Source organism: Flavimaricola marinus (genome assembly GCF_900184895.1).
Taxonomy (GTDB): Bacteria; Pseudomonadota; Alphaproteobacteria; order Rhodobacterales; family Rhodobacteraceae; genus Flavimaricola; species Flavimaricola marinus.
On record NZ_FXZK01000001.1, the window covers coordinates 964631 to 1020711 of the forward strand.

A 56081-nucleotide genomic window follows, 5' to 3' on the forward strand; every position below is an offset into this window, starting at 1 on the left:
GCACCCGGATATCCGACGAATTGCCGACGGGCTGGTCGGTGCGGATGCTCGCCGGTGTCGAGGCGCTCGGGCTGCTGTCGAACGGTTCCGTCGTGGTCACGCCCGACGACGTGACGGTCCGTGGCAACACCGGCAACAGCGAGGCCGGAGCCGAGATCTCGCGGCTGATGATCGACAAGCTCGGGCAATCGGCCGATTTCACCGTCGACGTGACCTATCTCGAAGAACTCGATCCAATCGCGTCGCTGCCCACGCCGGATGAATGCACCGCCGCGATCACCTCGCTCACCGTGGATCGCAAGATCACCTTCGATCCGGGGTCGACGCAGATCACGGTGCAGGGGCAGCAGCTGGTCGACGAAATCGCAGAGATCCTGATCGAATGCCCGAACCGGCAGATCGAGATCGCCGGCTACACCGACAGTCAGGGTCGCGACCAGATGAACCTCGAACTCAGCCAATCGCGGGCCGACGCGGTGCTCGACGCTCTGCGGGCGCGGCGGGTGCCCGTCGGCAGCTTCACCGCGGTCGGCTACGGCGAAGAGAACCCCATCGCAGACAACGGCACCGAAGAAGGGCGTGAAGCCAACCGGCGGATCGAATTCATCCTGATCGAGCCGGAGCCGACGCCCGAGGAACTCACCGCCCTCGAACAGATCGAAGCCGAGGCCGCACAGGCCGAAGCCGAGACCGGCACCGATACTGATACCGAGACGACCGACGAGACCACCGCCGACGATACCGCCGACACCGAAACCGAAACCGCAAACTGACCCAAGACCGCGCCGCCATCGCGCCAGCCCAAAGGACGCCCCGTGAACAGAACAGAGTTCATCATCGCCACCGCCGTCATCCTGTTCGTGGCCTTCTCGCTGGGGTGGTTCGCCAGCTGGCTGATCAACCGCTTCACCCGGGTGACCAAGGCCGAGGTCGGTGAGCTCGACCGAATGGCTCAGGCGCTGCACGAGGCCGAAGAGACCCGCGATCAGGCGATCACCTATCTGCAACAGCGCGAAGCCGAGATCACAAATCAGCTCAGCCAGACCGAAGCCGAGCTGCGCGCCGCGATGGACGGGCTACGCGACGCACGCCGCGAAGCCGAGGAAATGCGCAGCTACATCGAGCGCGAGAATCAGAACCAGTGATCCCGGGCAGGTGAACACCGGCCTCGCCCACCGTCCCGGCAGTTAACCCTTCGCCGTTCGGCAAATTGCCGAAAACGACACCGACCGGATACCGACGCCATACCGACGTGATACCGCACCGCGTTTTCGCGGATATGGGGGTGTTAACGATTTTGCGGTGGCGGACGACTCAGACCCGTGGCGCAGCGGCCCGCCGCAGCCGGTCATTGATCGCCCGGCCCAGCCCCTCCTCCGGGACAGGGGCCACCGCGATCCGCTCGGCACCCATCTGGTCGAGCTTGTGAAGACAGGCAAACAGGTTCGCCGCCGCTTCGATCAGATCGCCGTCCGGCGACAGGTTCAGCGCCCCGCCAACCGGGCCAAACCCCAGAAAAACCTCATCTTTTTGCGGGTCGAGCACATTGAGGCGCACCGTGCCCTCGGGCGCATAATGCGAGGCCAGCTGCCCCGGCGCGACCGGGCGCTCGGTCGTCGCCTGCGGCTGGCCGAGCGGCGCCCCCAGACAGGCTTCCAGCTCCTCTTGCGATACTCCCCCGGCCCGCAGCAGGACAGGCGCGGCCGTGCAATCCACGATGGTCGACTCCAGCCCCACTGGGCAGGCACCGCCATCAACCACCGCCGCGATCCGGCCCCGCAATCCGGCCAGAACATGCCCCGCCTCCGTCGGGCTCACCCGGCCAGACGGATTGGCCGACGGCGCCGCAATCGGGCCACCAAAGGTCCGCAAAAGCCCTTGTGCGACAGGGTGTTGCGGGACGCGCAGCGCGACGCTCGGCAATCCTGCAGAGACCAGATCCGACAGCCCGCTGTCCGGCTTTCGGGGCACCACGATGGTCAGCGGACCGGGCCAGAACGCCGCAGCCAGCCGGCGGGCCTCGGGGCTGAAATCGGCCAGAGCCTCGGCTTCGGCCTGCCCCGGCACATGCACGATCAGCGGGTTGAAACTGGGGCGGCCCTTCGCCTCGAATATCCCCGCCACGGCGCGGTCGTCCCGGGCATCCGCGCCCAACCCGTAGACCGTCTCGGTCGGAAACGCGACGCACGCCCCGCTGCCCAGAAATTGGGCAGCCCGCAAAAAGCCTTTGTGATCTGGCGTTAACGTCTCTGTGGTCATATATCTCATGACGTGGCGTTTCAGTTGCGACGAAAAGGCGGACCCTTACCTTGAGCCGCGCAGAGCCGCTGACATAGCGGCCTTGCTCCTCGTTGCCAAGCCGCAGCACCGCGTCCGGAGAATGACATGCCTTATCAATCCCCCGTCACCGACATCCGCCTGATCCTGAGCCATGTCGCCGGGTTTGACAAAGTCGCTGAAACCGAACGCTTTTCCGAGGCCACGCCCGATATGGTCGACGCGATCCTGACAGAGGCCGCGCGGATGTGCGACGACATTCTGGCGCCGCTGCAACGCGCCGGGGATACCCATCCCGCCCGGCTCGAGAACGGTGTCGTGCGGACCTCGCCGGGATTTGACGCGGGCTACGCGGCCATCGCCGAAGGCGGCTGGGTCGGAATGAGCGCCAGCCCCGATCACGGCGGCATGGGCCTGCCGATCACCCTGGCGATGGCGGTCAACGACATGATGTCGGGCGCCTGCCTGTCGCTGCAACTCAATCCACTGATGAGCCAGGGCCAGATCGAAGCGTTGGAACACCACGCCTCGGACGAGATCAAGGCGCTCTACCTGCCCAAGCTGATCTCCGGGGAATGGTGCGGCACCATGAACCTGACAGAGCCGCAGGCGGGCAGCGACGTGGGCGCGCTCCAGTCCAAGGCAGAGCCGAACGGCGACGGGACCTACGCAATCACCGGCCAGAAAATCTATATTTCATGGGGCGACAACGACTTCTCCGAGAACGTCTGCCACCTCGTGCTGGCCCGGCTGCCGGACGGAGTTCCGGGCACCAAGGGGATAAGCCTGTTCATGGTGCCCAAGATCATCCCCAACGAAGACGGGACGCTGGGCGATCACAACTCCCTGCGGGTGCTCAGCCTCGAACACAAGATGGGGCTGCACGGCTCTCCCACCGCGGTGATGTCCTACGAAGGGGCCAAGGGTTGGCTCGTCGGGCACGAGCACGGCGGAATGGCGGCGATGTTCACGATGATGAACAACGCCCGGCTCGGGGTCGGCATTCAGGGGATCGGCACCGCCGAAGGGGCGACACAGCACGCCATGGCCTACGCGACCGAGCGCAAGCAGGGGCGGGCCGGTGGTACCGGGACGATCATCGAGCACGCAGACGTGCGGCGGATGCTGGCGACGATGCGGGCACAGACCTTCGCGGCGCGGTCGATCGCGCTCTCTTGCGCCGTGGCGATCGACATGGCAACCGCGACCGGCGATCCGGCGTGGAAGGCCCGCGCCGCCCTGCTGACGCCGATCAGCAAGGCCTTCGGGACCGACACCGGGATGGAGGTGTCCTCGCTCGGCGTTCAGGTCCACGGCGGCATGGGCTATATCGAGGAAACCGGCGCCGCCCAATACTACCGCGACGTGCGCGTCACCGCGATCTACGAAGGCACCAACGGCATTCAGGCGATGGACCTCGTCGGACGCAAGCTCAGCGACGGCGGCGAGGCGACCTATCAGCTTCTCGAAGAGATCTGCGACGACGCAGAGGCCGCCAAGGCCCGCGAACCCGAGCTTGCCCGTCTGGTCTGGGATGCCGCCGAAAGCCTGCTGGAGACGACCGAATGGCTGGTGACATGCGACACGCCCGACGACCGTAACGCCGGTGCGGTGCCCTACCTGCGGGCCTTTGCGCTGGTGCTGGGGGCGCAGGCCCATCTGGCGGCGGCGCTGGCCGATCCCAAGCGGCGGGCGCTGGCGAATTTCTACATCCGGCGGTTGCTGCCCGAGCACCGGGCGCTGCTGGCGCATGTGCGCGAAGGGGCCGAAGGGCTCATGGAGATCAGCCCCGACGATCTGGCCGCATGAGCGACCTCGGCTTCGACTGGCGGACAAATCGGCAGGGCGAAGTCGCGATCACGCACCACGGCACCCGCGCAACCCGATTGCGCGGGGACAAGGCCATTGAATTTCTGAGCGAAATAGACGATCTCACCCCGGACGATCAACAACAACTGATGGCGCGGCTGACCGGCAACTACAAGCGCGGCAACGAGAAATTGGCGAGATCACATCCACGCAATGCCCGATAGCCTAGCCCCCACCGACGCCGCGCCGATCCACTACCCCCTTGGCACTCAGCCCGAACCCGGGGCCGCCGCCGAGGTCGCCCCCGGCGTTCTCTGGCTGCAACAGCCCCTGCCGATGGCGCTGAACCACGTCAATTGCTATGCGCTCGACGACGGCGACAGCTGGACGATCATCGACACCGGCTTTGCCACCTCCAAATCCAAGGCGATCTGGCAAAGCGCGCTCGACGGGCCTCTGGCGGGCAAGCCTGTCGGACGGGTCGTGGTGACGCATCACCACCCCGATCACGTCGGGCTGGCGGCATGGTTCATGGTGCAGGGGGCGACGCTCGCGATGCCGCGCACCGGCTGGCTGATGACCCGGATGATGACCTTCGACGAGCAGCCCGTGCCCAATGCCGAAACGCTGCAATTCTATCGCCGGGCAGGCATGGACCCGGCGGTTCTCAAGCAACGGACGACCGAACGGCCGTTCAATTATGCCGACATCGTGGTGCCTCTGCCGCTGGGCTACACCCGTTTGATCGACGGCGGGGTCATCCGCATGGGCGGGCGCGACTGGGATATCCGGATGGGCCACGGCCACGCCCCCGAACACGCGACGTTCTGGAGCCGGGAGGACAACCTCGTCATCGGCGGCGACCAACTGCTGCCCAAGATCAGCGCCAATCTGGGGGTCTACGCTACAGAGCCGGACGCCGATCCTGTGGCCGACTGGCTGAACGCCTGCGCCGCGCTGGCTCCGTATGCCCGCGAAGATCAGCTCGTCCTTCCGGGGCACAAACTGCCCTACACCGGGCTGCCGCGGCGGCTCAGCCAGATGGCGAGCGGCACTCAGGAGGGGCTGGATCGGCTGCTCGACAGCCTCGGCACGCCGAAACGGGCGGGCGATTGCTTTGACGCGCTCTATCAGCGCGAGATCATGGCCGGGGAATACGGGCTCGCTCTGGTGGAAGCCGTGGGCAACCTCAATCACCTGCACCAGACAGGGCTTGCCCGGCGGTGGCTGGGCGACGACGGAGCCTGGTGGTTTCAGGCCCTTTAGGCCACCTTTGCGTGAAGAGCGTGCGATCGGGTTGCGATCCGCTTCACGCTTGGCGCATTCTGTCATTGCGAAACCCGAAAGGATGCCGATGGACGAGATGATCGCAACCACCGCAGAAGCGCACGAGGCCTCCGCCCTGCCCCGCATTCACGAGGTGCACACGGATCCGAACCAGACAGCCGCCTGCGAAGAGACGCTGCCAAAGGCGCTCAAGAAGTCGTCAGGTGCCAAGAGCCCGGCACGCTTCGCCTATGAGCGGATCATCATGTATATCCGCAACTTCGAGAAAGCACTCGACAACGCACACGAGGTGGCGATGGGCTTTACCGGCGGCGATGCCGGGGTGATCCGGATCGAAGGGATGGGCTATTTCGATCCCGACCTCGTCACCTTTTACGGCAGCGACGCGACCGGGGCGAAAACCCAACTGATTCAGCACGTCACGCAGTTGAACGTCCTGCTTCGGGCGCTGCCCAAGCACATCGACCAAGAGGCGCCGCGGCGGATCGGGTTCAAACTGGCCAAAGAGCTCGAGGAGAGCGTCGAGACGCCCACCGATGCGACCACCTGACCCGCGTGTAGGGCGTGACAGCCGCCGCGAATTGGGCTAATCGAACATCAAAACCATTTACCGAACATCAGGAGCGACCGATGGCAGAGTATGAGCATGGCAGCATGGACATCACCGACAAGGAAAAGACCTTCGACGGGTTCGTCAAAATCTCGACGCGGGTCGCGATCTTCAGCATCGTGCTCTTGATCTTCATCGCTCTGGTCAACGGCTGATCGTCCATATGTCGGTCGACCTGTCGAAACTGTCCCGGCGTGCCGTGCTCGCCGGTATCCCCCTGACTCTGGCGGGCTGCGGTGCGCCGTCGGTCTGGGCCGACGATGAAATGGTTTCGCGGTCGATCTACCGGCACGACGGTCCGCCGTCGCTGTCGCTCTTCACCATGAAGAACGTGGGCACCGACAACGGGGCGCATTCGGGGCTGATGATCAACGCCAGCCAGCGGGTGATCTTCGATCCCGCCGGCACGTTTGAAAATCCGCTGATCGCCGAGCGCAACGACGTGGTCTTCGGGATCACACCGACATTACTCGACATCTACCGGTCCTACCACGCGCGCTCGACGTATTACGTGATCGAACAGGCTGCGCCGGTGTCTGCCGAGGCCGCGGAAACGGCTCTGCAACTGGCCTTTGCCGCCGGCCCCGTGGGCAAGGCGCGCTGCACCTATTCGATCGCCGCGATCCTGAACCAGCTGCCCGGCGTCGCAGGTTTCCGGACGACGCTGTTCCCGGACAATCTGCAAAAGCAGTTCGCCAAGATGCCCGGCGTCGAAACGACCGAGTATCGCGAATACGATCCGGACAACAAAGACATCGCCATGCAGAGCTTTGCCGACGAGATCGCCGCCGAGGTGGAGTCGCTCGCCTCGGATCGCTAGAGCAGCGCCTCGATCCCGCGCAGGGCAAAGAACGTCACACCTCCGGCAAGCATGCTCAACAGCACGTCGCGGCGCCACCATCCCACCGTCAGAGTGACCAGAGCCGCGACTACGCGAGGGATATCCGGCGGGCCGCCCTGCAAGGCAGAGCCAAGCACCAGAGGCGCCACCAGCCCCGGCAGGATCGCCACACCCGCATAACGCAGATGGCGCAGCAGCCAAGGCGGCATCGGGCGGCGACCGGTCAGGCCCATCACCGAAAAGCGCAGGATGAACGACCCCAACCCCAGCCCCGCAATCACGATCCAGACGGTGCTGTCGGCGATCATGTCCGGGCCTCCGCCTGCCAAAGCTCGACCCGGGCGCCGACCATCATCGCCGCCACCGCCGCGACCAGCAGGCCAAGGCTGTAGGGCAACCAGAACAGCAGCAGCGCCATCACGATCGACGTCACCGCCGCGGCGATATGGGCCGGGGTGCGCAGGGTCGGACCGATGATCGCCAGAAAGCACAGCGGCACCGCGAAATCGAGGCCCAGCCACTCCGGGATCGCCGTGCCGAGCAGCGCACCGACCACCGTCGTCGCCATCCAGATCGGATAGATCAGCACCATCGTGCCAAAGAAATATCCGATCCGGTCGGACAACTCCCAATCGGCCCGCTCTTCAAAGCGGATCGCCGAAAGGGCATAGCTCTGATCGACGATGAAATAGGCGATGAACACCCGCTTCCACACCGGGGCCTGGCCCAGATAGGGGGTCAGGGCGGCGGAATACATCGCCATGCGCAGGTTTACCGCCAGCGCCGTGACGATCACGATCAGGGTCGGCAACTGATCGGTCATCAGTTGCAGCGCCGTAAACTGCGACGCGCCCGCAAAGACGGTCAGCGAAAACATGAACGTCTGCAACAGATCCAGCCCCGCCTCGGACGAGACGACGCCGAACAGCAGCGCAAAGGGCGTCACCACGAAAACAAAGGGCAGGCTTTCGCTGAACCCAAGCCAGAACGGCGAACGAGAAGATCGAGAGGTCACACGTGAATCCAGCACTTTAGGTCTGCTCAACGTCCTAGCGCCGCACCGGAATATTTACAATCTTACTAGATTTATTCTCTGTTCCGCCTCAAATAAGCCCATGAGGATTTCACCGGGTTTCGAAGCGCACGAAAGGCCCCGCATCGCGGAGCTGTATTGGGACGCCTTCGGCCAGAAACTGGGACGGACGCTCGGCCCACGGCACAAGGCGCTGAATTTCATCGTCCGGGTGCTGTCGCCCGACTATGCCATATGTGCGCGGGGGAATGACGGGCGGCTGCTCGGGGTCGTGGGATTCAAGACGATGGACGGGGCGCTCGTCGACGGCGATTTTAGCGACATGGCGGCCGTCTACGGCTGGATCGGGGCGGCCTGGCGGGTGCTTCTGCTGACGGCGATGGAGCGGGATGTCGAGAACACGCGCTTCCTGATGGACGGGATCTTCGTCGATCCGGCAGCGCGGGGCCAAGGGGTCGGATCGCGCCTCCTCGAAGCGGTTGCCCAAGAGGCCGCCGCCAGAGGCTATTCCGAACTCCGGCTGGATGTCATCGACAGCAACGGGCGGGCACGGGCGTTGTATGAACGGCGCGGCTTCGCTGCGATCGGCGAGATGTCGACCGGCTGGATGCGGCACGTTTTCGGCTTCCGTTCATCCACCACAATGGTGCGCCGGCTTGACTGACTATGTCCCCCGCCCCTCCGGCACCGGCCTGACGGCAGCGCCCACGCTGACCACAGAGCGCACGATCCTTCGGTCACTGACGCTGGCCGACTTCAACGATTTCCACGCCATGTGGGCCGAACCCTACGTGGTGAAATACATCCTCGGAACGCCATCGACCAAACAGGAAAGCTGGATGCGGCTCTTGGGGCAGGTCGGGCACTGGGCGCTGCTCGGCTTTGGCTATTGGGCGGTGACCAACCGGCAAACGGGCGCCTTCATCGGCGCGGTCGGGCTGGGCAATATGCTGCGCCCGGTCGATCCACCCTTCGGCGACACGCCCGAGGCGGGCTGGACGATGATCGAGGCCGCAAAGGGCAAAGGGCTGGCACTGGAAGCCGTCGGCTCCGCTCTGGCTTGGGCGGACCGGTCGCTCACGGCGCCGAAAACGGTCTGCATGATCAGCCCCGAGAACACGGCTTCTCTGAGGCTGGCGGAAACGCTCGACTATGGCCAGCCGCAGACGCTGCGCTACAAGTCCGAAGATGTCGTGCTGCTGACGCGAGACCGGCGGTCGCCGGGCGCTGTCGGCAAGGACTAGTCGAACGTCCCGGTCACCCGGCCCAAAAGCATGAATGCGCGGGCGGTTCGTGTCTCTGACAGAGCGGCCAGATCGGCGTCGGACGCATCGACCTCGAAGCCGGTCAGCATCCTGTCGAACAGGCGCAGAAAATGGTGGGCAGCATCGCGGAAAATCGTGTCCTCGCGCATCCGGCCGGTGGCGAGGGCGAGAGACGAGCGATCTCGAATACCGCCCAAGGACGCGACGGCACGACCACGCTCGCCCTTGGCAAAGCGGCGCCAGATCTCGGCCCGGGCGCGGTCGGGGCGAAGATCGTCCATATAGATGCCGTCCTGGCTGAGCAGGGTCAGAACATCCTGGCTGGCCTGAATCAACTGGCGGGCCGTGCGGTCCTTCAGGGCACGACGAAGCGCGGCAAAACCCTCGGTATCGGCCTCGTTGTCGGGAAAGTTCAGCGCCCGGATCATGTCGGGGTGCGGCAAGGGCGGGCCGATCTCCTCGGCAGGAGTGCCGAGCGCCAGCGTCGGCTGCTCTTCGGACGGACCGGTCTGGCGACGGGGCAGCGGGCTGCTCGGCTGGCGCGATGAGGTAAAGGTGGCGAGCGTGGTCTCGGTCTTCTTGGCCGACTGGGCAATCTCGGCCAGCTTGCGCTCCACCGTGGCGGCGGTCGAGGGGCCGGCGCTGCCGGTGTTGAGTTGCGCCTGCCGGTCGGCCAGATAGGTCTGGCGCATCCCGTCCACAGCGGCCTGAAGACGGCGGGATTCCTCGCGGATGATGCGACTGGTGCGGCTGGCTGCGGCGGCCACCCAGATCATCGCCACGGGCAGGAAAATCGCCATCAGCGTCATGACAAAGCGCAGGCTGTCAAAACCACTGGTGGAATCCGGACGGCCCACCAGCAAAAAGAACGCGCCCACCGCGATCAGCCAGACAACGCTGAGAACGATTGCGATGGTGTCGGGCGGGGTCAGGCCGTCGCGCAGGCTTTCGACCCCTTTGCCCGAGGGCAAACGAGGTGCAAGCGTATCGAACTTGGACGGACGGTCCGCCATTTCAGGCCCTCAATTCAGTGCAACACATGACCACTGGTCATCTGTCAGGCATATGTGATCGACAGGATCTCATAAGAGCGCGTCCCGCCGGGTGTGCGGACTTCGACACTGTCGCCGGTATCCTTGCCGATCAGGGCGCGGGCCAGCGGGGATTTGATGTTGAGGCGGCCGTTTTCGATATCGGCCTCGTATTCGCCGACGATCTGAAAAGTTTTTTCCTCGTCGGTTTCCTCGTCGACGATCTCGACCTTGGCCCCGAATTTGACCGTGCCGGACAGCTTGGATGGGTCGATCACGTCGGCAAGGCCGATCGCGCCCTCAAGCTCCTTGATGCGGCCCTCGATAAAGGACTGCTTTTCCTTGGCCGAGTGATACTCGGCGTTTTCCGACAAATCGCCATGGGCACGCGCCTCGGAAATCGCGGCGATGATCGCCGGACGTTCCACGCTCTTGAGCTTCTTCAGCTCGGCGTTGAGGGCGTCAAACCCGGCTTTGGTCAGTGGTATCTTTTCCATCGGTATAGCCTTCATCGCGAACGTATCGCGGGGTTGTATCAACATCGGAACGCAAACCCAAGCACGCACAGACGTCCGGGGTTCCAGACTTGCCAAAAAATGCCACTTGAGTAGGCTCGAGCCTATTCAATCCAATTCCTTTTGCCATTTCGGCACATTTGAACAAGAGAGCAAGACATGAAAACATCATTTATGGCGCTGTGCGCCAGCGTCGCCATAGGTTTCGGCAGCGCCGCACTGGCGCAATCGGCCAACGGCTTGTCCGGGGTCAGCATCAGCCCCGACGGGCAATCGCTTCTGGTGACCGGGGAAAGCCGGGTGCTCTACACGCTCGATCCGACGACTCTGGAGGTGCGCGACAGGCGCTGGCTGCCCGAAACGGCCTCGTGGATGGATCACTTGCCCGACGGCAGCGCCTATCTGGTGCGCTCCGACGACAGGACGATCTTTGCGGCGGATGCCGGCAGCCATGAAAAGCTGTGGGAGGTCGAGAACATCTCCGGCTTTTCCTATGCGGCGGCGAGCGGCAAGTTGCTGATCTACCGCAACCGGTCCGAGGAAACCCAGTTCCACATCGTCGATACGGCCACCGGGGCCGAAGGGCCGATGATCGCCCTGCCAGAGCTTCGGGCCGAGGCGATTGCGCTGTCCGACGACGGGCGCTTCGCGCTAGGGCTGACGCGCAGCGAACGGACCGAGGACGAGCCGACGGAGGACGCGCCCGACGATCTGGACGACTTTGCCGAAGAAGAATTCAAGCAGATGCACGACGGGCGGATGTCGGCCGTGATCCAGATCGACGTCGAGGCGGGCACCGCCACCGGCACCCCCACCTACTTCACCATGTCGAGCGCGGATATGGTGCGGATGGTGGCCGGGGTCGCGGTGATACTGGACGGGCGGGAAAGCGCCCTGATCCTGCCGAACGGCACCGTGCAGATGCTGGATGTCGGGCGACCGGGCGGGCGGACCTCGCACCTGTCGGACGATGGGCTGACGATGTTCCTCGGGGATCGGCGGGGGCTGATCCTGCGGCCGCTCGGTGGCGGCGAAGACACCGAAATCGAGGTGGACGCAGGCGATATCCCCGGCGACAGCGAATATCCGGTGGCGATCGACCAGGGGCCGGACGGGACGATCTATGTCGGCACCGACGCCTACCGGATCTGGGCGGTGGCGCCGGACGGCTCTGATCTGCGGGCCGAACCGGTGATGTAGCGCCGCTGCCGGCGGCAGTCCGGGCGACGGCGATGGATTCCGGGGCAATCGTGCAAACACCGCGCATTCTGACGCTGTGTATAGATTGCCCCTCGGTCAGTCCTGCGGTAACTCCAATTCCCAAAGCAAACCGGCTCTGGAACGGGGCTCTGCAAGAGGATCTGCAATGACCGACACTGCGCGCGAGACGATGGAATACGACGTAGTAATCGTGGGGGCTGGTCCCTCTGGGCTGTCCGCCGCCATCCGGCTCAAGCAGTTGGACGCCGATCTGGATGTCGTCGTGCTCGAAAAGGGCTCCGAAGTCGGCGCACATATCCTGTCGGGAGCGGTGCTCGACACCGCCGGGCTCGACAAGCTGATCCCCGATTGGAAGGCCAAGGGCGCACCGATCAACGTGCCGGTCAAGCAGGACAACTTCTACATGCTGGGCGAGGCGGGCAAGATCCGGGTGCCGAACTTCGCCATGCCGCCGCTGATGAACAATCACGGCAACTACATCGTCGCGATGGGGAACGTCTGCCGCTGGCTGGCCGAACAGGCCGAAGAACTCGGCGTCGAGATCTTCCCGGGCATGGCCTGCTCCGAATTGGTCTACGGCGAGAACGGCGAAGTCAAAGGCGTGGTCGCCGGTGAATTCGGCAAGGAAGCGGACGGCAGCCACGGGCCGAACTACGAACCGGGGATGGAGTTGCACGGCAAATACGTCTTCCTCGGGGAAGGCGTGCGGGGATCGCTGTCGAAACAGGTGATTGCGAAATACGATCTGGCCGCCGGGCACGAGCCTCAGAAATACGGGCTCGGAATGAAAGAGCTGTGGGAGATCGACCCCGAGAAGCACCGCGAAGGCACCGTCACGCACACGATGGGCTGGCCGCTGAACAACGCCGCCGGTGGCGGTTCGTTCATCTACCACCTCGAGAACAATCAGGTCTACGTCGGCTTTGTGGTGCACCTGAACTACAAGAACCCGCATCTGTTCCCCTACATGGAATTCCAGCGGTTCAAGCATCACCCGATGGTGGCGGAGCTTCTCAAGGGCGGCAAGCGGATCGCCTACGGGGCGCGGGCCATTACCGAGGGCGGCTATCAGTCGATGCCCGACACGGCGTTCCCCGGCGGGGCGCTGCTGGGCTGTTCGGCCGGGATGGTCAACGTCCCGCGGATCAAGGGCAACCACAACGCGATGCTCTCCGGTATCCACGCCGCCGAAGCTGCACATGCGGCGATCAAGGCGGGGCGGGCCAGCGATACGCTCAGCGAATACGACAGCGCCGTGCGCGAGGGGCCGATCGGCAAAGACCTCAAGATGGTGCGGAACGTCAAACCGCTGTGGTCGAAATACGGGCTGCTGCCCTCGCTGGCCGTCGGCGGCTTCGACATGTGGACGAACAACCTTTTCGGACTGTCGCTGCTCGGAACGATCAAGCACGGCAAGACCGACGCCGCCGCCACCGAAAAGGCGTCCAAGCACGCGCCCATCGACTACCCCAAGCCCGACGGTGTTCTGTCCTTCGACCGGCTGACGAACGTGGCCTACAGCTTCACCAATCACGAGGAAAGCCAGCCGGCGCACCTGACGCTGAAGGATCCGTCGGAGCCGGTGGAAACGAACCTGCCGGAATACGCCGGCCCGGCGGCGCGATACTGCCCGGCCGGGGTCTACGAGTTTGTCGGCCAAGGTGACGAGACCCGGTTCCAGATCAACTTCCAGAACTGCGTCCACTGCAAGACCTGCGACATCAAGGATCCGAACCAGAATATCGTCTGGACAGTGCCGCAAGGCGGCGACGGACCCAACTACCCGAACATGTGATCGACAAAACCGCGGGATCTCGCCGCAACGGCGGGATCCCGTGGGCCGATTGATTGCGCAGGGCCCCCGCCTTGGATAGCGTTTGGTCAAAACAACCCTCAGGCAGGAGACAGCAGACAATGGCAAAGTCCATCTTATCGGCGTTGGCGCTGGTTTCGGCATTTGGGATGACCGCTGGCACGGCCGTCGCCCAGCCGAACGCCGGTTCCTATCTCGCCGCCCGCTCTGCCGCCGGGCAAAACGATTTCACCGCCGCATCGTCGTGGTTCAGCTCGGCGCTGGAAGACGACCCGACCAATCCCGACCTGATCGAGAACCTGCTGGCCAGCCGTCTGGCCACCGGAAATGTCGATGCCGCGATCCCCGTGGCCGAGGCCGCGCTTGGCAGCGGCATGGACAGCCAGTTGGCCAATATGGTGCTGGCGCTAAAGGCTGCGCAGTCGAACGACTGGAACACCATCTTCGACGCGCTGGAGGCCGGACATTCGGTCGGTCCCCTGGTCGACGGTCTGACGCGGGCCTGGGCCTACGTGGGCAAAGGCGACATGCGTTCGGCGCTCGATGCCTTCGACGAAGTGATCGAGGCGCCCGGTATGCGGTCCTTCGGGCTGTTTCACAAGGCGCTGGCCCTCGCCACCGTGGGCGATTTCGAAGGCGCAGAAGCGATCCTGTCGCTCGAACCGTCACAAGGGATGGCGCGCAACAGGCGGACCCTGATCGCCCGCGCTCAGGTGCTCAGTCAGCTTGGGCAATCCGAAGCCGCCGTCGCGATGCTCGACGAAGCCGTCGGCCCCGCGCCCGACGATCTGACCCTGCGCGAACTGCGCACGCAGCTGGAGACGGGCGAGCCGATCCCGTTTTCGGTCGTCACCGGTGCCAGCACCGGGCTGGCCGAGGTCTACTACACCCTCGCCAGCATCCTCAGCGAGGAGACGCCCGAAACCTACGTGCTGCTCTACTCCCGGATCGCGCAGGCGCTGCATCCCGACGATGCCGACATCGCGATCCTGACCGCCGAACTGCTCGATATGCTGGGTGCCTATCCCTTGGCCAGCGCGGCCTATGCCACCGTCCCGCAGGACGATCCGGCGTTTTTCGAGGCCGAACTCGGGCGGGCCGAAGTGCTGCGCAAGGACGGCGAAACCGCGCTCGCGATCGAAGTGCTCGGCCAGTTGATCCGGGTCTATCCGGATCTGCCGATGGGGCATATCACGCTGGGCGATGCCATGCGGCAGAGCGAACGGTTCGACGAAGCGATCGACGCCTATTCGCGCGCCATCGACCTGATGGACCCGCGCGATCCACGGCTCTGGTTCGTGTTCTACATGCGGGCGATCGGCTATCACCGGGTGGACAATTGGCCCGAGGCCGAAGCTGATTTCCGGTCCGCACTGGCGCTGAACCCCGATCAGCCGCAGATCCTGAACTATCTGGGCTATTCGCTGGTCGAACGGCGCGAGAAACTGGATGAAGCCCTGCAAATGATCGAAACCGCCGTCGATGCGCAGCCACAGAACGGCGCGATCATCGACAGCCTCGGCTGGGCCTACTTCGTGCTCGGGCGGATCGAAGACGCGGTCGAGCCGATGGAGCGGGCCGCCGAGCTCGAACCCGTCGATCCGATCGTGCTCGACCATCTGGGCGACGTGCTCTGGTCCGTCGGGCGCAAGCGCGAGGCCCGGTTCCAATGGCAGCGGGCGCTGTCCTTCGATCCCGAACCGGACGAGGCGACGCGGATTCGGCGCAAGCTCGAGGTCGGTCTGGATCAGGTGCTCACCGAAGAAGGCGTCGAGGTTCCCAGCACGGCACAGGATCTCTGAGGCATGTCGTTTGCCTCTGCTCTGGCTCCGGCCAAGATCAACCTGACGCTGCACGTCACGGGCAAACGGCCAGACGGCTATCACCTGCTGGATAGCCTCGTGGTCTTTGGCTCCGTCAGCGACGAGATCACGGCCACTGTCGCACCAGAGCTCAGCCTCGATGTGTCGGGGCCCTTCGCCGAGGGCGTCCCGCGCGACGAAAGCAACTCGATCCTGCGGGCGGCGCATCTGTTTCAGGCCCGATCCGGGGTCGAGGTCGGGGCACACATTCGGCTGATCAAGGCGCTGCCGCACGCCGCCGGCATCGGCTCCGGCTCGTCCGACGCCGCCGCCACTCTGGCCTTGCTGGCCGAGCTTTGGGGGGTGCCGCCCCTGCCCGCCGACGACCCCGACGTGCTGGCCCTCGGCGCCGACGTGCCCGCCTGCCGCTGCGCCCCACAGCCGGTGCGGATGGAGGGAATCGGCGAACGGCTCTCGGCCGTGCACCCGCTGCCCAATTGCGCCATGGTGCTGGTGAATCCAAAGGTGCCGCTTCCCACCGGGGATGTGTTTCAGGGGCTCGCCCGGGCCGACAACCCGCCGATGGATGCCCTGCCCCACGGGCTCGGCTTCGACGACTTCTGCCAATGGCTAAAGGCCCAGCGCAACGATCTGCAAGCCCCCGCCGAAGCGATCACGCCAGAGGTCGGCCGGGCGCTGACACAGCTCAACCGCTTGCCCGCCGTGGGTGCTGCGGTGATGTCCGGCTCTGGGGCGACCTGCGTCGGGCTGGTGCCGGATATCGGCACCGCGCGGCAGGTCGCGCGGGTGATGCAGGTCGCAGAGATGGGCTGGTGGGTCGCCCCGGCCGAGATGCTCTAACGCAGACGCGCGACGACGTAATCGGCGAGATCGGCCAGCATCTGGCGCAGGTCATGCTCCGGCACGGCGTCAAGCGCCGCCTTGGCGCGATCGGCCCAGAGGACGGCATCGCGGCGGGTCGCTTCCAGCGTGTCGTACTTGGCAAACAGCGCCAGCGCGGTCTCCAGATCCCCCTCGGCGATGCGGCCCTTGCCGAACGTGCGCGTCCAGAACTCTCGCTCTGACGGATCGGCAGCGGCCACCGCACGGATCACCGGCAGGGTCAGCTTGCCCTCGCGGAAATCGTCACCGATATCCTTGCCGGTGGCCTCGGTGCCCGCATAGTCGAGCAGATCGTCGACGATCTGGAACGAAATGCCCAAGGCATCGCCATAGTCGAACAGCGCCTTGACCACGGCCTCATCGGCGCCCGCGATCACCCCGCCTACCTCCGTCGCCGCCGAGAACAGGGCGGCGGTCTTGCCGCGCACGACCTTGAGGTAGATCTCCTCGGTGGTCTCCAGATTGCGGGCGGCGGTCAGTTGCAGCACCTCGCCCTCGGCGATGGTGGCAGCGGCATTCGCCAGAATATCCAGAACGCGGAGCGATCCGGTCTCGACCATCAACTGAAACGACCGGGCAAACAGGTAGTCGCCCACCAAAACACTGGAGGTGTTGTCCCACAGCAGGTTGGCGGTCGGGCGGCCACGACGTTGATCGCTCTCGTCGACCACATCGTCATGCAGCAGGGTGGCGGTATGGATGAACTCGACCGTCGAGGCGAGATGCACGTGATACGGGCCGTCATAACCACACAGACGAGCGGCGGCGAGCGTCAGCATCGGGCGCAGGCGCTTGCCGCCGGCCTCGACCAGATGCGCCGTCACTTCGGGGATGCGCGGGGCATGTTCCGACGCCATCCGAGCGCGGATCATTCTGTTCACCGCCTCCATGTCTGTGGCGAGATACTCGGCCAACTGCTCGTGCGGTTTGGTCGCGGCATCGAGGCTCATAATGTGGTCACTTCCTCGACAATGGCCATGCGAGGCCTTAGCTGATGAGACATGAAAGAACTTTTGCGCACCAACGACCCGACGGTCATTGCCTTTGCAACCGCTCTGTTGAACGGCGAGGGTATAGACTGCTTTGAAATCGACGTAAATATGAGCGTCCTCGAAGGCAGCATCGGCGTCCTCCCCCGGCGGCTCATGGTGCGCGAGGCTGATCTGGATGAGGCCGAGCGGGCCATGCGGGACAATGACATCGATCTCGGGCGATAATCTCACCCAAGACGCCTTTCTGGGTGGACGGGTGCAGCTTTTGCAGCCGCGCAAAGGCTATCGGGCGGGGATCGACCCGGTCCTGCTCGCTGCCGCCGTGCCTGCTACCAGCGGCGAATTGGTGCTCGAGCTTGGCTGCGGCGTCGGTGCTGCGCTGTTTTGCCTCGGGGCGCGGGTGCCGGGGCTGACGCTCGCCGGGATCGAGGTGCAGCCCGACTATGCCGAACTGGCCCGGCAGAATGCCGCGCTGAACGGGATGGAGGCGCAGATCCACACCTGCGATCTGCGGCAGCTTCCGGGCGATCTGCGCAACACCTGCTTTCACCACGTCCTCGCCAATCCGCCCTACTACGACAGGACAAAGGGTAGCCCCGCCCCTGATTCCGGGCGGGATATGGCGCTGGGGGGCGATACCCCGATGGCCGACTGGGTCGAAACCGCCGCCCGGCGGCTGCGACCAAAGGGCTGGCTCACCCTGATCCAAAAGGCCGACCGGCTGGGCGAGATCCTGACGGCGGCGACAGCACGACTCGGCTCGATCACCGTTCTGCCCATCGCGGGGCGAGACGGGCGCGACGCGGACCGGGTGATCGTGCAGGCGCGCAAGGACGGGCGGGCACCGCTGCGGCTCTTGGCGCCGCTGGTCCTGCACACCGGACCAGCGCACCTTCGGGACGGCGACGACTACGGGCCATTCATCCGCAGCATTTTGCGCGAAGGGGCCGCTTTGCCGCGTCCCCGTTAACGGCTTGGCAAGAATTGGCCCCCAATCTCGCCTATATGGCGGCTCAAGAATAAGTTTCGTGACAGAATTGTGAAACTGTGGTCGTCTGGACCTACGAAAGTGCAATCAGACAGGAGGACGAATATGAGCGTGACGTCGCACATCGAGGAACTCAAAAAGAAGCACCAGACACTCTCCGAGGCCGTAGAGGTTGCCCAGCGCAACCCTGGTACGAATGACCTCGAAATCGCCAAGATGAAGAAGCAAAAGCTTCACATCAAGGAAGAGATTACGCGCCTGTCCACCCATTAACCTCCTGAGGGGCGAGCGTTGCTGGCCCAGCCAGCCAGCGCCGCGCCCCCAGTGATCATCAGCGCCGCGACCAACAGCGCGCCTGTTGGCGCGGCAATACCTACGACCACCAGCACCAGCGTCGACAAAAGCGGCGCGGCATAGGATGCGACGCCGAGCATCTGAATGTCACCGCGTTTGACGCCCACGTCCCAAACGAAGAAGGCCAGCCCCACGGGGCCGAGACCGAGAGCCGCCAACGCGGCCCACCCGGCGAAACCGACGGGCCAGACCGTCTCTTCCAATGCCAGATGGGCCAATGCAGACAGCACCGCCGAGGCAAGGCAGAACACCGTAACACTGGCCGTCGGAATCGCGCCGAACCGGCGCGACACCACCGAATAGGTCGACCAGAACAGCGCACAGATCAGCGCCAAGCCATAGCCCGGCAGATTGGCCAGATCAAAACCGGCCCCGCCCGACGTGACCAGAATCCCGGCACCGACAAAGCTGATCAATGCCCCGATGATGTGGCCCTTGCGCAGTTGCTCTCCCGGAAGCAAGCCGGAAAAGAGCACGATCAGCAGCGGCCATAGGTAGGCGATCAGACCCGCCTCTGCGGGCGGCGCCATGCGCAATGCAGAGAAATAGAGGAAATGATAGCCAAAAAGGCCAACCGTGCCAAAGGCATAGACGCCCAAGGGCACCCGGCGAAGCTGTCCGAGCCCGCCCGTGCTCGCGCACCAGATCAGGCCAACGGCCCCGCCAATGGCAAAGCAGATCGCGTTCAGCAAAAGGGGGGGAGTCGGCTGAGTCCAGACGGTCAGAACCGCGAGGAGTGCCCATAGCAAGACAGCTGTAAAGCCGATTGCCGTGGCAAGCGGGCGGGACGGATCACGCATAAGGTTTTCTATCCCGCCACTGTCGTCAGATCATGTATTGCCCACCGTTGGCCGACAGGGTCGACCCGGTGATAAAGGCTGCGTCGTCAGAGGCAAGGAACACCACCGCGCGTGCGATTTCGTCGGCCTCACCCAGACGGCCAACGGGGATCTGCGGCAGGATGACGTCGTTCATCACCTTCTCGGGGATCGTCTGCATCATCTCGGTGTTGATATACCCAGGGGCCACCACGTTCACGGTGATGCCCGCACGGGCTCCCTCTTGCGCCAACGCCTTGGTAAAGCCGATGTCACCAGCCTTGGCGGCGGCATAGTTGGCCTGGGCAAACTGGCCCTTCTGGCCGTTGATCGAGCTGATCGACACAACGCGGCCAAACTTGCGGTCGCGCATGCCGCCCCAGACGTTGTGGGTCATGTTGAACAGGCCGGTCAGGTTGGTGTCGATCACCTGATGCCACTGCTCGGGCTTCATCTTGTGGAACGGCGCATCGCGGGTGATGCCGGCGTTGTTGACCAGCACGTCGATCGGGCCGACCTCGGATTCGACCTGAGCCACCCCCTTGGCGCAATCGTCGTAGTTGGAAACATCCCACTTGTAGGTCTTGATTCCGGTCTCGGCCGTAAAGGCCGCGGCGGCATCGTCATTCCCGGCATAGGTGGCGGCGACGGCATAGCCTTCGGCCTTGAGGGCCTTGGAAATCGCGGCGCCAATCCCCCGGGAGCCTCCGGTAACTAGGGCAACTCTGGGCATGTGGGTTCTCCTCCTTAAAAAGTCTTTTATGCAATGATGTTATCGGTGAGAAATCTTGGGCGCAATAATATTACTCACAACATCAGGCCAGTTGTCAGGGTGGGCCGGGGCCCACCCTGAAGCGCGGATTAGGGACGCTCGACGCAGAGCGCCACGCCCATGCCGCCACCGATGCACAGGGTGGCAAGACCCTTCTTGGCGCCGCGACGCTTCATCTCGAACAGCAGGGTGTTCAGAACGCGGGCGCCGGAGGCGCCGATGGGGTGACCAATGGCAATCGCGCCACCGTTGACGTTCACGATCGCCGGATCCCAGCCCATGTCCTTGTTCACGGCACAGGCCTGTGCGGCAAAGGCTTCGTTGGCTTCGACCAGATCGAGGTCCTCGACCTTCCAACCGGCTTTGTCCAGCGCCTTGCGGGACGCATAGATCGGGCCGACGCCCATGATCGACGGGTCCAGACCGGCGGTCGCATAGCTGGCGATGCGGGCGAGCGGCTCGATGCCACGCTTCTCGGCCTCGTCGGCGCTCATCAGCAGGGTGCCGGCCGCGCCGTCGTTCAGGCCAGAGGCGTTGGCAGCCGTGACAGACCCTTCGCGGGTGAATGCCGGGCGCAGCTTGGCCATGGCCTCCATGTTGGCACCGTGACGGATGTATTCGTCGGAATCGACCGTGATCTCGCCTTTGCGGGTCTTCACGATGAAGGGCACGATCTCGTCGACGAACTTGCCGGCCTTCTGCGCGGCTTCGGCCTTGTTCTGGCTGGCGACGGCGAACTCGTCCTGCATATCGCGGGAAATCTGCCATTGATCCGCAACATTCTCGGCGGTCTGACCCATGTGATAGCCGTTGAACGCATCCCAAAGACCGTCGCGAATCATCGTATCGATGAACTGGAGATCACCCATCTTTTGCCCTGCGCGCAGGTTCTGCGCGTGGGGGGACAGGGTCATGTTCTCTTGACCACCGGCCGCCACGATAGAGGCGTCGCCAAGCATGATGTGCTGCGCACCCAGTGCAACGGCGCGCAGGCCAGAGCCACAGACCTGGTTGATCGACCACGCCGCGCTCTCCTTGGGCAGACCAGCGTTGATATGGGCCTGACGGGCCGGGTTCTGGCCCTGAGCGGCGGTCAGCACCTGACCAAGGATGGTTTCGCTTACTTCGGAAGGGTCCACACCGGCACGCTTGACCACTTCGGCCAACACAGCAGCCCCCAGGTCATGGGCCGGGGAATTGGCAAACGCGCCTCCAAAGCTCCCCACGGCGGTGCGGGCGGCAGATGCGATAACGACATTGGTCATAGGCTGGTCCTCTCTTTGGGTCACCAAAAGCAGGACTGCGGTTCGACGCATTTGCGTCATTGCCTCCCTGCCAATGCCCTCGTTTTAAGCGGGCCGGTCAGGCAGGGCAACGTGTTTCCGAAGGTCGGGGCTTCGGCGCATACCGGAATTGACCCTGGGTCAAAGACCCGCCTTCGGCACCCCATAGAGATAGCCCTGAAGGCAGTCGACACCCAGCTCCGTCAGGATCGCCGCCTCGCCGCTGGTTTCCACCCCCTCTGCGACGACGAACATCTCGAACTGATGGGCAACGGTAATCAGCGCCTCGCTCAGCACCTGATTGTCGGGCGAGGTGTCGATGTCGCGGACAAAGTGCTTGTCGAGCTTGGCCAGATCGAAAAAGAAGTCCTTGAGATAGCGAAACGCCGTCAAACCGGCGCCGAAGTCGTCGAGAGCAAAGGCAACGCCGCGGGGCTGCATCTCGGCCATGAACCGGATCACCACCTCGGGAAGCATCATCGCGGACTGCTCGCTGATCTCCAGAATCAGGCGATTCCCCAGATCGCCCCCGGCCAAACCCTGCCGCAGGATCTGACGCCAGCGGCCATCGGCAATCGACCGGGCGGACATGTTGATCGCCAACCGCAGGCTGGGATTGGCGTGGAGTTTCTCAAATCCCATACGCAAACTGGCGCAGTCGATGTCGCGGCCCATCGCGGTTTCCTCGACATCGGGCATGAAATGGCGGGCGGGCAAAATGCGGCCACCGTCGTCGAGAATGCGAATCAGGCCCTCGTAGAACGCCGGGGTCGTGCCGCCACCCGGACGCATCACCGGCTGAAACGCCAGCTGGGTGCGACCGGCCGCCAAGGCAGAGCGCACCATCGTCGGCACGTCCTTGTCACGGCTGGCAACGGCCGCCTGCAGCGGATCAAGCGGCTCCGAAGCGGAGGGGACTGCGTAAAGGTCGGGTCCAGCCATAGCACCTACTCGTTGGAATCGGCTGACCCTACCCAATGCGCGGCTAACGTTGTCTAAAGGATCCGAATTTGCGATGAATTGGCGGGTTATTCTCGAAAAGGGCAGACCATGGGCGAACGCTGCGGCTGGGCGGGGTCGGAACCGATCTACCGCGACTACCACGACACCGAATGGGGGGTGCCGGAATGGGACGGGCGGGCGCTGTGGGAAAAGCTGATCCTCGACGGGTTTCAGGCCGGGCTCAGCTGGATCACCATCCTGAAAAAGCGGGAGAATTTCCGGGCGGCCTTTGCCGGTTTCGATCCAGAGGTGATCGCGACATGGGGCGAGGCCGAGGTGCTGCGCTGCCTCGCCGATCCGGGGATCATCCGGCACCGGGGCAAGATTGAAGCAACCATCGGCAACGCCAAGGCCTATCTGAAGATCGAGGAAGAGCAGGGCTTTGCGAACTACCTCTGGGGCTATGTCGGCGGCGAAGCGATCCAGAATCGGTGGGCCACAATGGCGGAGGTGCCGGCCTTCACACCGCTCTCGACGCAAATCTCAAAGGATCTAAAAAAGGCGGGCTTCCGATTCTGCGGGCCGACGATCGTCTATGCGTTCATGCAGGCGACGGGGATGGTCAACGACCACCTGATCACCTGCCCCGAGCACGAACCTTGCGCTGCGCTACGGCTGCCACCGGGCTAGGGCGTCCTCGTCCTCGTCCTTGGCCGCGACCCAACTGGCGCCATCCGCCGCGATCTCCTTCTTCCAGAACGGGGCGCGGGACTTCAGATAGTCCATCAGGAATTCGGCGGCGGCGAAGGCATCCGCGCGGTGGGGCGATGCCGTGGCCACCATCATGATCGGCTCGGCAACAGCCAAACGACCATGGCGGTGGATCACCATCGCCTCGGTCAAAGACCAGCGGTCGCGGGCCTCGGCCACTATCTTGGCAATCGCAGATTCGGTCATGCCGGGATAATGCTCGATCTCCATCGCGGACAGACGGGCCTCGGTATCACGGACCACCCCGGTAAAGCTGACGATGGCACCCGCCCCGGACGCAATGGCGGAAAAGGCGGTCAACTCGGCACCGGCATCAAACGGCTCTGGCTGAACGCGGACAGACATCCGACTAGCCGCCCGTCATTGGGGGAAAGAACGCCACCTCGCGGACACCGGCGAGTGGAGCGTCAAAGCTGGACAACTCCTGATCCAAGGCGACTCGCAACGCGGAGATATCGGCAAAGGCCGCCGCATAACGTTCCTCCCGGGCGGACAACTCCGCGACAAGGTCGGCAACCGTCGACGCGGAAGTCTCGACGCGCTCTTTCGGCAGACCAATCCGCTCCCTGACCCACGCGAAATACAAGACGTCGATCATTTGGCACCCCGCAGATGGGGCAACGATTTGCGGTAGTAGTCCCAGCCGGTCATCAGGGTCAGAAGACAGGCGATCCACAGCAGGACAATGCCCACATACCAACTGATGATCATCCCGGCATGCTTCCAGCGCAGGCCGAATTCGTCCTCGATCACACCCGAAAAGATGTCGTCGATTATGGATTGGTCCATGCCGAGACTCTCCATGACGAAGTAATGCTCGAACGCACCGGTGGAAAAAAGAACCGCAATGGCGGTCATCTGCGCCGTGGTCTTCCACTTGGCCAGCTTGGTCACGGCCAGCAAGCCAGCGGTGGCGCCCAGGAATTCGCGCAGCCCGGAAACGAACACCTCACGAAACAGGATCAGAGTGGCGGGGAGCAGAATCCACGGGTCCATCCCGGAGAAGCCGGTAATGACCAGAAGCGCGATGATCACCATGGCCTTGTCGGCAATCGGATCAAGCATCGCTCCGAACTTGCTCTCCTGACGCCAGGCGCGGGCCAGATAGCCGTCAAAGAAATCCGTCACCGCCGCGCCGACGAACAACGCCAAAGCATACCAATCCGCCCATGGCCGGGCGAAATACAGGAACATGATCGCAACGCCCGGCGCGGCGAACAGACGCAAAACCGTCAGGATATTTGGCAAAGTCCATTTCATAGGGCCTGCATATCGGGTTGCAGCGCCAAGCGCCATATGGACAGCGCGGCTTGGCAGAGTGCGGACCCTCCGGGGGGGATATTTTTGACCCAAAGAAGATCAGCGCGGCGCATAGCTTCTTTGGGTTTCAAATATCCAAACTGCGCGAAGCGCAAAATGGCGTGCGCCGAAAGGCGCTCCTTTGGGTCAGCCCTTCTCGTGGAAGAAGTCGTAGATGGTCTGCGCCATGCTTTCGGAAATCCCTTCGACCGCCTTGAGATCGGCCAGATTGGCGCGGGCGACGGCCTTGGCCGATCCGAAATGCGCCAGCAAGGCACGTTTGCGCTTGCCTCCCACCCCCGGCACGTCGTCGAGCGGGGTGGCGCCGACGGCCTTGGCCCGTTTCGCCCTGTGCGTGCCGATGGCAAAGCGGTGCGCCTCGTCGCGCAGCCGCTGAATGAAGTAGAGCACCGGGTCGTTATGGCGCAACGCCATCGGGCGCTGGCCCGTCCGGTGGAACTCTTCCTTGCCCGCGTCCCTGTCGACGCCCTTGGCCACGCCGACCATCGGAACGTCGCCGACGCCCAGCTCCTCCATGATCTGGCGCACCGCGCTGACCTGGCCAGCCCCGCCGTCGATCAGCAACAGGTCCGGCCACATCTGGCTTCTCCGTTCGGGGTCTTCCTTGAGAAGCCGCTGAAACCGGCGCGTGAGCACTTCCTTCATCATCCCGAAGTCGTCACCCGGCGTGATATCCGTGCCCTTGATGTTGAACTTGCGATACTGGCCCTTTTCGAACCCCTCGGCCCCGGCGACGATCATGGCACCGACCGCGTTGGTGCCCATGATGTGGCTGTTGTCATACACTTCGATTCGGCGCGGCGGGGCCTCCAGCCCGAACGCCTCGGCGACACCGCGCAACAGCTTGGTCTGGGTCGCGGTCTCCGACAGCCGCCGGGCAAGGCTTTCGCGGGCATTGCGTTGCGCACCCGAAACCAGCTCGGCCTTTTCGCCCCGTTGCGGGACGATGATCTCGACCTTGCCGCCACGCTTGCCGGCCAGGGCCTCGGCCATCAGATCCTCGTCGTCCAACCCATGCGACAAGAGCAGCATCCGCGGCGGCTCGCGGTCGGCATAGAACTGGCCGACGAAAGCCTGCATCGCCTCGCTCGGGTCCACATCGGGGCCGACACGGGGATAGTAGTCGTGGTTCCCCCAGTTCTGATTGGCCCGGATGAAGAACACCTGCACGCAGGCCTGCCCCTCGTTCAGATGCAGAGCGATGATGTCGGCCTCGGCCACTCCGCGCGGATTGATGCCCTGCGCGGTCTGCACTTGGGTCAACGCCTTGATCCGATCACGCAGGGCGGCGGCACGCTCGAACTCCATCGCTTCGGAAGCCGCCTGCATCTGCTCGGCCAGCGCCTCCTGAATGCCCTTGGTGCGACCGCTGAGAAAGGCCTTGGCGGACTCGACGCTGCGGGCATAGTCCGGCTCGGAGATCAGACCGACACAGGGGCCCGAACAGCGCTTGATCTGATACTGCAGACAGGGCCGGGTCCGGGTCTCGAAATCGCTGTCGGTGCAGTTGCGCAGCAGGAACACCCGCTGCAATTGCTGCAGGGTCCGGTTCACCGCGCCGGCGCTGGCGAAGGGGCCGTAGTAGTCGCCCTTTTCCTTCTTGGCGCCGCGGTGCTTCTTGATCTGCGGATAGGCATGGGTCGAGCTGACGAGGATGTTCGGAAAGGATTTGTCGTCGCGAAGCAGCACGTTGTATTTCGGCTTAAGCTGCTTGATCAGGTTCTGCTCGAGCAGCAGCGCCTCGGTCTCTGTCCGGGTCGTCAGAAACATCATCGACGCGGTATCGCGGATCATCCGGGCGATCCGGGGGCTGTGCTGACCGGGCCGGGAATAGCTCGTCACCCGCGCCTTCAGGTTGCGCGCCTTGCCGACATACAAGACCCGGCTTTCCGCATCCAACATCCGGTAGACACCCGGCGAGGAATCGAGCGTGCGCAGATAGGCTTGAATGCAGGCATAGCCCGTCAGCGGAGCGGTCGTCGGTTCGGGAGGCAGATCGGTCATGGGTCAGATATGGCGATTCTGGTGGGCCGCTGCAATCTTGCTCTGGCGAACGCAAGACGAAAGGCATCCACGGAAGCTGTGGATAAACCGGTGGGCAATCAGCAGACACATCGAAATTCTCGTTGTTTTCGGCACAGTTCGTCGATCTGCCTAATTTTTGGGCGGCCACATAACGCGCTGAAATTAAGGCTGTTTTTCTTTCAACGCGGGCAAACACCTGAAAAATCAGGGGAATTAATAAAGTTTTGTGACAGAACGCCGCGGGGGTAGATAACTCTGACGCGGGGTCAACTTTGGCGGGCCTTATTCGACCCCCAGGATGTCCGGCGTCTGCCAAGCCAGATGCTGACCACCGTCGACGCAAAGGCATTGCCCGGTGACGGCCACGGCGTCGATGAAATAGCCCAGCGCGGCGCAAATATCCGCCGGATTGGCCCCTCGCCTCAAGATTGTGGACTCGCGTTGCTTGGCGAAATGCGCCTCGCTCTGACGTCCGCCTCGCAGGGTCGGACCCGGTCCGATGGCATTCACCCGCACCCGCGGCGCTAACGATTGCGCGGCGGTCTGGGTAAAGGCCCACAGTCCCATTTTGGCGATGGTATAGCTCATGAACTCGGGCGTGAGCTTGCGGATACGCTGATCGACCATATTGACCACCAGCCCCTGTGCCACCGGCTCGCCGTTTTCGTCCTCGGTCGGATCGGGCATGGCGGCAGCAATCGCCTGCGTCAGCACGACGGGTGCGCGCAAATTGCTCTCTATATGGCGGTCCCAGCTGTCGCGGGTAGCATTGGCCAGATTGTCGTATTCGAAGATCGAGGCATTGTTGACCAGGCAGGTGATCGGGCCACCCAGCAGCGCGGCGGATTGCTCGGCCAGTCGAACGGTCTGGACCTCGTCCAGCAGATCGGCCTGAACGGCGTGGGCGACACGGCCCTTGGCGCGGATCTCGGCCACCACGGCCTCGGCCTCGTCGGCGGAACTGGCGTAATGAACCGCCACGTCATAGCCGCGATCCGCCAGATACAGCGCCATCGCGCGGCCAAGGCGCACCCCTGCGCCTGTCACCAATGCTCTCTTCATCTCATCGTCCCCTTACGTCAGCGCAAGCACCACATACGCCGCATATAGAGCGAAAAGCAGGCCGCCCCAGAGCCGGGTGAGATCTCGACCAAGATAAACGAACGGAATGAGAAGAACGGAGGCGCCCGCCATCACCCAAAGATCCCACGACATAAAGCTCGGATCGACCGGGACCGGGCCGACGAGGGTCGCGACCCCCATGATGCCCAACAGGTTGAACATGTTCGATCCGATCACGTTGCCGATGGCCACATCCGCCTGACGGCGCAGGGCGGCCATCACCGTGGTCGCCAGCTCGGGCAGAGAGGTGCCCAGCGCCACGAGCGTCAGGCCGATCACCGTCTCCGACACGCCGAACGTGCGGGCGATGTTGACGGCGCCCTCGACCAAAAGCTCCGCCCCCAGAGGCAGGCCGACAAGACCGAGCACGAGAAACAGGAGTATCTTGGGCCAACCAAGGTTGGGATCGGCACCCTCGACCTCTTCTTCCTCACCGGTGCAGGCATCCGCGGCCGCCGACATCTCGGCGCGATGGCGCATCGAGACCCGGGCCGCATGAACCAGCATCGCCGCCAGAGCGGCCAGCAGGATCAGGCCCGACCACCATGTCAGCACGCCGAATGCGCACAATCCGATGAACAAGGCGGTCGCCGCCATCATCTGCAGATAGCTGTCTCTGGTGTCGTGCTCGCTGGTGTGCATCGTGGCGATCAGGGCCGGAACGCCCAAGACCAACAGCACGTTGGCCGTGTTCGATCCGACGACATTGCCCAGGGCAAGGCCCGGCGCACCGTCCAGAATGGCGTTGACCGAGACAAGCAGCTCCGGGGCCGAGGTGCCGAAGGCGACGATTGTCAGCGACACGATCAGGGCAGGCACGCCCACACGCAGCGACAGGTTTACGGCTCCCTTGACCAATGCATCGCCCGCCAGGAGCAGGATGATCAGGCCAAGGCCCACATAGAGCCAATCCATCAACGACGTTCCTTCCCGCAAGAGCATGGGCCCTTGCCAATTCGATACCTACCACAGCCCTTGCACTTTGCCGCTTCCAGCCGCGCTTGGCCGGGAAAACGGAATTTGCCGAACATCGCCAGCACTGCCATGCCGATCAGAAAGAGAAGGACAACCTTGATGGCCATGGGCTACAGGCCAAATCGGGCAAAGGCGACCCGGTCTTCGATCGCGGCGACCGCGTCACCCATGATCGCCGCGCCAAAGCGGCTGAGGAACGACCGCTTGACGGCATAGCGGCGAAACCGAACCTTGTCGCCAAAGCGGTCCTTCATCATCGGAACGAGGTGGCCGATACCATCGGCCAAGCCCTGCTCGACGGCCTTGTTGCCGACCCAGACTTCGCCCTGAAACAGGCCGGGCGCATCGCCCAGCTTGTCGCCGCGGCGGGTTTTCACATGATCGATGAAGAAATCGTGCAGCTCGCTGAGCCAGCCTTCCAGCCGGGCGACGTCTTCTGGATCCTCGGGCTTGAACGGGTCCAGCATCGACTTGCTGTCGCCTGCCGTATGCACACGGCGCTCGACGCCATAGTTCGAAATCGCTTCGTGAAGGCCGAAGCCCGCCGAGATCACGCCGATCGAGCCGACAATCGAGCCGCGGTCGATATAGATCTCGTCCGCCGCGCAGGCCAGCCAATAGCCGCCGGACGCGGCGACGTCCTCGACAAAGGCGATCACGGGGATGTTCTTTTCCTCCGCCAGGCGGCGGATACGGGCGGCGATCAACGACGACTGCACCGGCGACCCGCCGGGAGAGTTGATCTGCAAGGCAATCGCCTTGGGCTTGCCCTTGGCAAAGGCCTTTTCGATCACCGGGGCAAGGCTGACATCATCCAACCCCCGGCTGGCATTGGCAATCGCGCCCTGCAGGCGGATCACGGCGACAAACGGGGTCGGCGGGGCGAACGGATTCCATCTCATGTGAGCGATGTAAGCGCGCCACTCGCGAGGGACAAGGACAGGTGACCAGATCTACTGCCGAATGCGCCAGCCTGTGCGGAAAATGAGCCAAACCACACCCAGCCCCAGCAGGGTAAACAGCGAAATCGCAAACAGGGACAACCCGATCGGCACATCCGCCACGCCAAAGAACGACCAGCGAAAGCCCGAAATCAGATAGAGCACGGGGTTGAAGTGGGTGATCGTCTGCCAAATCGGGGGGAGCATGGTGACCGAATAGAACGACCCGCCCAGAAAGACCAACGGGGTGATCACCAGAAGCGGGATCAGCTGCAACTGCTCGAAACTGCGGGCCCAGATGCCGATGATGAATCCCAGCAAGGCAAAGCTGATACAGGTCAGCAGCAGAAACAGAACCATCATGAAGGGATGGGCAATCGTGATGTCCACGAACAGCGCCGCCGTGGCCAGAATGACCACACCGATAAACAGCGCCTTGGTCGCCGCCGCACCGACATAGCCGATGGTGATCTCTAGGAAGTTCATCGGGGCGCTCAGCAATTCATAGACCGTGCCCACGAACTTCGGGAAATAGATCCCGAACGAGGCATTGGTCGTGGCCTGCGTCATCACCGACAGCATGATCAGGCCGGGCACGATGAACGCGCCATAGCTGACGCCCTCGACCGTATCGATCGACCCGCCGATCGCCGCACCAAAGACGACGAAATAGAGCGAGGTCGAAATGACCGGCGAGATGAAGCTCTGCATGAGGGTGCGGAAGAACCGGACCATCTCGTAGGTATAGAGGGCGCGGACGGCTGGAAAGTTCATGCTGTTTCCTTCACCAGATCGACGAAGATCTCTTCGAGACTGCTTTCGTGGGTTGTCAGGTCCGCCATCTGAAGACCGGCGGACTGCAGATCGTTGAGCAGCGCGGTGATGCCCGTGCGTTCCTTGGTGGTATCGTAGGTATAGATCAGTGCGCGGCCGTCATCGACAAGCTCGACGGCGCGGTCGGCAACCGCATCGGGGAGCGATTTGGCAGGGCTGACCAATTCGATGCGAAGCTGCTTCTTGCCCATCTGGGACATCAGGTCGCCGGTCTTCTGGACAAGCAGAACCTCGCCCTTGGCGATGACGCCGATGCGGTCGGCGATGGCTTCGGCCTCTTCGATGTAATGGGTGGTCAGAATGATCGTCACGCCGTCTTCGCGCAGGGTGCGGACAACCTCCCACATCTCCTTGCGCAGCTCGACGTCGACACCGGCGGTCGGCTCGTCCAGGAACAAGACCCGCGGCTCGTGGACCAACGCCTTGGCGATCAGCACCCGGCGCTTCATGCCGCCCGACAGGGCGATGATCTTGCTGTCCTTCTTGTCCCACAGGGACAGCTGGCGGAGCACCTTTTCGATATAGGCGTCGTCGCGCTTCTTGCCGAAGAGGCCGCGCGACAGGCGGCAGGTGTTCATCGGCGTCTCAAACGAATCGAGGGTCAGCTCCTGCGGCACGAGGCCGATCAGGGACCGCGCCCCGCGATACCCCGTGACGACGTCGTGGCCGCCCACCGTTATCGTCCCGCTCGACGGGGTGACGATCCCGCAGATGGTCGAGATCAACGTGGTCTTGCCCGCGCCGTTCGGGCCGAGGAGCGCGATGATCTCGCCCTCTTCGATGTCCAGCGTGACGCCTTTCAGCGCCTCATAACCGCTCTGGTAGGTCTTGGTCAGATCGCGGATCGAAACGATGGCAGACATGGGTAGGGCTCCGGTCTAGTGCCCGGCATATCTATCCCCGTCGGCCCGTCGCGCCAAGTGGCAGGGATGCACAGGGCACCCTGCATTTCTGCCCGGCGCCCCCGGATCGGGGGCAAAGGGCGGTCAGTCCGGATAGATGTTCAGCCCGTGATCGGCGGCCAAATCCCGACAAAATGCACCCCATGCACTGAAATCATCCGAGAATGAGGCAAGCACCCGGCGCGATTCCCACTCGGTGATGGTCTCGTCCTGCATCGAGATGGCGTAGAAGGCGGGGTAATATTCGCCCTCCGTACGGGCCTGTTCGATGCTGGCCTCCAGCCAACGGTCCGAGACGTCGAGCAGACGGTCCGCATTGGTCGGGTCCGCGACCCATCCGGCCATGGTGCGCAGAATACCCGCGCAATCGGCCATACTCTCCGAAATCGGCTGGTCCGCCACGGCGGGGGTGGCAGTAACCCCCAATCCGAGCGCCAGCATACATGCACAGCAGCGTGCAGTTCCTTGCAATGTCATTCGCCATCCCTCCGGCAGCACCCCTTGCAAGGAAGGCTAGCAAGCGAATCGGACGAAAGTTTGAACAGCGTTGGGCGGAAATGCCGGGCATTTGAAACAATCGGACCGGATTCGGCGCGGCCATAGGTGCCTTGGCGACAATAAGCGTGCAATCATGGCGGCTAGGGCCCTCGGCGCTACCGGATCGCGATGGCAGGCCCTCGACGCTCAACAGGCAACGTCCCTGTCGACAAATCCGACACTCATGTCGGATTCGGGATGACGCAGCGAGGCGGCGGCGCTAGGCTCCGAACGATCGCACCCTCTTACAGGCCCGGCCCATGACCAAAGATCCGCTGCTCCAGCCATACACCCTCGGTGGTCTCACCCTGAAAAACCGGATCATGACGACGAGCCATGAACCGGCCTACCCCGAAGACGGGATGCCCAAGGACCGGTATCGGGCCTATCACGCCGAACGGGCCAAGGCGGGGGTGGCGCTGACCATGACGGCGGGATCGGCGGCGGTCTCGCGAAACTCGCCGCCCGTGTTCAACAATATCCTCGCCTACAAGGACGAGGTCGTGCCATGGATGAAGGCGCTCGCGGACGACTGCCACGGGCATGGCTGCGCGGTGATGATCCAGCTCACGCACCTCGGGCGACGCACCCAGTGGAACAAGGGCGACTGGCTGCCGGTCGTCGCCCCCGGCCCGTTCCGGGAACCGTCGCACCGGGCTTTCCCCAAGGTGCTCGAAGACCACGAAATCGACCGGATCATCACGGATTATGCGGACGCGGCGGAACGGATGCAGGCGGCCGGGCTCGATGGGGTGGAGTTCGAATGCTACGGGCACCTGATGGATCAGTTCATGTCGCCGCTGACCAACACGCTCGACGCGCCTTGGGGCGGCGGGCTGGAGAACCGGTCGCGGTTCGCCTTGGAGGTCTACAGGGCCTGCCGGGCGCGGGTCGGTCCCGACTTCCTGCTCGGGATGCGATACGTGGCGGATGAACAGGCCAAAGGCGGGATCGACGCCGACGAAGGGATCGCCATCGGGCACCTGTTCAAGGAGGCAGGGGTGGATTTCCTCAACGTGATCCGGGGGCAAATCCACACCGACGCGGCGCTGACGGACGTGATCCCGGTGCAAGGGATGGCGAGCGCCCCGCACCTCGACTTCGCCGGCCGGGTGCGGGCCGAGGTGGGGCTGCCCACCTTCCACGCCTCGCGGATCCCGGACGTGGCGACCGCGCGGCACGCCGTGGCCACCGGGCAACTCGACATGGTCGGGATGACGCGGGCACATATGGCCGACCCGCACATCGTGCAGAAGATCGTCGAAGGGCGAGAAGACGACATCCGTCCCTGCGTCGGGGCCACCTATTGCCTCGACCGGATCTATCAGGCGGGGGACGCGCTGTGCATCCACAACGCGGCGACGGGACGGGAACTGACGATGCCGCACACGATCAGCCGCGCCGACGCCTCGAAAAACGTCGTCATCGTCGGCGCGGGCCCCGCGGGACTAGAGGCCGCGCGCGTCGCCGCCGAGCGGGGACACAGGGTCACTGTCTTCGAGGCCCAGCCCGATCCGGGCGGGCAAGTGCGATTGACCGCCCTGAACAAGCGGCGGCGCGAAATGATCGGGATCATCGATTGGCGAATGGCGCAATGCGCGGCGCGGGATGTGAACTTCCACTTCAACAGCTACGCAGAAGCAGACGACATCACGGCGCTCGACCCGGACGTGGTGATCATCGCGACCGGAGGGCTGCCGAACACCGAAATTCTCGAATCGGGCAACGACCTCACCGTCTCGGCCTGGGACATTATCGCCGGCGACGCCAAGCCCGGGCAAAACGTGCTGCTCTACGACGACGCCGGCGATCACACGGCGCTTCAGGCGGCGGAAACACTGGCCTATGCCGGGGCCACGGTCGAGATCATGACGCCCGACCGAACCTTCGCGCCCGACGTCATGGCGATGAACATCGTTCCCTACATGCGAAACCTGCAAGACAAGCCCGTCACCTTCACGGTGACCAGGCGACTGATGGCAGCAGAGCGAGACGGCAACCAACTCCGCGCAGTGATCGGCACCGACTATTCCGATCTCAGGCAAACCAAGAGCTACGATCAGATCGTGGTCAACCACGGCACCCTGCCGCTGGACGACCTCTACTTCGATCTCAAGCCGCTCTCTGCCAACAAGGGGGCACTCGACCAAGACGCCTTTATCGAGGGACGGCCACAACCAGATCACGGCAACGGGTTCGCGCTCTACAGAATCGGCGACGCCGTGTCCTCGCGCAATACGCACGCGGCGATCTATGACGCGCTGCGCTTGGTCAAAGACATCTGATTGCGCGCCTTCGGCACGCCCGGCAGGGGGCTCTGCCCCCGTCCTTCGGACTCCCCCGGAGTTTTCTTGCCAAGATGAAAAAGGCGCGACGGGCACCTTCATTTTGGCAGAAAAACTCCCGCCGGAGGCTCCCGCAATCGAACACAGGCGGTGTCGTCAGAGGTCGCGGGCAGCACCGCCAAGGACGTGACCGACGCCAAATCCGTGTCGGGCGGAGAAGCGCGCCACCTCCGCCTCGGTCGGCGGCACACCTGCGAACGTCTCGACATAGAGCGGCATCCGCTGAATTCTCAGGTGCACCGGCTCGGTCACCATCATCGAGATATAGCCGATCTGTGTGTAGTACATGGCATAGGCCCGCACCCGGGCTTGGTCTTCGGGATAGCCGTGCCGGGCGAACATCGCGGTGATCGCGTCGATCCGCTCTTGGTCCACCGCTTCGAGCACTTCGCGCAACGTGGGGTCCGCCAGCGCCCAAGTGCGGATGGCGAAATCGAAGCGCGCGTCGAACAGGTCGGGCCGCAGCCAGCAATCGAACAGGTTGAAGATCGCCTCCCCGATGCTTTCCGCGTAGCGCTCGGTCCGGGCGACCAGATTGCCGGTGTTCTTCGCCTTCCAGCGGTCGACCAGCGCGCTCAGGAGCGCCTCCCGGCTGTCGAAATGCCCATAGAACGAGGTTCGCGACAGCCCAAGCCGCTTGGCGAGCGGCATCACCTTGACCGCATCGACTCCGTTCTCGACCAAGATCGTGTAGGCCGCGTCGAGCCACAGGTCTTCGGACCCGCGCCAGCCGCTCTGCTTCTCTGTCGGTTTGCCGTCCATCGCACCTGCCTCAGCTTGCATGGCCTTCCTCTATCATTTGGCAGATCGACACCAGCGTCAACTAACTTGACAGGTGTGTCGTTTTCTAGTGCAGTCGTCTTTGCAGGCCCCGCGCCGCCGAGGGAGGAGACCCCATGGCCGATACCGACATCATGGCCCCCGAGGCCGGGAAACCCACCCGTCGCACCCGCGGCACGCGCCGCCCCGCCCGAAGTGCCGCGCACGGCCACAACCCGTGGCTCGAGGTGCCCTACATCACCCGCAAGGTGCCGACCTACGATCTGCTCGACGAGGAAAGCCTCGTGCGGATCGAGGAGGCCGCCGACACCATCCTCGCCGAGATCGGCATCGAGTTCCGCGACGATCCCGTCACCGTCGAGATGTTTCGCAAGGCCGGCGGCACGGTCACCAAGCTGGGCGACGCCACGTGGAACATCCGTTTTGATCGCGGCCTCATCCGGGCGCTCTGTGCCACCGCCCCGCCCCGGTTCACCCAAGTCGCCCGCAACCGCGCCCGCAGCGTCGAGATCGGCGGCGACGCGATGATCTTTGTCCCGTCCTACGGCTCGCCCTTCATGCTGGAGCCGAACGGAGACCGCCGCTACGCGACACTCAACGACTTTCAGACGCTGATCAAACTGGCCCAAAGCACCCCGTGGCTGCACCACTCCGGCGGCACCATCTGCGAGCCGACCGATATTCCGGTCAACAAGCGGCATCTGGATATGGTCTACAGCCACGTCAAATACTCCGACCACGCCTTTCTGGGGTCGATCACCGCCCCCGAACGGGCCGCCGATTCGATCGAGATGTGCCGGATCCTCTTTGGCTCGGACGTCGTCGACCAAAACTGCGTCATCATGGGGAATTTCAACTCCACCTCGCCGCTGGTCTGGGACGGGGTCACCACGAGGGGCATCCGAACCTATGCCGAGGCGGGGCAAGGCTCGATCCACCTGCCCTTCCTGCTTGGCGGGGCCGTCACGCCGGTAACGATGGCGGGCAGTTGCGCTCAATCCTTGGCCGAATCCATGGTCGGGGTCGCGCTGACCCAGTTGACCAAGCCGGGCGCTCCGGCGATCCTCGCGGCCTTCCTGTCGTCGCTCGACCTGCGCTCCGGCTCGCCTACCTTCGGCACGCCCGAACCGGCGCTGGGGTCGCTCGTGATGGGGCAACTCGCCCGGCGGATCAACCTGCCGCTGCGCTGCTCGGGGAACTTCTCGACCTCGAAACTGCCCGATGCGCAGTCGATGTCGCAATCGGTCATGTCGATGATGGCCGCCGTGCAATGCGGGGCGAACTTCATCCTGCATTCGGCGGGTTACCTCGACGGGCTCTTGTCGATGTCCTACGAGAAATTCGTGCTCGACAGCGATCTCTGCGGCGCCCTGCACGCCTATCTCAAGGGGCTCGAGGTCAGCGACGAAACCCTCGGTCTCGACGCCCTGCGCGAAGGCGGCCCCGGTGCGCATATGTTCGGCACCCAGCACACCCTGCGGCACTACGAGCACGCCTATTACGATAGCGCACTCGACGACTACCGCCCGTGGGAGACGTGGGACGAGGGCGGGCGCGGCGACGCGATGAGCCGGGCGACCACCCGCTGGCAGCAGACGATCGCCAGCTACGAGGCTCCGCCGCTCGACGACGCCATCGACGAGGAATTGCTCGCCTTCATCGCCAAGCGCAAGGAGAGCATGGAAGACGCTTGGCACTAGAGGGGCACGAGCCATGAGCTACCCGCACGTCTTTCAACCGCTCACGCTCCGGCACAAGACCCTGCGCAACCGGGTCGTCTTTGGGGCGCATACCGCCAACATGGCGCAAGGCGGACTGCCGGGGGCGCAGCACATCGGCTACTACCGCGAACGGGCGATGGGCGGGGCCGCGATGATCGTCGTCGAGCCGATGCCTGTCCATCCCGCCGCCGTGCTCACCCGCGGGAATTTCTCGCCCGAGACAGACGCCGTGATCCCCGCCTTTCGGGCTGTGACCGAGGCGGTGCAGGCCGAAGGGGCCGTGATCCTGCAACAGCTCTACCACGTCGGCGCCCACGGCGATCAAGACAACGCATGGCACCCGGCTTGGTCGCCCTCCGGCGGGCTCAGTTATCACGACAGCGACGGCAGCCATGCCATGTCCGAGGCGGAAATCGAGAGCACCATCGGCGGCTTTGTGCTGGCCGCGCAGCGGTGCCAGCAGGCGGGCTTTGACGGGGTCGAGGTCTGGGCCGCCTATCACGCCCTGCCCGATCAGTTCTGGACGCCGTTCTCCAACCAACGGACCGACCGCTGGGGCGGGTCACTGGAAAACCGGACAAGGTTCTCCCGCGAGATCCTGCACAGGATCCGGCGGGCCTGCGGCGACGACTTCATCGTGGGGCTGGCGGTCAACGACGAACCCGATGTGCCCGCCGCCTTGGGGCGCGAGGCGCTGGCCGAGGTCATCGCGCTGCATGACGCGGAAAACGCGATGGACTATGTGACCTGCGGGTCGGGCAGCTACTTTGACTTCTACAAACTGATGCCGACGTTTCTCTATCCCGAGAAGCTCACCGTCGATCTGGCGCAAACGCTCAAAGGCGTCGTCCAGACGGCGAAAGTCACCTCCGAGAGCCATATCCGCACGCCGGACAACGCCGAAGACATCCTGCGGAGCGGTCAGGCCGATCTGGTCAGCATCGTGCGCGGACAGATCGCGGACCCGCATCTGGTGAACAAGGCGCGAGACGATCGGGCGGAGGACGTGCGCGGCTGCATTTCCTGCAACCAGATGTGCTGGGGGCGGCGATCGCGCGACTACTGGATCTCGTGCCTCGTCAATCCGAGTGCGGGGCGGGAATGGGAATGGGGCGGCGACCGGTTCGAGGCCAAGGGCAAAGGCACCGTCCTCGTCGTCGGCGGCGGGCCTGCGGGGCTGGAAGCGGCCCGCGCGGCAGCGGAGCGGGGCTTTGCCGTCACGCTGGCGGAGGCAGGGGCGGCCTTGGGCGGTCAGTTCAGGCTGGCCGGGCTGCAGCCACGGCGCGGGCAGATCACCGACCTGATCAAGTGGTATGAGCGGCAGTTGCGGCAGCTTGGCGTCGAGGTCAGGCTGAACACCTATCTCGAGGCAGACGAGATCGCGGCCCATGGGGCCGATCATATCGCGGTAGCCACAGGCTCCTTGCCCGACGAGACAGGCTTCCAACGGGCTATGACGCATCTGGCGACCCTCCCCGGCCTGAGCCGGGGACGGGTCTGGTCGCCCGAAGACATCCTGACCCGAGCGGCCCGCCCCGGCCCCCGCGTGATCGTGCTCGACGAAGGCGGCAACTGGCGCGGATGCGGCACCGCATGGTGGCTGGCCGAAGCAGGGCACAAGGTGACGCTCGTCACCCCCGACGCGATGATCGGCAAGGAGCTGGCCCGCTCGGCGGCGGATTTCCCGCTGCGCAAACGGCTCGCCGGGCTGGGTGTGGCGTTCGTCACCGAGAGCGGCATCGCCGAGTGGCTGGGCAACGGCGGCGGGGCGGATGTAGTCTGCCTGCTCACAGGCGAGGTCACCCGGATCGGGGCCGACGATCTGGTGCTCGCCACGACGAACCGGTCGGTCTCGGGGCTGCAAGGCGACCTCGCGGACCTGGGCATCGGGGCGACATTGCTGGGCGACGCCGCCGCGCCGCGGATGGCCGCACTGGCCGTGCATGACGGGCGCAAATGGGCGCTCGGGCTGACCTGAAGGGGCGTCCGGGCAAAATCGCGACCGCCGACAGCGTTCGGTGCATTAACACCCCGAATGCTGCAATCGACACCGACGGCATACCGACGCCACACCGACGGGTTACCGCGGCCGATTTCGGGCAATTAACCTTTGAGTCGCAGCATCGGGATAACGTCTCCGGACAAATCGCGCGGCCTGCCCGATTTTTGTCGCATTTTCGATTTACTCTGGCCGCAAAGGCGCATCTCAAGCCGCCCACCCAATGCGCAGCAGGCCCGACATTTCGACGTCAAAGACCTCCAACGGTCCGACAGGACCGCACCTGACCTACCGCCCTGAAATCGACGGGCTGCGGGCCATCGCGGTATTGGCCGTGGTGCTCTATCACTTCGGCGTTCCGGGTCTGCCGGGCGGTTTCGTCGGCGTCGACGTGTTCTTCGTGATCTCTGGATTCCTGATCGGCGGGCTGCTCTGGAGCGAGATCCAAAGCTCTGGTCGGATCGACCTCAAGCGATTTTATCTCAGGCGTATCAGGCGTTTGGCCCCGGCCTACTTTGCCATGGTCGCGCTCAGCACGGTCTTTGCCGCGCTGGTGCTTCTGCCGTTCGAATTCCGCGATTACGCCAAGAGCCTGATCGCCGCGACGGTCTGGCTGTCCAACGTGCAGTTCTGGCGCGAAGCCGGATATTTCGACGCCTCGGCCGACGTCAAAATCCTGCTGCACACATGGTCGCTCTCGGTGGAGGAGCAGTTCTACGTGGTCCTGCCCTTCGCGCTCTTGGCGCTCGGGATGGTCCGCAAGGCCACCGTCCCGGCCCTCATCGCGCTCTGGGCGCTCTCGCTCTGGGGCTGCATCGCGCTGACACCAAGCCAACCGGTGTCGACCTTTTTCCTGTTCCCCTTCAGAGCATGGGAACTGCTCACCGGAGTGCTCCTGGCCATCGCTCTCCAAACCCGCGCGCTGAGATTTCCGGCATGGGTATCGGGGGCCGGATTGGTCCTCGTCATCGGGTCGATCCTGCTCGTTCAGACGGCTGGTTTTCCAGGCTGGCAGGCGATGTTTCCGGTGGCCGGCAGCGCCATGCTCCTCGCCAACGCAGGGCGGAACGACCCTGTAAACAAGGCGCTTGGGCATCCGGCGCCGGTCTTTGTCGGGCTGATCTCCTACTCGCTGTATCTCTGGCACTGGCCGGTGCTGACGCTGTCGCGATACTGGCGGATCGATTACGCAGGACCGTGGGAAGCGGCACTCTGGCTCGCCCTTGCCGTGGCATTGTCCATCGCCAGCTGGGCCCTCGTGGAGCGCCCCTTGCGCCGGGCCGCGACCATCAGCGGAAGCCGTTTCGTCGGCGGAACCGTGGCGGCCGGTGTCGTGGCGATCGGAATTGGCGGGCTGGTGTTCCTGCTCAACGGAATTCCGGGACGCTTCGATGCCGAAACCCGCAATCACATCGCGGCGACGCAGGATTTCTTGCAGGACTGGTCACGCTGTTCGACCGCGTGGGACGGACCCTTCGCAGGGATCGAAACCTGCGCGATCGGGCCTGACGGGCCGCCGGAGGTGATCATCTGGGGCGACAGTCACCTGCGGGCGCTGATGGACGGCCTGGCACTTGCCGCTGCTGAAACCGAAACCTCCGGGGTCATCATCTGGCACGCCGGGTGCCCACCGCTCTTTGGCATCCGCAAAGCCGAGAGCAGCGCCGAACCCGCCGTCGACGCACGATGCACCGAGGCCAACGATCAGCTTCGCGAGGCGTTCACGCAGCTCCCTTCGGCAACGCGCATCCTACTTGTCGGTCGCTGGGCCTATTACACCAATGGCGAAGGCACCGGCCGCGACAGCGACAACAAGATCGGCCTCACGCCCGCGCCCGGCTCGGGTCTGGGCGCCACTTCGCAGCAAGAGCTGTTTGCCATGGCTCTCGACCAGACGACCCGCAAATTGGGAGAGAGCTTCGACGAGGTCCACGTTCTCCGGATGGTGCCCGAAATTGCGAACTACGACAGCCGGCTGATCAGCCGGCAGCTGGCGCAGGGATGGATCGACTCCGAAGATGCAGCTCTTGCGATGATCGCCAAGCCAGAGACCCTGACCGCCCGCGTCAGGGACGCCGAAGCCGCGATCTTCGGGCTGGTAACCAAAGGCCAGATCACCGTCATCGATCCCTGGCCCCTGCTTTGCCCCGACCGGTGCTCGGCCACGATCGACGGTCGGCCGGTCTATTTCGACAACAACCACCTGACAAACTCCGGCGCCCGCGCCCTGCGCCATCTGTTCGTCCCCTTCCTGACCGGTGCGGCCGAGGAATGATCGACGACATCGCCGCACAGAAATGGGACGCAATCGTGATCGGCACCGGGATCGGTGGCGGGACCATCGGACGCGCGCTGGCAGAGGCCGGGCTAAAGGTGCTCTTTGTCGAGAAGGGACACGCCGGCCATCGGGCCGAGCAAACCCCGCTCGACGCCGCGATGGCCGATCCGGTCGCACGCGCGGTGCGGGGGTTTTGGCCCGACCCGGTCCACGCCACCGTCGACGGGCAAGCGCGCAGCTTTCACGCGCCCTTGGGCAGCGGGATCGGCGGAAGCTCGGTCTTCTACGCTGCGACATTGGAACGGCCAGAGCCGCATGACCTTGATACATCGAACGAAAAGCCGCACCCGACGGGCGGCTGGCCGGTCAGCTATGCCCAGATGGCGCCGTGGTTTGACCGGGCCGAGGCGCTCTATTCGCTCCACGGCAGCGCAGATCCACTCTCGACCATTGCGGCGCCACAGCTCCGCGATGGCCCCGCTCCCAACCCCGGCGATACCGCGATCATGGACCGTCTGCGTGAGAACGGACTGCATCCCTACCGGCTGCACGCGGCGCTGCGCTATGTACCCGGATGCGCCGAATGTTTTGGCCACAAATGCCCCAAGCCCTGCAAGATGGACGGCCGCTCTGCCGGTGTGGAACCGGCGCTGGCCACAGGCAACGCCACCGTGCTCGACCGGGCCGAGGTGACGCGGCTCCACGCCGATGAGACCCGCTTGACGGGGGTCGAAATCCGCCGGGACGGGGTGAGCCATACCCTCCATGGCAAACGGATCATCCTTGCCGCCGGGGCGCTGTCCTCACCGCGCGTGTTGCTCGCATCGGCGAATGAGCAATGGCCCCACGGGCTGGCCAACGCCTCCGATCAGGTCGGGCGCAACCTGATGTTCCACCTGAACGAGATGTTCGCGCTCTGGCCTGGCCGCGACGCCCGGTTTACCGGGCCGTCAAAAGCCGTCGGGTTCCGCGACCTTTACCACCATAAAGGGCAGCGGCTCGGCATGGTGCAGGCAATGGGGATCGACGCATCCTATGGCGAGATCGCGCATTACCTCAAAGGCTTGGTCGAACGATCCGCCCTGAGAAACAGCCGTCTGGCGCGCGAACTGACCCGGATTCCGGCGCTCGCCGCCTCGAAATTGCTCGGTAACGCCAAGATTTTCGTGGGCCTTCTCGAAGACCTGCCCCTGCCCGAAAACCGGGTGCGGCTCGATCCCGACACGCCCGGCGCAATCCGGTTCGACTACACGGTCAGCGCCGAATTGAAATCGCGTCGGGACACCTTCCGCAAGGCGATCAAGCACGCCTTCAAGGGGCAGCGCACGATGTTCCTCTCGCGGACACCGGAGCCGAACTTCGGCCATCCCTGCGGCACCTGCAAGATGGGGGAAGACCCGACTAAAAGCGTGCTGGCCCCCGACGGTCGGGCGCACGGAGTGGAGAACCTCTGGGTCGTCGACGCCTCCTTCATGCCCACCTCCATGGGGGTCAACCCCAGTCTGACCATCGCCGCCAACGCCCTGCGCGTGGCGTCCCTCATCACGCAGGAACAGCCATGACCCTCGCCATCGTCACCGGGGCCAGCGGCGGGTTGGGCCGCGCGCTCAGCGTCGCATTGTGCAAACGGAACATGCCCGTCGCAGGACTAGGGCGCCGCACCGACGCCTTGGCCGAAACCCTGGCGCTCGCGGGGCCGCTGTTCCACCCGATCACGGCTGATGTGGCCGACGCCGCGTCGGTCGCCAACGGCTTTGCGAAAGCAGACGAGATTGCCGCGGTCACGATCCTGATCAACAACGCTGCCGTCTATCCCCGGCGCGACATTCTCGACGAAACGCCCGAAAGCTTCGCTGCGACCATGGCGATCAATCTTGGCGGGGTGGTGGCCTGCACGCATGAAGCCTTGGCGCGCATGGTTCCAAACGGCGCGGGCCGGATCGTCAACGTCGCCTCGATGGCCGACATCGCGCCGCTGCCCGCCAGCGCCGCCTATTCGGTGTCCAAAGGTGCTGCGCGGGTGCTCACCAAGGCTCTAGTCGCGGATCTGGGCGACAGGTTTCCGAACATCGTCATAAACGATTGGTTGCCCGGTATGTTGGCGACAGGAATGGGAATCCCCGACGGGCTTGATCCCGCGACAGCCGCCGAATGGGGGGCCACTCTGGCGTTGTGGGATGATCCAAGCCTGAACGGCACCGTCTGGGAAATGGATAGGGAACTGCCGCCACCGCGATCCCTGAAGGGTCGGATCAAGGATAAATTGATGCTGCGGAAATCTGCGGTCGCGCGACGGCTGAGCTAATTCTGACGCCACGCCCGCCAGGTATGGCCGGGGAGGATCACCGCACACCGGGCATAGCGCACGGCGAGCCTGCGAGGATTGCGCAGCATCCGCCACAGCCACTCCATCGCAATCCTGCGCATCCAGGCAGGGGCACGGACTTGCGACCCGGCCAGAAAATCAAGACCAGCCCCGATCGAGACGAAGCCGACGCTCGGGGCCAGACGGCGGCCACGCGCAGCGAGCTGCTCTTGCTTCGGCGCGCCCAGCGCCAGAAAGCACAGACCCACACCCGCGGCCTCAAGCTGCGCGAACATGTCCAAAGCCGCGTCGCCCTCGGGATCAAAACCCATCGGCGGCGCGATCTTGAGAGCGACCTCCAGCCCCGGCACAATGGCCTGCAACGCCTCGGCCGATTTCGACAGATTGGGGTCCGTCGTGCCAAGCAAGGCAACCGAGCGGCCTTCCCGAACGGCGAGCTTGGCCAGAGGAATGACCAGATCGGCACCGGGCAACAATGCCACCTCCTTACCGCCGAGGCGCGACAGCCAGACCACCGGATTGCCGTCGGCGGTGATCAGATCCTGCGAGGCGTAGGCCGCGGCAAATGCGGCATCGTTCCTCAGCTTGACCAGATGATCGAGGTTGAGCGTCGCCAAGGCAAAACCCTCGTGGCGGCGCAGACGTGCTCCTACTTCCGACCAGAGGTGCTCTGCGTCGGGGACGGTCACCGAAACCTGACCCGTAGGAGTGTGAAACTGCATGCAACATCCTCAACTCAAAACACATAGCTCAGATGCCACATGCAAAGCGCCAATGTAAGTCAACCACAATGGACAAACTGTTGCCATGCTTTGATGATCTAAACATGCGCAACGCGCGCGAAAAGAGCAGGTTCTACATGATTGGGCATCCGGGCAAACCACGCCGCACCGGCAAGAGAGGCATGCCATGACGGGCGTCACCCTGATCGGCTGCGGCTTCGTGGCCGATCTTTACATGACATCGTTGCAGAGTTTTCCGCAGATCAAGGTGGTCGGCGCCCACGACCGGGATCCGGGCCGGATGGCCGCGTTTTGCGCACATTGGGGCGTTTCGGCGCTGGCCGATATGGAGGCCGTCTTCGCCGCCCAACCACGCGATGGTGTGATCCTCAACCTGACGAACCCCTCCAGCCACGTTGCGATCAATCGCGCCTGCCTCGAGGCCGGCTTTCACGTCTGGTCCGAAAAGCCGCTCGCGCTTCGGATGGACGAGGCAAGAGAGCTCTCCGACTTCGCCGCCAGCAAGGGGTTGATGCTCGCCTCAGCCCCCTGCTCGGTGCTCGGTGAGGCCGCGCAGACCCTGATCCGCGCCGTCCGCGACGAAACCGCCGGCACCGCGCGACTGATCTATGCCGAGCTTGACGACGGCTTCATCCCACAAGCGCCGCTAAAGGATTGGATCAGCGCCAGCGGCGCGCCTTGGCCCTATGTCGATGAATTCCGAACCGGCTGCACATTGGAACATGCGGGCTACTACCTCAGTTGGTTGATCGCGATGTTCGGCACGGTGCGCAGTGTCACCGCCGCAAGCGCCACCGTGATCCCCGACAAGCTCGGCGTCACCGAAGCCGCCCCCGATTTCTCGACCGCTGTGCTGTTTTTCGAGGCCGGGCCGGTAGCACGTCTGACCTGCTCCATCGCCGCCCCCCACGATCACCGGATCCGGGTGGTGGGTGACGACGGTGTGCTGGAGGTCGGCAAGGCGTGGGACAACAGCGCCCCCGTCCGTTACCGGCGGCGACTGCGGCTGCGCAGGCGGCTGATGGAGCATCCGTTCGGCAAAAGGCTCACCCCCGTGACGCCCACGCATCCCAAGGTCAAACGCACCGGGGCTGCGGCGATGAACTTTGCGCTCGGCCCGGCAGAGATGCTGCAGGCCATCGCGGCGGGTCAACCCAGCCGATTGGCGGGCGACTATGCCCTGCACCTGAACGAAGTGACATTGGCGATCCAGAATGCCGGCGAGCACAGCGGCTCTCAGGTGATGACAACATCCTGCGCCCCGATGGAGCCGATGACATGGGGCTGAACCTCCTCGTCACCGGGGCTGGCGGTTTTCTGGGCCAAGCCGTCGTCACCGCGGCCATGGCCCGTGGTCATTGGGTGCGGGCGATCGTCAGGCGCGAGACAACGCTCGCAGACGGTGCTGTGGCCGAAATCTGTGATTTGGGGCGCGACGCCATCGACCTGACTGGGATCGACGCCGTGATCCACTGCGCCGCGGCGCTTTCCGGCGACGACGCCGCTCAAGAGCGCGATACCGTGGCCCCCACCCGCGCTTTGGTCGCCGCCATCGCCGGGATGGACCGACCACCCCGGCTCGTGCTGACGAGCTCACTGTCGGTCTACGAGTATCGAAGCCTCGCCTCCGGCAGCACACTCACCGAACACGCGGCGCTCGAGACAGACGCCGACAGCAGAGACGCCTACACCCGCGCCAAACTCGCGCAAGAAGCCGTCGCGCAAGAGGCGCTCACCGATCTTTGGCTGATCAGAGCCGGTCTGATCTATGGCCCCGGGCGTGTGTGGAACGCCCATTTAGGGGTCGGCATCGGGCCAATGCTTGTGCGGATCGGCGGCACCGGCGAACTGCCCCTCATCCACCTGACCGATTGCGCCGAGGCGATGGTTCTGGCCGCAGAGACACCGATCGGCGAGCCCCGACCGCTGAACCTGATCGGAGACGACCTTCCCGACAGAAGCCGGTTCATCACCGCATTCCGCAGCAGCGGCTGGCCCAAGGTCGTCGTGCCGTTGCCGTGGCAAATCCTCGATGCTGTGAGGCGGCTGCTCCGCCCGTTTCCCGGCCTGCCGGGTCTGTTGCGGCCGGCCTCTCTACGAGCCCGGATGATGCCGCTACGATATGTAAACGACGCCGCGAAATCGGCCCTCGGATGGAAACCACAAATCCCGTTCGACGCAGGCATCGCCGCAGCCCTGAAGGTGACCCGATGAGCAATCCGCTGCCCGGCCCGATCGCCTACCTGACCGGCGAATACCCACGCGCGACCGATACCTTCATTCAACGCGAGGTTGCAGCTCTGCGTGACATCGATTTCGAGATAGAAACCTGCTCGATCCGGCGCACCGGGCCGGAGCACATCGTTGGGCCAGAGCAGGCCGAGGAGCAAAAGCGCACCTTTCACGTCCTCTCCAGCACCGCCGGACTGCGCGGGTTGCGGGCGCAATTCCGCGCTCTGCGTGAACCGGGGCGCTACCTTCGAGCCCTGCGGCTGGCGTGGTCGACAGCGCCCAGGGGGGTGAAAGGCAGGCTCTACAACCTGATCTACTTTGCCGAGGCCGTGACTTTGGCCGACCACATGCGCCAACGCGGTGTCGTGCACCTGCACAACCACATTGCGAAGGCGAGTTGCACGGTGGCCATGCTGGCCAGCGCGTTATCGAGGATCCCCTACAGCTTTACCCTGCACGGGCCGGACATCTTCTTTGCGCCCGACCATTGGCGGCTGGATGCCAAGATCGAACGGGCCAGTTTCGTCGCCTGCATCAGCGAATTCTGCCGGTCGCAGGCGATGTTGTTCTCTGACCAACAGCATTGGAACAAACTGCACATAGTGCACTGCGGCATCGACCCGTCGCGCTATGCCGGCGCGACGAAACCTCCGGGGCAGGACCTGCTTTTCGTCGGGCGGCTCGCAGCGGTCAAAGGCGTGCCGGTGCTGTTCGAGGCATTGGCCGAGGCCCGCACCAGCCTGCCAAACCTGCGGCTGACCCTGATCGGCGACGGCCTGGACAGGCCGGCACTCGAGACCCTCGCAAAGTCGATGGGCCTGAGCGACGCGATCACCTTCGCCGGCTACAAGAACCAAACCGAAGTGGCCGAGGCTTTGGCCAAGGCCGACCTTCTGGTCCTGCCCAGCTTTGCCGAAGGCGTGCCGGTCGTCCTGATGGAGGCGATGGCCGCGGGCAAACCGGTCGTCGCGACACAGGTCGGCGGCGTGGGCGAACTCGTCGACAGCGGGCACACCGGGCATCTGGTCCCTCCCGGCGACGGACGCGCACTTGCCAAGGCAATCCGTGACAGCCTCTCAGACCCGCAATGGTATGCAAAAGCCGGCGCCGCCGGACGGGCCAAGGTCAGCCACGATTTCAACGCCGCGTCCGAGGCAGCATGGCTCGCCATCCTCCTGATTTCGGCGCACTCAGGGGCGGCCCGCCCCGGCAAACGGCCAGAGCGGTGAGCATGATAAGCAGCATCGGCGCGGTCGCCATTGGCCGGAACGAAGGCGAAAGGCTGCGGCACTGCCTGACCAGCCTGATCCAGCAGGTCGATCGTGTGGTCTATGTCGACTCCGGGTCGCGGGACGGCAGCGTCGCCTTGGCGCGGTCCTTGGGGGTTGAGGTCGTCGAGCTTGACACCAGCCAAGCCTTCACCGCCGCGCGTGGCCGCAACGCCGGGGTCGAGGCTCTTCGAGCCGACGGTCTGCCGGACCATATCCAATTCGTCGACGGCGATTGCCTGCTGGTCCAAGGCTGGATCGCCGCCGGACAGGCAGAGCTCAATCGCGATCCGACCCTCGGACTGGTCACAGGCTGGCGGTCGGAAATCCACCGCGATGCCAGCGTCTACAACCAGATGTGCGATATCGAATGGCACCGACCGGCAGGCGAGATCCGCTCCTGTGGCGGCGACATGCTGGTGCGCAGCACAGCCTTCGACAAGGTGGACGGGTTCAACCCCGCGCTGATCTGCTCTGAGGACGAAGACTTCTGCCTGCGGGTGCGCGCGGCCGGGTTCACGGCGCGGCGGCTTCCGCTGGACATGACGCGCCATGACGCGAACCTGACCCGCTTTGGGCAATGGTGGCAGCGCAACGTGCGGTCGGGGCACGGCTTTGCCGAAGTCGGCGGAATGCACGGCACGCATTTCGTGGCCGAACGGCGGCGGGTCTGGCTCTACGGAGCGGTGCTGCCACTGCTCATCCTGCTGGCTCTTCTGGCCGCGCTGCCACTTGTGGCGCTGATCTTGCTGGCGATCTACGGCCTGTCTTGGTGGCGCACCGCGCGCGGGCTCAAGGCTCAGGGGCAACCGGGCAAAGAGGCCGCGCAACACGCCGCATTCTACACCCTCGCCAAGCTCCCAAACCTGCAGGGGATGCTGTTCTACTTCTGGCGGCGGGCGAGAGGGCAAACCGCCACGCTGATCGAGTATAAATGACCGTCGGATGGCCCCGAATTTCGGCACATCATTTGTCGTGAAAGTTGCACCAATGGCATATTTACGCCCAGATTGTCGGGCAAAAGGCTGTGGATACACAGATAGGTTAGCGACGGTATGAACGCGAAATATTCCCGGCGGACAGGACGGCCGCGGCTCGACGCCAGCGAACGCGCAAGGCTGCTCGCCGAGATCGCGAAGCTCGGCGCGCCCGCAACGACGGAACTCGACGCGCAGTCGGCCGCCCTCCGTGCCGCTTTGAGCGAAAGCGTGGAGCCACCGGCCGACGAGCCGGAGGCAGCCCAAGACGCCGTGACGCCCACCGACCGCGAAGCCACGGCCGCCGCCCCGATCGAACAACCCAAAGCGCCCGCAGAGCCCGCAGAGCCCGCCGCAAAACCAGCGGCACAGCCCGCACCACCCCAAAGAGCGCCTTCGCCCAAAGCTCTGAACGCGGAATGGGCCGGACTGCCGATGCTCGACGTCTCCCCGGCCCTGCTCGAACGCAATCTCGTGATAACCGCCAAGCGAACCGACCCTGCCCACGGGGCCTTCGATGTGCTGCGGACGCGGTTGGTTCAGGCATTGGCCGAGAAGGGATGGCGGCGCGTCGCGATCACGTCTCCGACCGCCGGTTGCGGCAAGAGCTTCACCGCGATCAACCTCGCCGTGACCCTCTCGCGCTATGACCAATGCCGGACCATCCTGATGGATATGGATCTTCGCAAACCGGGCCTGGCGCGTTACCTCGGGGTGCGCAATGCGGGCAGCACCGGCGACTATCTGCGCGGGCTCACCGATGCACCGGACTACTTCACGCGTTTGCAGGGCGAACGGCTCAACATCGGGACGAACCTTGCACTAGGGCTCAACGGTCAGGTCGAGGATTTCGCTGCCGAGTTGTTTCAACAGCCAAGCACCGGCGAGGTGTTGGCCGAGATGGAAGACATGTTTGCACCCGAAGTGGTGCTCTTTGATCTGCCACCCGCCTTGGCGCAAGACGACGTGATCGCCTTCAGACCGCACTTCGATTGCCTGCTGATGGTCGTCGGCGGAGGGATCACCACGGCAGAGGAAGTGCGCGAAGCGCAGCGGCGGATCGGAGAGGACAAGCCATTACTAGGGGTCGTGCTGAACAAGGCCGAGGTCGAGGGCGACTACGCCTACTGACCGCTTGCCGCCGTGCGTGAAAACGGCAGCAGGTCGAGAAGCCCAGCAAACCAGCCCTGCACCGCCCCATAGGCTGCGGCCAGAAGCGCCGCCAAGCCGATGAGCCATCCGCCGCCACGTTGCATCCGGGTCCGTCGAGTTGTCAGATTGGGAACCACGATCACCGGCCGAATACCCAACTGCGCCTCAAGCTGATCCGCCGTGCGAATGGCCGAATTCATCGTCTCGAAACTGAGCGCCGCCCCCAGAGCAAGGATCAACGACGCGACACCGCCCGCCATGGCGATCTTCTTGCGGCTGGCCGACACTGCGAATTCCGGCGGAACCGCGGTCTCCAGAATGGTGAAGCGTTCCGCCTGATCCTGGCTTTCCAACAGCTGTGTCATGGCCGCCTCGGTCCGGCGCGAGGTGATGACCACGAACTCGGCATTCAACTGCTCCAGCTCCCGGTTCAGCGCATTCAACTGTCGCTCGACTTCCGGAGCCTCGGTCAGCGCACGTTCGATCTGGCGGATGTTTTCGGTGATCAGGCTGCGCTGCTGCTGCAACAGGTCGGTCTGTCTGGCCAACTCGTCATCGCGCAGCCGATCCGACGAGGTCTGCAATTCGATCAACTGGCGATCAATCGCGATCTGGGATTCGGCAAGGCGGGTCAACCGGTCCCGCTGAGCATCGAGGCCCTCCGGAAGAGCGGCGGCATTGGTCCGTTTGAATTCCGCAAGCCGGGCCTCGATCTCGACAATCTCGGCCGAAACGCGCGCCTCTTCGCTGACAAAGAAATCAAGCGTCCGCGCCGCGCGTCCCTCGGAGCGGACCTGCGCCTCTTCGAGAATCTCACGGACAAACTCGTTCGCCACGGCAGCCGCCAATTCGGCATCATCGAGCCGCACCGTGATGGCCAAGCCAGACGGCTGCACATCGGGGCGCCACGTCTGACTTGGATCGACCAGCTTCACAATGGCGACCGCCTCCCGCAAGAAGCCGACTTGCAGGCTCGGGGATTGGCCCGGAAACAGACCGAACTGCGCAACCATCTTGGCCATGTTGTCCCGGGACATCAGCTTTTGCTGGATCAGGTCCAATTGCGAATCCGCACTGGTCGTCATCGCCGCCGATCCGGTCAACTGCTCCGAGACTTGCGGCGCTTCGATCTGGATGACGGCCGTCGCCTCGAACAGCCGCGGCTGTTGCAGCGCAAACCAGACAGAGGCCGGCAAACCGACCATCAGCACAAGCAGAATGATCGGCAGCCGCCGCCACAGCATACGCAGCAGGAATCGCGGGGACGTCAGTTGGCTCATCGCCATCTCCTCGACGTGACGAACAGGGCCCACCCCTGCACATCTGATTTTGCCCCTCGGGGGCGCGTGTCCGGCTATTGCCGGTTTCGCGCCATACCCTCGTCACATTCTACGAAAATTGAGCGCAGAGTTCTACGGCGGATCCGGCGCATTCTGGAAACGACGCGTTTCGATTTCCGAATTCAGCGCCACAATATCGCCTTATTTCAAAGGCGAAAGGGACAGCGCCGTCACGATCACGCCATCACGGCGCAGCACATGCCCGTGCACCGGGGTGTCGTTGGTCCAGCCGTGCACCGGCACCGTGATACGCGCCTCGAACGCCGCCCCATCGAGCCTGACCTGCACCGCGTCAAACCCCCAAACCTGCCGAGCAATTGGATAGAACGCCTTGTAGACGGCCTCCTTGGCGGAAAACAGGATGCGCTGGTCAGAAACAGGGACACGATGCTCGGCGGTAAACAGCACCTCCGCCACCACGTCCGGGGGCAAGGGAGCATCAGGCTCCAGATCGACCCCCAGCATCGGATACTTCGCTGCGTGTGCGATCAGCGCCACACACAGACCCGACCCGTGGCTGATGGAACCGGCGATCCCCTCGGGCCAGATCGGCGCACGATCCCGCCCCACCGGCACAGCCGCCTCCGGTGCACCCAGGTTCACCATCGCGGCACGCGCGCAGGCTCGACCGGTCGAAAACTCGGCCAATCTGTCGGGTGTGGCACGGTCCAAGGCTCGCCTCTCTTCCGGCCAAAGTGGCATTGGTCCGGAAATCTCCCTGGCGGCAACACCCACGTCCTCGCCCAGACGCGCCTGCAATTCCGCGACCAATCCGGCCGCGATCGTCACCCGCGCCCCGCGCGACGCGCCCTCAGTTCGCGGCGGCGGGCCATTGCCTGAGACCGGCTCGCCGCACGGTCGTTGGCGGGCTCTACCAGAGGTGTCGGCATGTTCGACGGCACGCCAGTCAAAGTATCGATCCGGCCGGCAAGCGCCCCTAGCGTGGGAAAACGGAAAATGTCCGTAATGCCCAAACCTGGCGCATTCAAAGCCTCGCGGATCTCGCGATGGGCCTGCACAGCCAGCAAGGAATGACCGCCGAGATCAAAGAAACTGTCGCGCGGCCCGATACCCGATACGCCAAGGATACGGCCCCAAATCTCCGCCACTTTCGAAGTGGTTGAGGCACTGGCCGCGATGTTGGCAGGGATCGGAGAGTCCGGTGCCTGCACTGCTTTCACCGATGCGCGGCCCTGTGGCGCGGGCAATGCCTTGCGGTCGATCTTCTTGTTGGGCGTCAGCGGAAACGCAGCGATCGGGACGATCCGCGCCGGCACCATATGGGCGGGCAATTCAGCCGCCAGCGCCGCCTTCAGCACCGGCTCGTCCGGCGGGGCGGCACCGGTTACGTAAGCCACCAGCTGCACGACGCCGGGGGTATCTTCGCGGGGGATCACGACGGCCTGACTGACACCGTCCTGCATATCCAGAACCGCTTCGATCTCTCCCAACTCGATGCGGTAGCCGCGCAGCTTCACCTGGTGATCAGCCCGGCCGAGGAAATCGAGGGTGCCGTCAGGCCGCCAGCGGACCAGATCACCGGTGCCGTATATGCGACCCTCGGCAAAGGGGTTGGGCCGGAACCGTTCCGCCGTCAGATCGTCGCGCTGCCAATAGCCGCGCGCAACGCCCGCGCCGCCGATCCACAACTCCCCGTCCACGCCGACAGGGACAGGCCGCATCTCGGCATCCAGCACATAGCATTGGGTATTGGCAATCGGGGTGCCGATCCCGGTGATCCCGTCGCCGGCCACGGCCGTCCGCGTGGTCGACCAGATCGTCGTCTCGGTCGGGCCATACATGTTTTCGATCCGGGCCTTGGGCGCCGCGGCCTGTAGCTCCGCGACCAGAGCACCCGGCAATGCCTCGCCACCGATCATCAGTTGCGTGACCTCCGCCAAAGCGGCACGGCTGTCGTAATTCGTCACAAGCATCCGCGCCATCGACGGTGTGCATTGCAGATGGGTCACCTTGTGGCGCCGGATCTGAGCGGCGATGGAGTAGTCGCTCTCTGCCGGTTGCGTGTCCGCATTCGCCTGCGCGACGACCTCGCCCAAGGGGCGCAGGCCCTCCAGCACCGTCGGCACTGCAATGCCATAGTCGATCAGACAGGCCACCTCGGTCACACCGATCGCCTTGATCTCCGCCACGCGGGCCATCGCATCCTCGACCGTGCCAAACAGGCCCGACTCGTCGAAATAGCGTTGAAACGCGAAATCGAGGATACCTTCGAGCTCCTCGTCCTCCAACGAGCCAAGGTCGAGCTGGAAGGCGTTGTCCACGCCCTTCGGCTTCTTGAACGCCGGAAACGCCCAAGCGTATTGCTTGATCAGGCCAGCGGCAGAGCGAAGGTAATCCTTCATCGGCTCGCGGGCGATCTCACGGGCCTGATCGCGGGTCTCGGCAAGGTAGGTGTGCAGCATCAGCGTCACGCTGAAATCCGCCGGATCGTGGCCCGCCTCGCGCAGCGCCTCGTGATAGAGCGCGATCTTGCCCTCGACCTCGGCAACCGACTGGCCAAGCAGATGGGTCAGCACATTGGCGCCGATCCGTCCCGCCTCGCGCCAAGTATCGGGGTTGCCAGCGGTGGTGACCCAGATCGGCAACTTGGACGACACCGGGCGCGGCTGGGTGACCACGTCGAACATATCGCCCTTGGCGGTCGGGAAACCGACAGGCTCCCCGGCCCACAGCTTGCGCAACTGCTCGATCGTCTCGAACATCGCGGGTTTGTTGTTGGGCGGCGTGTTTTCCGGACGGAGCACGAAATCATCCGGTTGCCAGCCCGATGCAATGGCCAGACCCGCGCGACCGCCGGTCAGGTTGTCGATCACCGCCCATTCCTCGGCGATGCGCGCGGGGTGGTGCAGCGGTCCGACGCAGCTTCCCGCGCGAACCCCGATGTTGTGGGTCACCGCAGCGACGGCAGCACCAGTTACCGACGGGTTCGGATAGGGACCACCAAAGGCGTGGAAATGGCGCTCCGGGGTCCAGACCGCACAGAACCCATTGGCATCGGCAAACTTGGCGCCCTCGAGCAGCAATTCATATTTGCCCCGGCCCGCGCCATCGTCGTTTCCCCAGTAATACAGGCTGAAGTCCATACCACCGACCGATTGCATCGGCGCATCCGACACCAGGGCCCGGCTCTCTTCGCCCGACATCACGACGGTCAGACCGCGGGCGAGCGTCCAGAACAGCTCAAGCACCGAGATGTCAAAGCTCAGCGACGTGACGGCCAACCAGCGATCCCCGGCCTTGTGCGGGATACGGTCATCCATGCCCGTGAAGAAATTCGACACATTGCGATGCTCGATCATCACGCCCTTGGGGCGACCCGTCGAACCGGAGGTATAGATCATATAGGCCAGATCATCCGGCCCCGCTCCGCCATCGACATCCGCCCTAGGGGCGGCGTCGATCCGAGGGTCGCTGTCGATCAGGACAACCTGCGCCTGATGGGCAGGCAGATCGGCGGCGAGCGCCGTCTCGGTCAGGATTACGGAAGCTCCGCTATCCTCGATATACAGCGCGACGCGATCCGCCGGATAGGCGGGATCAAGCGGCACATAAGCGCCGCCTGCCTTGAGAATGGCAATCGCGCCGACCAGCATATCGGTCGACCGGCGGATGTGCAGACCGACCCGCGCGCCCGGAACCACGCCTGCCGAACGCAACACCGAAGCCACCTTGTTGGCGCGAGCGTTCAATTCGGCATAGGTCAGGCTCTGATCTTCGCAGGTCACGGCAACGGCATCCGGGCGGCTCTGGGCCTGTGCCTCGATCATCCAATGGATACAGGCGGCATCCTCGAACGGCACAGCGGTCTGGTTCCAGACGTTGAGCACCAGATCACGCTCACCGGCAGGCAGCGACGGCAGCTCCGCAAGCGAAGCATCCCGGTCATGGGCCAGCACCGCCCTCAGTCGACCCGCCAAGAGCGCAATTCCGTCCATGCCGATCCGTTCCGGATCGCCAAGCAGCCGCACGGCGCCCTCGACGCACTCCAGCGTCACGACCGCGCCGCGGACAGGGCCATCGCCAAGACTGATCGCCATCTGCGGCACACCGGCAATCCCGCCCGCGATGCGCAACGGCAGATCAGCGGCAAAGCTGCCGCGCTGTCGGGCGGCCTGAATTTGATCCGCGACGGACGTCGTGGCTTCGGTCAAACTTCGGCCCGGCGCCGCCTCGATCGGAACCCAATCGGAAACATATCCGCGCAAAGGCTCGGGCACGGGCACGTGAAACGCCAAATGCGAAAGACCCGGCATCAACTGGCTGGCAATTACGCCGAACGCACCGGCCACCTCGTCGAGCATCGCCCCCTGCGGCACCTCGAACGACATCTCCGCGCCGCCCTCGCCGGGCAAATGAAGCTCGACGGGCACCAATTCGGCGAGCCGCCCGCGCCAGAACGCCTCGGCCTTCGCGGCATCCGCGAGAGCGTCGGTGAGCCTTGGGTCGGGGCGATCCAGCACATCTCCCACGGCCACTTTGGCCTGCAGATCAACAGGATCGCGGTCGAGAGAGGTCAGACCGGACACACGCACAGCCCCGTCCGCCGTGGCCACCGTCAGCGCATCGGCCTCAACCGCCAGAACCGTTCCGGCCGACCCGACGGCCTCTACTGACTGGGCGCGACCCAGCGCAAGAGGGCGGCCCGAGATCACGATCTTTGGCGCTGCCACCGGATTGTCGCGCTCGCCATGATCCAAGGCACGGTGCAGCCGCAGAACGTCCGCCGTGCCAAGCGTGAAGTCCATCACCGCTCCGGCCTCGGGGCGATGGGCGCGGGCAAAGTAGCTGCGCTTGCTCAAATCCTGCGGCCTTCGGTCCGGAACACCGGCATCAAGCGCCGCGATCACATCGGAAAAGCTCTCGATTCCGGCCGCATAGCACTTGGTGTTCAGACTGTGGACGGTCTCATCCGGGGC

The 56081-nt window shown here is 64.3% G+C and carries 54 protein-coding genes (2 of these 54 running past the window's edge); 29 read left to right on the forward strand and 25 right to left on the reverse strand.

Features of this window, described 5'->3' with window-relative positions; all coding sequences use genetic code 11:
• Together LOM8899_RS04735 and LOM8899_RS04740 are read left to right on the forward strand one after the other, a co-directional pair.
• Positions 1-773: the 3' portion of an OmpA family protein gene (locus LOM8899_RS04735; protein ID WP_093991420.1), read on the forward strand. The gene continues 1186 nt to the left of window position 1, outside the view; only the last 773 of its 1959 coding nucleotides appear in the window; its start codon lies beyond the left edge, outside the window; it ends in the stop codon at positions 771-773.
• A gap of 42 nt (positions 774-815) precedes the next feature.
• On the forward strand, positions 816-1145 hold the full coding sequence (locus LOM8899_RS04740; RefSeq protein ID WP_093990962.1) for a hypothetical protein: 330 nt from the start codon (positions 816-818) through the stop codon (positions 1143-1145).
• 169 nt (positions 1146-1314) lie between these two features.
• Here the strand turns inward: LOM8899_RS04740 and LOM8899_RS04745 are convergent, their stop codons facing one another.
• Complete coding sequence (locus LOM8899_RS04745) at positions 1315-2259, reverse strand: L-threonylcarbamoyladenylate synthase (protein WP_093990963.1); 945 nt, start codon at positions 2257-2259, stop codon at positions 1315-1317.
• 126 nt (positions 2260-2385) lie between these two features.
• On the opposite strand from LOM8899_RS04745, the gene LOM8899_RS04750 reads away from it, so the two are divergent.
• The 6 genes from LOM8899_RS04750 (at position 2386) to LOM8899_RS04775 (ending at position 6803) form a co-directional block, all read left to right on the forward strand.
• Positions 2386-4086: an acyl-CoA dehydrogenase family protein gene (locus LOM8899_RS04750; RefSeq protein WP_093990964.1), complete on the forward strand. Its 1701-nt coding sequence runs from the start codon at positions 2386-2388 to the stop codon at positions 4084-4086.
• A complete protein-coding gene (locus tag LOM8899_RS04755; protein ID WP_093990965.1) occupies positions 4083-4310 on the forward strand; it encodes a hypothetical protein in 228 nt (75 codons plus the stop codon). Before LOM8899_RS04750 ends, LOM8899_RS04755 begins: the two co-directional genes overlap by 4 nt.
• Entirely contained in the window at positions 4300-5352 is a 1053-nt protein-coding gene (locus LOM8899_RS04760; RefSeq protein WP_093990966.1) for an MBL fold metallo-hydrolase, read from the forward strand. Before LOM8899_RS04755 ends, LOM8899_RS04760 begins: the two co-directional genes overlap by 11 nt.
• An 88-nt stretch (positions 5353-5440) precedes the next feature.
• Positions 5441-5923, forward strand: coding sequence for a DUF6173 family protein (locus tag LOM8899_RS04765; RefSeq protein WP_093991421.1), 483 nt, complete (start codon positions 5441-5443; stop codon positions 5921-5923).
• A gap of 80 nt (positions 5924-6003) precedes the next feature.
• On the forward strand, positions 6004-6138 hold the full coding sequence (locus LOM8899_RS04770; protein ID WP_093990967.1) for an aa3-type cytochrome c oxidase subunit IV: 135 nt from the start codon (positions 6004-6006) through the stop codon (positions 6136-6138).
• An 8-nt stretch (positions 6139-6146) separates the two neighbouring features.
• Positions 6147-6803, forward strand: coding sequence for a hypothetical protein (locus tag LOM8899_RS04775; protein ID WP_093990968.1), 657 nt, complete (start codon positions 6147-6149; stop codon positions 6801-6803).
• On the opposite strand, the gene LOM8899_RS04780 is transcribed toward LOM8899_RS04775, so the two are convergent.
• Both LOM8899_RS04780 and LOM8899_RS04785 read right to left on the reverse strand, forming a co-directional pair.
• Positions 6800-7132, reverse strand: a complete 333-nt coding sequence (locus LOM8899_RS04780) for an AzlD domain-containing protein (RefSeq protein WP_093990969.1) — start codon at positions 7130-7132, stop codon at positions 6800-6802. The genes LOM8899_RS04775 and LOM8899_RS04780 overlap by 4 nt on opposite strands.
• Positions 7129-7839, reverse strand: coding sequence for an AzlC family ABC transporter permease (locus LOM8899_RS04785; RefSeq protein ID WP_093991422.1), 711 nt, complete (start codon positions 7837-7839; stop codon positions 7129-7131). The genes LOM8899_RS04780 and LOM8899_RS04785 overlap by 4 nt, the downstream gene beginning before the upstream one ends.
• 100 nt (positions 7840-7939) lie before the next feature.
• On the opposite strand from LOM8899_RS04785, the gene LOM8899_RS04790 reads away from it, so the two are divergent.
• Both LOM8899_RS04790 and LOM8899_RS04795 read left to right on the forward strand, forming a co-directional pair.
• Positions 7940-8521, forward strand: a complete 582-nt coding sequence (locus tag LOM8899_RS04790; protein WP_093990970.1) for a GNAT family N-acetyltransferase — start codon at positions 7940-7942, stop codon at positions 8519-8521.
• Positions 8514-9101, forward strand: a complete 588-nt coding sequence (locus LOM8899_RS04795) for a GNAT family N-acetyltransferase (protein ID WP_211096159.1) — start codon at positions 8514-8516, stop codon at positions 9099-9101. Before LOM8899_RS04790 ends, LOM8899_RS04795 begins: the two co-directional genes overlap by 8 nt.
• Here LOM8899_RS04795 and LOM8899_RS04800 read toward each other — a convergent pair.
• Together LOM8899_RS04800 and greA are read right to left on the reverse strand one after the other, a co-directional pair.
• Positions 9098-10135 carry a hypothetical protein gene (locus tag LOM8899_RS04800; protein ID WP_245820428.1) on the reverse strand — a complete coding sequence of 346 codons (1038 nt, stop codon included), beginning with the start codon at positions 10133-10135 and terminating at the stop codon, positions 9098-9100. The two genes, LOM8899_RS04795 and LOM8899_RS04800, sit on opposite strands and share 4 nt — an antisense overlap.
• 44 nt (positions 10136-10179) lie before the next feature.
• Entirely contained in the window at positions 10180-10650 is a 471-nt protein-coding gene (gene greA, locus LOM8899_RS04805) for a transcription elongation factor GreA (protein ID WP_093991424.1), read from the reverse strand.
• A 177-nt stretch (positions 10651-10827) separates the two neighbouring features.
• Here greA and LOM8899_RS04810 point away from each other — a divergent pair, with 177 nt between their 5' ends.
• The 4 genes from LOM8899_RS04810 (at position 10828) to LOM8899_RS04825 (ending at position 16365) form a co-directional block, all read left to right on the forward strand.
• Positions 10828-11868 carry a WD40 repeat domain-containing protein gene (locus LOM8899_RS04810; RefSeq protein WP_133064977.1) on the forward strand — a complete coding sequence of 347 codons (1041 nt, stop codon included), beginning with the start codon at positions 10828-10830 and terminating at the stop codon, positions 11866-11868.
• A gap of 166 nt (positions 11869-12034) precedes the next feature.
• A complete protein-coding gene (locus LOM8899_RS04815; RefSeq protein ID WP_093990973.1) occupies positions 12035-13684 on the forward strand; it encodes an electron transfer flavoprotein-ubiquinone oxidoreductase in 1650 nt (549 codons plus the stop codon).
• A 119-nt stretch (positions 13685-13803) separates the two neighbouring features.
• A complete protein-coding gene (locus tag LOM8899_RS04820; RefSeq protein ID WP_245820429.1) occupies positions 13804-15504 on the forward strand; it encodes a tetratricopeptide repeat protein in 1701 nt (566 codons plus the stop codon).
• A gap of 3 nt (positions 15505-15507) precedes the next feature.
• On the forward strand, positions 15508-16365 hold the full coding sequence (locus LOM8899_RS04825; protein ID WP_093990974.1) for a 4-(cytidine 5'-diphospho)-2-C-methyl-D-erythritol kinase: 858 nt from the start codon (positions 15508-15510) through the stop codon (positions 16363-16365).
• Here the strand turns inward: LOM8899_RS04825 and LOM8899_RS04830 are convergent.
• Positions 16362-17357 carry a polyprenyl synthetase family protein gene (locus LOM8899_RS04830; RefSeq protein ID WP_093990975.1) on the reverse strand — a complete coding sequence of 332 codons (996 nt, stop codon included), beginning with the start codon at positions 17355-17357 and terminating at the stop codon, positions 16362-16364. The two genes, LOM8899_RS04825 and LOM8899_RS04830, sit on opposite strands and share 4 nt — an antisense overlap.
• Before the next feature lie 51 nt (positions 17358-17408).
• On the opposite strand from LOM8899_RS04830, the gene LOM8899_RS04835 reads away from it, so the two are divergent.
• The 3 genes from LOM8899_RS04835 to LOM8899_RS04845 all read left to right on the forward strand — a co-directional run bounded on the left by LOM8899_RS04835 (position 17409) and on the right by LOM8899_RS04845 (position 18660).
• Positions 17409-17624 carry a putative signal transducing protein gene (locus LOM8899_RS04835; protein ID WP_093990976.1) on the forward strand — a complete coding sequence of 72 codons (216 nt, stop codon included), beginning with the start codon at positions 17409-17411 and terminating at the stop codon, positions 17622-17624.
• Entirely contained in the window at positions 17602-18369 is a 768-nt protein-coding gene (locus tag LOM8899_RS04840; protein WP_093990977.1) for a tRNA1(Val) (adenine(37)-N6)-methyltransferase, read from the forward strand. Before LOM8899_RS04835 ends, LOM8899_RS04840 begins: the two co-directional genes overlap by 23 nt.
• Before the next feature lie 123 nt (positions 18370-18492).
• Entirely contained in the window at positions 18493-18660 is a 168-nt protein-coding gene (locus LOM8899_RS04845) for a YdcH family protein (protein ID WP_093990978.1), read from the forward strand.
• Here the strand turns inward: LOM8899_RS04845 and yddG are convergent.
• The 4 genes from yddG to LOM8899_RS04865 form a co-directional block, all read right to left on the reverse strand.
• Complete coding sequence (yddG, locus tag LOM8899_RS04850) at positions 18657-19541, reverse strand: aromatic amino acid exporter YddG (protein ID WP_093990979.1); 885 nt, start codon at positions 19539-19541, stop codon at positions 18657-18659. The two genes, LOM8899_RS04845 and yddG, sit on opposite strands and share 4 nt — an antisense overlap.
• Positions 19542-19566: 25 nt before the next feature.
• Positions 19567-20292 (reverse strand): acetoacetyl-CoA reductase, encoded by a 726-nt coding sequence (phbB, locus tag LOM8899_RS04855; protein WP_093990980.1) that lies wholly within the window; start codon positions 20290-20292, stop codon positions 19567-19569.
• Between the two features lie 128 nt (positions 20293-20420).
• On the reverse strand, positions 20421-21596 hold the full coding sequence (locus LOM8899_RS04860) for an acetyl-CoA C-acetyltransferase (protein WP_093990981.1): 1176 nt from the start codon (positions 21594-21596) through the stop codon (positions 20421-20423).
• A gap of 159 nt (positions 21597-21755) precedes the next feature.
• Complete coding sequence (locus LOM8899_RS04865; RefSeq protein ID WP_093990982.1) at positions 21756-22556, reverse strand: EAL domain-containing protein; 801 nt, start codon at positions 22554-22556, stop codon at positions 21756-21758.
• Positions 22557-22664: 108 nt separating this feature from the next.
• On the opposite strand from LOM8899_RS04865, the gene LOM8899_RS04870 reads away from it, so the two are divergent.
• Positions 22665-23246, forward strand: a complete 582-nt coding sequence (locus tag LOM8899_RS04870) for a DNA-3-methyladenine glycosylase I (RefSeq protein WP_093990983.1) — start codon at positions 22665-22667, stop codon at positions 23244-23246.
• Here LOM8899_RS04870 and LOM8899_RS04875 read toward each other — a convergent pair.
• The 10 genes from LOM8899_RS04875 to LOM8899_RS04920 all read right to left on the reverse strand — a co-directional run bounded on the left by LOM8899_RS04875 (position 23226) and on the right by LOM8899_RS04920 (position 31923).
• The gene (locus LOM8899_RS04875; RefSeq protein ID WP_093990984.1) at positions 23226-23672 is read right to left on the reverse strand and encodes a molybdenum cofactor biosynthesis protein MoaE; all 447 of its coding nucleotides are present in this window, start codon (positions 23670-23672) and stop codon (positions 23226-23228) included. The two genes, LOM8899_RS04870 and LOM8899_RS04875, sit on opposite strands and share 21 nt — an antisense overlap.
• A gap of 4 nt (positions 23673-23676) precedes the next feature.
• The gene (gene moaD / locus LOM8899_RS04880; protein WP_093991426.1) at positions 23677-23922 is read right to left on the reverse strand and encodes a molybdopterin converting factor subunit 1; all 246 of its coding nucleotides are present in this window, start codon (positions 23920-23922) and stop codon (positions 23677-23679) included.
• Entirely contained in the window at positions 23922-24587 is a 666-nt protein-coding gene (pgsA, locus tag LOM8899_RS04885; protein WP_093990985.1) for a CDP-diacylglycerol--glycerol-3-phosphate 3-phosphatidyltransferase, read from the reverse strand. The genes moaD and pgsA overlap by 1 nt, the downstream gene beginning before the upstream one ends.
• Positions 24588-24773: 186 nt before the next feature.
• Positions 24774-26651, reverse strand: a complete 1878-nt coding sequence (uvrC, locus tag LOM8899_RS04890) for an excinuclease ABC subunit UvrC (RefSeq protein WP_093990986.1) — start codon at positions 26649-26651, stop codon at positions 24774-24776.
• A 303-nt stretch (positions 26652-26954) separates the two neighbouring features.
• Entirely contained in the window at positions 26955-27734 is a 780-nt protein-coding gene (locus LOM8899_RS04895) for an SDR family oxidoreductase (RefSeq protein ID WP_093990987.1), read from the reverse strand.
• A 12-nt stretch (positions 27735-27746) separates the two neighbouring features.
• A complete protein-coding gene (locus LOM8899_RS04900) occupies positions 27747-28709 on the reverse strand; it encodes a calcium/sodium antiporter (RefSeq protein WP_093990988.1) in 963 nt (320 codons plus the stop codon).
• A gap of 170 nt (positions 28710-28879) precedes the next feature.
• Entirely contained in the window at positions 28880-29671 is a 792-nt protein-coding gene (locus LOM8899_RS04905) for a S49 family peptidase (RefSeq protein ID WP_093990989.1), read from the reverse strand.
• 51 nt (positions 29672-29722) lie between these two features.
• Positions 29723-30484, reverse strand: a complete 762-nt coding sequence (locus tag LOM8899_RS04910; RefSeq protein WP_093990990.1) for an ABC transporter permease — start codon at positions 30482-30484, stop codon at positions 29723-29725.
• Positions 30481-31407 (reverse strand): ABC transporter ATP-binding protein, encoded by a 927-nt coding sequence (locus LOM8899_RS04915; protein ID WP_093990991.1) that lies wholly within the window; start codon positions 31405-31407, stop codon positions 30481-30483. The genes LOM8899_RS04910 and LOM8899_RS04915 overlap by 4 nt, the downstream gene beginning before the upstream one ends.
• Before the next feature lie 123 nt (positions 31408-31530).
• Positions 31531-31923 carry a hypothetical protein gene (locus LOM8899_RS04920; RefSeq protein WP_133064978.1) on the reverse strand — a complete coding sequence of 131 codons (393 nt, stop codon included), beginning with the start codon at positions 31921-31923 and terminating at the stop codon, positions 31531-31533.
• A 320-nt stretch (positions 31924-32243) separates the two neighbouring features.
• Between LOM8899_RS04920 and LOM8899_RS04925 the strand changes: the two genes are divergently transcribed.
• Positions 32244-34268 carry an NADH:flavin oxidoreductase gene (locus tag LOM8899_RS04925; RefSeq protein WP_093990993.1) on the forward strand — a complete coding sequence of 675 codons (2025 nt, stop codon included), beginning with the start codon at positions 32244-32246 and terminating at the stop codon, positions 34266-34268.
• A gap of 156 nt (positions 34269-34424) precedes the next feature.
• Here the strand turns inward: LOM8899_RS04925 and LOM8899_RS04930 are convergent, their stop codons facing one another.
• Entirely contained in the window at positions 34425-35111 is a 687-nt protein-coding gene (locus LOM8899_RS04930; protein ID WP_245820430.1) for a TetR/AcrR family transcriptional regulator, read from the reverse strand.
• A gap of 113 nt (positions 35112-35224) precedes the next feature.
• On the opposite strand from LOM8899_RS04930, the gene LOM8899_RS04935 reads away from it, so the two are divergent.
• From LOM8899_RS04935 to LOM8899_RS04955, 5 genes are all read left to right on the forward strand, one after another.
• Positions 35225-36808, forward strand: a complete 1584-nt coding sequence (locus LOM8899_RS04935; RefSeq protein WP_245820431.1) for a trimethylamine methyltransferase family protein — start codon at positions 35225-35227, stop codon at positions 36806-36808.
• Between the two features lie 13 nt (positions 36809-36821).
• Positions 36822-38807, forward strand: a complete 1986-nt coding sequence (locus LOM8899_RS04940; protein WP_093990994.1) for an oxidoreductase — start codon at positions 36822-36824, stop codon at positions 38805-38807.
• Positions 38808-39051: 244 nt separating this feature from the next.
• The gene (locus tag LOM8899_RS04945; RefSeq protein ID WP_093990995.1) at positions 39052-41103 is read left to right on the forward strand and encodes an acyltransferase family protein; all 2052 of its coding nucleotides are present in this window, start codon (positions 39052-39054) and stop codon (positions 41101-41103) included.
• Complete coding sequence (locus tag LOM8899_RS04950) at positions 41100-42668, forward strand: GMC oxidoreductase (RefSeq protein WP_093990996.1); 1569 nt, start codon at positions 41100-41102, stop codon at positions 42666-42668. Before LOM8899_RS04945 ends, LOM8899_RS04950 begins: the two co-directional genes overlap by 4 nt.
• Positions 42665-43411 carry an SDR family oxidoreductase gene (locus tag LOM8899_RS04955; RefSeq protein ID WP_093990997.1) on the forward strand — a complete coding sequence of 249 codons (747 nt, stop codon included), beginning with the start codon at positions 42665-42667 and terminating at the stop codon, positions 43409-43411. Before LOM8899_RS04950 ends, LOM8899_RS04955 begins: the two co-directional genes overlap by 4 nt.
• Here the strand turns inward: LOM8899_RS04955 and LOM8899_RS04960 are convergent.
• Positions 43408-44154 carry a WecB/TagA/CpsF family glycosyltransferase gene (locus LOM8899_RS04960; protein WP_093990998.1) on the reverse strand — a complete coding sequence of 249 codons (747 nt, stop codon included), beginning with the start codon at positions 44152-44154 and terminating at the stop codon, positions 43408-43410. The two genes, LOM8899_RS04955 and LOM8899_RS04960, sit on opposite strands and share 4 nt — an antisense overlap.
• A gap of 187 nt (positions 44155-44341) precedes the next feature.
• Here LOM8899_RS04960 and LOM8899_RS04965 point away from each other — a divergent pair, with 187 nt between their 5' ends.
• From LOM8899_RS04965 to LOM8899_RS04985, 5 genes are all read left to right on the forward strand, one after another.
• Positions 44342-45463, forward strand: a complete 1122-nt coding sequence (locus LOM8899_RS04965) for a Gfo/Idh/MocA family protein (RefSeq protein ID WP_093990999.1) — start codon at positions 44342-44344, stop codon at positions 45461-45463.
• Positions 45454-46389, forward strand: coding sequence for an NAD-dependent epimerase/dehydratase family protein (locus LOM8899_RS04970; protein ID WP_093991000.1), 936 nt, complete (start codon positions 45454-45456; stop codon positions 46387-46389). The genes LOM8899_RS04965 and LOM8899_RS04970 overlap by 10 nt, the downstream gene beginning before the upstream one ends.
• Positions 46386-47636, forward strand: a complete 1251-nt coding sequence (locus LOM8899_RS04975) for a glycosyltransferase (RefSeq protein WP_093991001.1) — start codon at positions 46386-46388, stop codon at positions 47634-47636. The genes LOM8899_RS04970 and LOM8899_RS04975 overlap by 4 nt, the downstream gene beginning before the upstream one ends.
• 2 nt (positions 47637-47638) lie before the next feature.
• Positions 47639-48613, forward strand: a complete 975-nt coding sequence (locus LOM8899_RS04980) for a glycosyltransferase family 2 protein (protein ID WP_093991429.1) — start codon at positions 47639-47641, stop codon at positions 48611-48613.
• 117 nt (positions 48614-48730) lie between these two features.
• Positions 48731-49783: a CpsD/CapB family tyrosine-protein kinase gene (locus LOM8899_RS04985; RefSeq protein WP_093991002.1), complete on the forward strand. Its 1053-nt coding sequence runs from the start codon at positions 48731-48733 to the stop codon at positions 49781-49783.
• Here LOM8899_RS04985 and LOM8899_RS04990 read toward each other — a convergent pair.
• From LOM8899_RS04990 to LOM8899_RS05000, 3 genes are all read right to left on the reverse strand, one after another.
• Positions 49777-51084: a GumC family protein gene (locus LOM8899_RS04990; protein WP_168770469.1), complete on the reverse strand. Its 1308-nt coding sequence runs from the start codon at positions 51082-51084 to the stop codon at positions 49777-49779. The genes LOM8899_RS04985 and LOM8899_RS04990 overlap by 7 nt on opposite strands.
• A 201-nt stretch (positions 51085-51285) precedes the next feature.
• Positions 51286-51933: a 4'-phosphopantetheinyl transferase family protein gene (locus LOM8899_RS04995; RefSeq protein WP_093991004.1), complete on the reverse strand. Its 648-nt coding sequence runs from the start codon at positions 51931-51933 to the stop codon at positions 51286-51288.
• Positions 51930-56081: the 3' portion of a MupA/Atu3671 family FMN-dependent luciferase-like monooxygenase gene (locus tag LOM8899_RS05000; protein ID WP_093991005.1), read on the reverse strand. It continues 423 nt past the right edge of the window; only the last 4152 of its 4575 coding nucleotides appear in the window; its start codon lies off the right edge, out of view; the stop codon is at positions 51930-51932. The genes LOM8899_RS04995 and LOM8899_RS05000 overlap by 4 nt, the downstream gene beginning before the upstream one ends.

What these genes read in the sequence shown, in the direction of transcription:
- LOM8899_RS04920 (WP_133064978.1), bottom strand. Translation starts at nt 31,923, where the DNA reads ATGACATTGCAAGGAACTGCACGCTGCTGTGCATGTATGCTGGCGCTC.
- LOM8899_RS04910 (WP_093990990.1), bottom strand. Translation starts at nt 30,484, where the DNA reads ATGAACTTTCCAGCCGTCCGCGCCCTCTATACCTACGAGATGGTCCGG.
- LOM8899_RS04985 (WP_093991002.1), top strand. Translation starts at nt 48,731, where the DNA reads ATGAACGCGAAATATTCCCGGCGGACAGGACGGCCGCGGCTCGACGCC.
- LOM8899_RS04810 (WP_133064977.1), top strand. Translation starts at nt 10,828, where the DNA reads ATGAAAACATCATTTATGGCGCTGTGCGCCAGCGTCGCCATAGGTTTC.
- LOM8899_RS04755 (WP_093990965.1), top strand. Translation starts at nt 4,083, where the DNA reads ATGAGCGACCTCGGCTTCGACTGGCGGACAAATCGGCAGGGCGAAGTC.
- LOM8899_RS04825 (WP_093990974.1), top strand. Translation starts at nt 15,508, where the DNA reads ATGTCGTTTGCCTCTGCTCTGGCTCCGGCCAAGATCAACCTGACGCTG.
- LOM8899_RS04955 (WP_093990997.1), top strand. Translation starts at nt 42,665, where the DNA reads ATGACCCTCGCCATCGTCACCGGGGCCAGCGGCGGGTTGGGCCGCGCG.
- LOM8899_RS04765 (WP_093991421.1), top strand. Translation starts at nt 5,441, where the DNA reads ATGGACGAGATGATCGCAACCACCGCAGAAGCGCACGAGGCCTCCGCC.
- LOM8899_RS04975 (WP_093991001.1), top strand. Translation starts at nt 46,386, where the DNA reads ATGAGCAATCCGCTGCCCGGCCCGATCGCCTACCTGACCGGCGAATAC.
- LOM8899_RS04835 (WP_093990976.1), top strand. Translation starts at nt 17,409, where the DNA reads ATGAAAGAACTTTTGCGCACCAACGACCCGACGGTCATTGCCTTTGCA.
- LOM8899_RS04760 (WP_093990966.1), top strand. Translation starts at nt 4,300, where the DNA reads ATGCCCGATAGCCTAGCCCCCACCGACGCCGCGCCGATCCACTACCCC.
- greA (WP_093991424.1), bottom strand. Translation starts at nt 10,650, where the DNA reads ATGGAAAAGATACCACTGACCAAAGCCGGGTTTGACGCCCTCAACGCC.
- LOM8899_RS04815 (WP_093990973.1), top strand. Translation starts at nt 12,035, where the DNA reads ATGACCGACACTGCGCGCGAGACGATGGAATACGACGTAGTAATCGTG.
- LOM8899_RS04780 (WP_093990969.1), bottom strand. Translation starts at nt 7,132, where the DNA reads ATGATCGCCGACAGCACCGTCTGGATCGTGATTGCGGGGCTGGGGTTG.
- phbB (WP_093990980.1), bottom strand. Translation starts at nt 20,292, where the DNA reads ATGCCCAGAGTTGCCCTAGTTACCGGAGGCTCCCGGGGGATTGGCGCC.
- yddG (WP_093990979.1), bottom strand. Translation starts at nt 19,541, where the DNA reads ATGCGTGATCCGTCCCGCCCGCTTGCCACGGCAATCGGCTTTACAGCT.
- LOM8899_RS04870 (WP_093990983.1), top strand. Translation starts at nt 22,665, where the DNA reads ATGGGCGAACGCTGCGGCTGGGCGGGGTCGGAACCGATCTACCGCGAC.
- LOM8899_RS04820 (WP_245820429.1), top strand. Translation starts at nt 13,804, where the DNA reads ATGGCAAAGTCCATCTTATCGGCGTTGGCGCTGGTTTCGGCATTTGGG.
- LOM8899_RS04830 (WP_093990975.1), bottom strand. Translation starts at nt 17,357, where the DNA reads ATGAGCCTCGATGCCGCGACCAAACCGCACGAGCAGTTGGCCGAGTAT.
- LOM8899_RS04860 (WP_093990981.1), bottom strand. Translation starts at nt 21,596, where the DNA reads ATGACCAATGTCGTTATCGCATCTGCCGCCCGCACCGCCGTGGGGAGC.
- LOM8899_RS04790 (WP_093990970.1), top strand. Translation starts at nt 7,940, where the DNA reads ATGAGGATTTCACCGGGTTTCGAAGCGCACGAAAGGCCCCGCATCGCG.
- LOM8899_RS04750 (WP_093990964.1), top strand. Translation starts at nt 2,386, where the DNA reads ATGCCTTATCAATCCCCCGTCACCGACATCCGCCTGATCCTGAGCCAT.
- LOM8899_RS04940 (WP_093990994.1), top strand. Translation starts at nt 36,822, where the DNA reads ATGAGCTACCCGCACGTCTTTCAACCGCTCACGCTCCGGCACAAGACC.
- pgsA (WP_093990985.1), bottom strand. Translation starts at nt 24,587, where the DNA reads ATGAAATGGACTTTGCCAAATATCCTGACGGTTTTGCGTCTGTTCGCC.
- LOM8899_RS04845 (WP_093990978.1), top strand. Translation starts at nt 18,493, where the DNA reads ATGAGCGTGACGTCGCACATCGAGGAACTCAAAAAGAAGCACCAGACA.
- LOM8899_RS04895 (WP_093990987.1), bottom strand. Translation starts at nt 27,734, where the DNA reads ATGAAGAGAGCATTGGTGACAGGCGCAGGGGTGCGCCTTGGCCGCGCG.
- LOM8899_RS04775 (WP_093990968.1), top strand. Translation starts at nt 6,147, where the DNA reads ATGTCGGTCGACCTGTCGAAACTGTCCCGGCGTGCCGTGCTCGCCGGT.
- LOM8899_RS04900 (WP_093990988.1), bottom strand. Translation starts at nt 28,709, where the DNA reads ATGGATTGGCTCTATGTGGGCCTTGGCCTGATCATCCTGCTCCTGGCG.
- LOM8899_RS04930 (WP_245820430.1), bottom strand. Translation starts at nt 35,111, where the DNA reads ATGCAAGCTGAGGCAGGTGCGATGGACGGCAAACCGACAGAGAAGCAG.
- LOM8899_RS04935 (WP_245820431.1), top strand. Translation starts at nt 35,225, where the DNA reads ATGGCCGATACCGACATCATGGCCCCCGAGGCCGGGAAACCCACCCGT.
- uvrC (WP_093990986.1), bottom strand. Translation starts at nt 26,651, where the DNA reads ATGACCGATCTGCCTCCCGAACCGACGACCGCTCCGCTGACGGGCTAT.
- LOM8899_RS04950 (WP_093990996.1), top strand. Translation starts at nt 41,100, where the DNA reads ATGATCGACGACATCGCCGCACAGAAATGGGACGCAATCGTGATCGGC.
- LOM8899_RS04970 (WP_093991000.1), top strand. Translation starts at nt 45,454, where the DNA reads ATGGGGCTGAACCTCCTCGTCACCGGGGCTGGCGGTTTTCTGGGCCAA.
- LOM8899_RS04865 (WP_093990982.1), bottom strand. Translation starts at nt 22,556, where the DNA reads ATGGCTGGACCCGACCTTTACGCAGTCCCCTCCGCTTCGGAGCCGCTT.
- LOM8899_RS04915 (WP_093990991.1), bottom strand. Translation starts at nt 31,407, where the DNA reads ATGTCTGCCATCGTTTCGATCCGCGATCTGACCAAGACCTACCAGAGC.
- LOM8899_RS04745 (WP_093990963.1), bottom strand. Translation starts at nt 2,259, where the DNA reads ATGACCACAGAGACGTTAACGCCAGATCACAAAGGCTTTTTGCGGGCT.
- LOM8899_RS04925 (WP_093990993.1), top strand. Translation starts at nt 32,244, where the DNA reads ATGACCAAAGATCCGCTGCTCCAGCCATACACCCTCGGTGGTCTCACC.
- LOM8899_RS04990 (WP_168770469.1), bottom strand. Translation starts at nt 51,084, where the DNA reads ATGAGCCAACTGACGTCCCCGCGATTCCTGCTGCGTATGCTGTGGCGG.
- LOM8899_RS04875 (WP_093990984.1), bottom strand. Translation starts at nt 23,672, where the DNA reads ATGTCTGTCCGCGTTCAGCCAGAGCCGTTTGATGCCGGTGCCGAGTTG.
- LOM8899_RS04980 (WP_093991429.1), top strand. Translation starts at nt 47,639, where the DNA reads ATGATAAGCAGCATCGGCGCGGTCGCCATTGGCCGGAACGAAGGCGAA.
- LOM8899_RS04965 (WP_093990999.1), top strand. Translation starts at nt 44,342, where the DNA reads ATGACGGGCGTCACCCTGATCGGCTGCGGCTTCGTGGCCGATCTTTAC.
- LOM8899_RS04800 (WP_245820428.1), bottom strand. Translation starts at nt 10,135, where the DNA reads ATGGCGGACCGTCCGTCCAAGTTCGATACGCTTGCACCTCGTTTGCCC.
- LOM8899_RS04945 (WP_093990995.1), top strand. Translation starts at nt 39,052, where the DNA reads ATGCGCAGCAGGCCCGACATTTCGACGTCAAAGACCTCCAACGGTCCG.
- LOM8899_RS04840 (WP_093990977.1), top strand. Translation starts at nt 17,602, where the DNA reads ATGACATCGATCTCGGGCGATAATCTCACCCAAGACGCCTTTCTGGGT.
- LOM8899_RS04960 (WP_093990998.1), bottom strand. Translation starts at nt 44,154, where the DNA reads ATGCAGTTTCACACTCCTACGGGTCAGGTTTCGGTGACCGTCCCCGAC.
- LOM8899_RS04770 (WP_093990967.1), top strand. Translation starts at nt 6,004, where the DNA reads ATGGCAGAGTATGAGCATGGCAGCATGGACATCACCGACAAGGAAAAG.
- LOM8899_RS04905 (WP_093990989.1), bottom strand. Translation starts at nt 29,671, where the DNA reads ATGAGATGGAATCCGTTCGCCCCGCCGACCCCGTTTGTCGCCGTGATC.